Annotated in this window: 53 protein-coding genes (1 of these 53 cut by a window edge); 12 read left to right on the plus strand and 41 right to left on the minus strand. The window is 67.6% G+C overall.

The window, feature by feature from the left end; genetic code table 11:
• Nucleotides 1-240: 240 nt before the first annotated feature.
• The 7 genes from M3G03_RS08875 to rsmD form a co-directional block, all read right to left on the minus strand.
• The gene (locus tag M3G03_RS08875; RefSeq protein WP_259809344.1) at nucleotides 241-777 is read right to left on the minus strand and encodes a hypothetical protein; all 537 of its coding nucleotides are present in this window, start codon (nucleotides 775-777) and stop codon (nucleotides 241-243) included.
• Between the two features lie 15 nt (nucleotides 778-792).
• Nucleotides 793-1632 (minus strand): bifunctional DNA-formamidopyrimidine glycosylase/DNA-(apurinic or apyrimidinic site) lyase, encoded by an 840-nt coding sequence (gene mutM / locus M3G03_RS08880; protein WP_259809345.1) that lies wholly within the window; start codon nucleotides 1630-1632, stop codon nucleotides 793-795.
• Nucleotides 1625-2308 (minus strand): ribonuclease III, encoded by a 684-nt coding sequence (rnc, locus tag M3G03_RS08885; protein ID WP_259809346.1) that lies wholly within the window; start codon nucleotides 2306-2308, stop codon nucleotides 1625-1627. Before rnc ends, mutM begins: the two co-directional genes overlap by 8 nt.
• Before the next feature lie 20 nt (nucleotides 2309-2328).
• Complete coding sequence (rpmF, locus tag M3G03_RS08890) at nucleotides 2329-2520, minus strand: 50S ribosomal protein L32 (protein ID WP_259809347.1); 192 nt, start codon at nucleotides 2518-2520, stop codon at nucleotides 2329-2331.
• A 71-nt stretch (nucleotides 2521-2591) separates the two neighbouring features.
• The gene (locus M3G03_RS08895) at nucleotides 2592-3143 is read right to left on the minus strand and encodes a DUF177 domain-containing protein (protein WP_259809348.1); all 552 of its coding nucleotides are present in this window, start codon (nucleotides 3141-3143) and stop codon (nucleotides 2592-2594) included.
• Nucleotides 3144-3204: 61 nt separating this feature from the next.
• Nucleotides 3205-3711 carry a pantetheine-phosphate adenylyltransferase gene (gene coaD, locus M3G03_RS08900; protein ID WP_259809349.1) on the minus strand — a complete coding sequence of 169 codons (507 nt, stop codon included), beginning with the start codon at nucleotides 3709-3711 and terminating at the stop codon, nucleotides 3205-3207.
• Complete coding sequence (rsmD, locus tag M3G03_RS08905; protein ID WP_259809350.1) at nucleotides 3711-4334, minus strand: 16S rRNA (guanine(966)-N(2))-methyltransferase RsmD; 624 nt, start codon at nucleotides 4332-4334, stop codon at nucleotides 3711-3713. Before rsmD ends, coaD begins: the two co-directional genes overlap by 1 nt.
• A gap of 130 nt (nucleotides 4335-4464) precedes the next feature.
• Here rsmD and M3G03_RS08910 point away from each other — a divergent pair, with 130 nt between their 5' ends.
• A complete protein-coding gene (locus tag M3G03_RS08910) occupies nucleotides 4465-4869 on the plus strand; it encodes a pyridoxamine 5'-phosphate oxidase family protein (protein WP_259809432.1) in 405 nt (134 codons plus the stop codon).
• A 137-nt stretch (nucleotides 4870-5006) separates the two neighbouring features.
• Here M3G03_RS08910 and M3G03_RS08915 read toward each other — a convergent pair whose 3' ends face one another.
• The 3 genes from M3G03_RS08915 to M3G03_RS08925 form a co-directional block, all read right to left on the minus strand.
• Nucleotides 5007-7181: an ATP-dependent DNA helicase RecG gene (locus M3G03_RS08915; protein ID WP_259809433.1), complete on the minus strand. Its 2175-nt coding sequence runs from the start codon at nucleotides 7179-7181 to the stop codon at nucleotides 5007-5009.
• Between the two features lie 207 nt (nucleotides 7182-7388).
• Nucleotides 7389-7574, minus strand: coding sequence for a 50S ribosomal protein L28 (gene rpmB, locus M3G03_RS08920; protein ID WP_259809351.1), 186 nt, complete (start codon nucleotides 7572-7574; stop codon nucleotides 7389-7391).
• Nucleotides 7575-7739: 165 nt separating this feature from the next.
• Nucleotides 7740-9422 (minus strand): ribonuclease J, encoded by a 1683-nt coding sequence (locus M3G03_RS08925; protein ID WP_259809352.1) that lies wholly within the window; start codon nucleotides 9420-9422, stop codon nucleotides 7740-7742.
• 37 nt (nucleotides 9423-9459) lie between these two features.
• On the opposite strand from M3G03_RS08925, the gene M3G03_RS08930 reads away from it, so the two are divergent.
• Entirely contained in the window at nucleotides 9460-10080 is a 621-nt protein-coding gene (locus tag M3G03_RS08930) for a GNAT family N-acetyltransferase (protein ID WP_259809353.1), read from the plus strand.
• Nucleotides 10081-10174: 94 nt separating this feature from the next.
• Here the strand turns inward: M3G03_RS08930 and M3G03_RS08935 are convergent, their stop codons facing one another.
• The 6 genes from M3G03_RS08935 to M3G03_RS08960 all read right to left on the minus strand — a co-directional run bounded on the left by M3G03_RS08935 (nucleotide 10175) and on the right by M3G03_RS08960 (nucleotide 16692).
• Nucleotides 10175-11287, minus strand: coding sequence for a hypothetical protein (locus M3G03_RS08935; RefSeq protein WP_259809354.1), 1113 nt, complete (start codon nucleotides 11285-11287; stop codon nucleotides 10175-10177).
• A 35-nt stretch (nucleotides 11288-11322) separates the two neighbouring features.
• Nucleotides 11323-12063: a 4-hydroxy-tetrahydrodipicolinate reductase gene (gene dapB, locus M3G03_RS08940; RefSeq protein WP_259809355.1), complete on the minus strand. Its 741-nt coding sequence runs from the start codon at nucleotides 12061-12063 to the stop codon at nucleotides 11323-11325.
• A 130-nt stretch (nucleotides 12064-12193) separates the two neighbouring features.
• A complete protein-coding gene (locus M3G03_RS08945; protein ID WP_259809356.1) occupies nucleotides 12194-14440 on the minus strand; it encodes a polyribonucleotide nucleotidyltransferase in 2247 nt (748 codons plus the stop codon).
• A gap of 390 nt (nucleotides 14441-14830) precedes the next feature.
• The gene (gene rpsO / locus M3G03_RS08950) at nucleotides 14831-15094 is read right to left on the minus strand and encodes a 30S ribosomal protein S15 (protein ID WP_396121930.1); all 264 of its coding nucleotides are present in this window, start codon (nucleotides 15092-15094) and stop codon (nucleotides 14831-14833) included.
• A gap of 130 nt (nucleotides 15095-15224) precedes the next feature.
• Nucleotides 15225-15710: a GNAT family N-acetyltransferase gene (locus M3G03_RS08955; RefSeq protein WP_259809357.1), complete on the minus strand. Its 486-nt coding sequence runs from the start codon at nucleotides 15708-15710 to the stop codon at nucleotides 15225-15227.
• Between the two features lie 64 nt (nucleotides 15711-15774).
• Nucleotides 15775-16692, minus strand: coding sequence for a bifunctional riboflavin kinase/FAD synthetase (locus M3G03_RS08960; protein ID WP_259809358.1), 918 nt, complete (start codon nucleotides 16690-16692; stop codon nucleotides 15775-15777).
• 94 nt (nucleotides 16693-16786) lie between these two features.
• Between M3G03_RS08960 and M3G03_RS08965 the strand changes: the two genes are divergently transcribed.
• Together M3G03_RS08965 and M3G03_RS08970 are read left to right on the plus strand one after the other, a co-directional pair.
• Nucleotides 16787-17461 (plus strand): AzlC family ABC transporter permease, encoded by a 675-nt coding sequence (locus tag M3G03_RS08965; protein WP_259809359.1) that lies wholly within the window; start codon nucleotides 16787-16789, stop codon nucleotides 17459-17461.
• Nucleotides 17458-17772, plus strand: a complete 315-nt coding sequence (locus M3G03_RS08970) for an AzlD domain-containing protein (RefSeq protein ID WP_259809360.1) — start codon at nucleotides 17458-17460, stop codon at nucleotides 17770-17772. Before M3G03_RS08965 ends, M3G03_RS08970 begins: the two co-directional genes overlap by 4 nt.
• A 173-nt stretch (nucleotides 17773-17945) precedes the next feature.
• Here M3G03_RS08970 and truB read toward each other — a convergent pair whose 3' ends face one another.
• The 4 genes from truB to M3G03_RS08990 all read right to left on the minus strand — a co-directional run bounded on the left by truB (nucleotide 17946) and on the right by M3G03_RS08990 (nucleotide 22911).
• Nucleotides 17946-18878, minus strand: a complete 933-nt coding sequence (gene truB / locus M3G03_RS08975) for a tRNA pseudouridine(55) synthase TruB (protein WP_259809361.1) — start codon at nucleotides 18876-18878, stop codon at nucleotides 17946-17948.
• A complete protein-coding gene (gene rbfA, locus M3G03_RS08980; protein WP_259809362.1) occupies nucleotides 18875-19306 on the minus strand; it encodes a 30S ribosome-binding factor RbfA in 432 nt (143 codons plus the stop codon). The genes truB and rbfA overlap by 4 nt, the downstream gene beginning before the upstream one ends.
• A gap of 114 nt (nucleotides 19307-19420) precedes the next feature.
• On the minus strand, nucleotides 19421-22477 hold the full coding sequence (gene infB, locus M3G03_RS08985) for a translation initiation factor IF-2 (RefSeq protein WP_259809363.1): 3057 nt from the start codon (nucleotides 22475-22477) through the stop codon (nucleotides 19421-19423).
• Nucleotides 22478-22650: 173 nt separating this feature from the next.
• A complete protein-coding gene (locus M3G03_RS08990) occupies nucleotides 22651-22911 on the minus strand; it encodes a YlxR family protein (RefSeq protein WP_259809364.1) in 261 nt (86 codons plus the stop codon).
• A 148-nt stretch (nucleotides 22912-23059) separates the two neighbouring features.
• On the opposite strand from M3G03_RS08990, the gene M3G03_RS08995 reads away from it, so the two are divergent.
• Nucleotides 23060-23521 (plus strand): hypothetical protein, encoded by a 462-nt coding sequence (locus M3G03_RS08995; RefSeq protein WP_259809447.1) that lies wholly within the window; start codon nucleotides 23060-23062, stop codon nucleotides 23519-23521.
• Between the two features lie 3 nt (nucleotides 23522-23524).
• Here M3G03_RS08995 and nusA read toward each other — a convergent pair whose 3' ends face one another.
• Entirely contained in the window at nucleotides 23525-24517 is a 993-nt protein-coding gene (nusA, locus tag M3G03_RS09000; RefSeq protein WP_259809365.1) for a transcription termination factor NusA, read from the minus strand.
• Nucleotides 24517-25113, minus strand: a complete 597-nt coding sequence (gene rimP, locus M3G03_RS09005) for a ribosome maturation factor RimP (protein WP_259809366.1) — start codon at nucleotides 25111-25113, stop codon at nucleotides 24517-24519. The genes nusA and rimP overlap by 1 nt, the downstream gene beginning before the upstream one ends.
• Before the next feature lie 141 nt (nucleotides 25114-25254).
• Between rimP and M3G03_RS09010 the strand changes: the two genes are divergently transcribed.
• Complete coding sequence (locus M3G03_RS09010) at nucleotides 25255-26217, plus strand: hypothetical protein (RefSeq protein WP_259809367.1); 963 nt, start codon at nucleotides 25255-25257, stop codon at nucleotides 26215-26217.
• Nucleotides 26218-26220: 3 nt separating this feature from the next.
• Here the strand turns inward: M3G03_RS09010 and M3G03_RS09015 are convergent, their stop codons facing one another.
• From M3G03_RS09015 to dxr, 12 genes are all read right to left on the minus strand, one after another.
• Entirely contained in the window at nucleotides 26221-26997 is a 777-nt protein-coding gene (locus M3G03_RS09015) for a TSUP family transporter (protein ID WP_259809368.1), read from the minus strand.
• The gene (locus M3G03_RS09020) at nucleotides 26997-28784 is read right to left on the minus strand and encodes a proline--tRNA ligase (RefSeq protein ID WP_259809369.1); all 1788 of its coding nucleotides are present in this window, start codon (nucleotides 28782-28784) and stop codon (nucleotides 26997-26999) included. Before M3G03_RS09020 ends, M3G03_RS09015 begins: the two co-directional genes overlap by 1 nt.
• A gap of 200 nt (nucleotides 28785-28984) precedes the next feature.
• A complete protein-coding gene (locus M3G03_RS09025) occupies nucleotides 28985-29872 on the minus strand; it encodes a carbohydrate ABC transporter permease (RefSeq protein WP_259809370.1) in 888 nt (295 codons plus the stop codon).
• Nucleotides 29872-30783 (minus strand): carbohydrate ABC transporter permease, encoded by a 912-nt coding sequence (locus tag M3G03_RS09030; protein ID WP_259809371.1) that lies wholly within the window; start codon nucleotides 30781-30783, stop codon nucleotides 29872-29874. The genes M3G03_RS09025 and M3G03_RS09030 overlap by 1 nt, the downstream gene beginning before the upstream one ends.
• 1 nt (nucleotide 30784) lies before the next feature.
• The gene (locus M3G03_RS09035) at nucleotides 30785-32062 is read right to left on the minus strand and encodes an ABC transporter substrate-binding protein (RefSeq protein ID WP_259809372.1); all 1278 of its coding nucleotides are present in this window, start codon (nucleotides 32060-32062) and stop codon (nucleotides 30785-30787) included.
• A 55-nt stretch (nucleotides 32063-32117) separates the two neighbouring features.
• On the minus strand, nucleotides 32118-33167 hold the full coding sequence (locus M3G03_RS09040; protein ID WP_259809373.1) for a LacI family DNA-binding transcriptional regulator: 1050 nt from the start codon (nucleotides 33165-33167) through the stop codon (nucleotides 32118-32120).
• Nucleotides 33160-36108: a glycoside hydrolase family 2 TIM barrel-domain containing protein gene (locus M3G03_RS09045; protein WP_259809374.1), complete on the minus strand. Its 2949-nt coding sequence runs from the start codon at nucleotides 36106-36108 to the stop codon at nucleotides 33160-33162. Before M3G03_RS09045 ends, M3G03_RS09040 begins: the two co-directional genes overlap by 8 nt.
• 319 nt (nucleotides 36109-36427) lie before the next feature.
• Nucleotides 36428-37264, minus strand: a complete 837-nt coding sequence (locus M3G03_RS09050; RefSeq protein WP_259809375.1) for a GNAT family N-acetyltransferase — start codon at nucleotides 37262-37264, stop codon at nucleotides 36428-36430.
• Nucleotides 37264-38403, minus strand: coding sequence for a flavodoxin-dependent (E)-4-hydroxy-3-methylbut-2-enyl-diphosphate synthase (gene ispG, locus M3G03_RS09055; RefSeq protein ID WP_259809376.1), 1140 nt, complete (start codon nucleotides 38401-38403; stop codon nucleotides 37264-37266). Before ispG ends, M3G03_RS09050 begins: the two co-directional genes overlap by 1 nt.
• Before the next feature lie 148 nt (nucleotides 38404-38551).
• Nucleotides 38552-41392: an ExeM/NucH family extracellular endonuclease gene (locus tag M3G03_RS09060; protein ID WP_259809377.1), complete on the minus strand. Its 2841-nt coding sequence runs from the start codon at nucleotides 41390-41392 to the stop codon at nucleotides 38552-38554.
• 207 nt (nucleotides 41393-41599) lie between these two features.
• A complete protein-coding gene (locus M3G03_RS09065) occupies nucleotides 41600-42886 on the minus strand; it encodes an RIP metalloprotease (protein ID WP_259809378.1) in 1287 nt (428 codons plus the stop codon).
• Nucleotides 42883-44106: a 1-deoxy-D-xylulose-5-phosphate reductoisomerase gene (gene dxr, locus M3G03_RS09070; protein ID WP_259809379.1), complete on the minus strand. Its 1224-nt coding sequence runs from the start codon at nucleotides 44104-44106 to the stop codon at nucleotides 42883-42885. The genes M3G03_RS09065 and dxr overlap by 4 nt, the downstream gene beginning before the upstream one ends.
• A gap of 58 nt (nucleotides 44107-44164) precedes the next feature.
• Here dxr and M3G03_RS09075 point away from each other — a divergent pair, with 58 nt between their 5' ends.
• Nucleotides 44165-45301: an LOG family protein gene (locus M3G03_RS09075; RefSeq protein WP_259809380.1), complete on the plus strand. Its 1137-nt coding sequence runs from the start codon at nucleotides 44165-44167 to the stop codon at nucleotides 45299-45301.
• A 5-nt stretch (nucleotides 45302-45306) separates the two neighbouring features.
• Here M3G03_RS09075 and rlmN read toward each other — a convergent pair whose 3' ends face one another.
• The 4 genes from rlmN to pyrH all read right to left on the minus strand — a co-directional run bounded on the left by rlmN (nucleotide 45307) and on the right by pyrH (nucleotide 49072).
• Entirely contained in the window at nucleotides 45307-46464 is a 1158-nt protein-coding gene (rlmN, locus tag M3G03_RS09080; protein WP_259809435.1) for a 23S rRNA (adenine(2503)-C(2))-methyltransferase RlmN, read from the minus strand.
• A 280-nt stretch (nucleotides 46465-46744) separates the two neighbouring features.
• Nucleotides 46745-47608 carry a phosphatidate cytidylyltransferase gene (locus M3G03_RS09085; RefSeq protein WP_259809436.1) on the minus strand — a complete coding sequence of 288 codons (864 nt, stop codon included), beginning with the start codon at nucleotides 47606-47608 and terminating at the stop codon, nucleotides 46745-46747.
• Between the two features lie 58 nt (nucleotides 47609-47666).
• A complete protein-coding gene (frr, locus tag M3G03_RS09090; protein ID WP_259809438.1) occupies nucleotides 47667-48221 on the minus strand; it encodes a ribosome recycling factor in 555 nt (184 codons plus the stop codon).
• Nucleotides 48222-48358: 137 nt separating this feature from the next.
• Nucleotides 48359-49072: a UMP kinase gene (pyrH, locus tag M3G03_RS09095; RefSeq protein WP_259809381.1), complete on the minus strand. Its 714-nt coding sequence runs from the start codon at nucleotides 49070-49072 to the stop codon at nucleotides 48359-48361.
• Nucleotides 49073-49232: 160 nt separating this feature from the next.
• Here pyrH and M3G03_RS09100 point away from each other — a divergent pair, with 160 nt between their 5' ends.
• Entirely contained in the window at nucleotides 49233-49721 is a 489-nt protein-coding gene (locus M3G03_RS09100; RefSeq protein ID WP_259809382.1) for a helix-turn-helix transcriptional regulator, read from the plus strand.
• Between the two features lie 161 nt (nucleotides 49722-49882).
• On the opposite strand, the gene tsf is transcribed toward M3G03_RS09100, so the two are convergent.
• Together tsf and rpsB are read right to left on the minus strand one after the other, a co-directional pair.
• Nucleotides 49883-50692 (minus strand): translation elongation factor Ts, encoded by an 810-nt coding sequence (gene tsf / locus M3G03_RS09105; protein ID WP_259809383.1) that lies wholly within the window; start codon nucleotides 50690-50692, stop codon nucleotides 49883-49885.
• A 45-nt stretch (nucleotides 50693-50737) separates the two neighbouring features.
• Complete coding sequence (rpsB, locus tag M3G03_RS09110; RefSeq protein ID WP_259809384.1) at nucleotides 50738-51658, minus strand: 30S ribosomal protein S2; 921 nt, start codon at nucleotides 51656-51658, stop codon at nucleotides 50738-50740.
• Between the two features lie 320 nt (nucleotides 51659-51978).
• On the opposite strand from rpsB, the gene M3G03_RS09115 reads away from it, so the two are divergent.
• Nucleotides 51979-53070 (plus strand): peptidoglycan DD-metalloendopeptidase family protein, encoded by a 1092-nt coding sequence (locus M3G03_RS09115; RefSeq protein WP_259809385.1) that lies wholly within the window; start codon nucleotides 51979-51981, stop codon nucleotides 53068-53070.
• Between the two features lie 48 nt (nucleotides 53071-53118).
• Here the strand turns inward: M3G03_RS09115 and M3G03_RS09120 are convergent, their stop codons facing one another.
• Nucleotides 53119-54102: a tyrosine recombinase XerC gene (locus tag M3G03_RS09120; protein ID WP_396121933.1), complete on the minus strand. Its 984-nt coding sequence runs from the start codon at nucleotides 54100-54102 to the stop codon at nucleotides 53119-53121.
• A gap of 91 nt (nucleotides 54103-54193) precedes the next feature.
• Between M3G03_RS09120 and M3G03_RS09125 the strand changes: the two genes are divergently transcribed.
• The 3 genes in view from M3G03_RS09125 to def are tightly spaced (at most 16 nt apart) and all read left to right on the plus strand, a layout consistent with a single transcriptional unit that may run on beyond the window.
• A complete protein-coding gene (locus M3G03_RS09125) occupies nucleotides 54194-55213 on the plus strand; it encodes a lactonase family protein (protein WP_259809387.1) in 1020 nt (339 codons plus the stop codon).
• Between the two features lie 9 nt (nucleotides 55214-55222).
• Nucleotides 55223-56467, plus strand: coding sequence for an amidohydrolase (locus M3G03_RS09130; protein WP_259809388.1), 1245 nt, complete (start codon nucleotides 55223-55225; stop codon nucleotides 56465-56467).
• Between the two features lie 16 nt (nucleotides 56468-56483).
• Nucleotides 56484-56803 carry the 5' portion of a peptide deformylase gene (gene def / locus M3G03_RS09135; RefSeq protein WP_259809389.1) on the plus strand. It continues 295 nt past the right edge of the window, so 320 of the gene's 615 nt are visible here — the first part of the coding sequence; its start codon is at nucleotides 56484-56486; its stop codon lies beyond the right edge, outside the window.

A 56803-nucleotide genomic window follows, 5' to 3' on the forward strand; every position in this document is an offset into this window, starting at 1 on the left:
TATCGGCGGCCATCCTGTCGATGATGGTGGAGGCCCCGGAACTGGAGGCGGCCCCCCCCCCCCCGGGGGGGGGGGCGACGTCGTGTTCAGGGAGTGTGCGTCACCCGGGGCTTCGCGTCCCCTCCCAGGACATCGGTGTGCGGCCGATCAGCCCCAGCCGTGTGAGCTCTTCCTGGCCATACCGGAATCGTGACACCACTCGTCGGACCTGGTGGAGTCCGGCCTCGTCGGTCGCCCCCATCACCACGTTCTGACGTCCCTTGATGTGGCCTTCACCGTCGGGACGTCCCCACCATCCACCTCGATCGTCACGGGAGTCGAGTCATACGGGTAGGTGAACTGTCGCCGGCTCTTCTCGTGGACGCCCACGGCCCCGCGCTGGGCAAGACCGAGCCACAGCGGCCCGCGTGCCTGCGCCACCAGCCCGTCGATGAGCATCCAGAGCCCCACCGGGGCGCCGATGAGGGCGATGACGATGGCCTTCGCTCGAACCCCCTCGCCGTCGGACCAGACGGCGCCGATCAGCCAGGACAGGACGAGGGTCAGAACGAGGATGGTGCCCCCGGTCCAGATCTGGTGGCGCGTGTCATGGGTGCTCTTCGTGCCACCACGGAGTCGACCGGGCCGAAGTTCGCGGCAGCGGCCGCAGCGTGAAGTCGCGCAAGGGCGTTCTGGGCAGCGGCTGCCATGGAGGGAATCTAACGCAGCCAGCAGGCTGCCACGGGCGCGGTCGTCAGCACCGGAGGAGCTCTGGCGCCAATGGCACCGAAGACGCATCTGCTCGCGCCGCCGTCAGCGCGGAGCCTTCTGACACGCCGGGCAGAAGTAGGAGCTTCGATTCATGAACGGCTCTCGCACAATCGGACGCCCGCAGCGCAAGCAGGGCTGGCCTTCTCGCCCGTAGGCAGCCAGGCCGCGCTCGAAGTAGCCGGACTCACCGTTGACGTTCACGTACAGGGCGTCGAAGGAGGTTCCACCCGCCTCCAATGCTTCGGCGAGCACTTCGCGGCCATGGTCGAGCACCTCGCCGAGGCGCCGCACCGACAGCTCCATCCCAGGCTTCTCGTAGTGAACCCGGGCTCGCCACAGCGTCTCATCGACATAGATGTTGCCGTAGCCACTGACCACCGTCTGGCTCAACAGGAGCCGCTTGATCCCGGAACGGCTACGCCGGATCCGCGCGACCACGGCTTCCTGGTCATACTCGGTCGACAGTGGGTCCGGCGCGATGTGGGCGATCTCGGGCGGCAATTCCGCTCCCCCACTACTCAGGGACAGCCCACCGAACATGCGCTGGTCGACGAACCTCAGCTGCGTCCCATCAGAGAGGGTGAACAGGACTCGGGTGTTCCGCAGGTGTTCGTCCTCGGGGTGGTTCACCCGGAACTGCCCGCTCATGCCCAGGTGGGCGAGCATGGCGTCGCCGTCGTCGAACGGTAGCCACAAGTACTTCCCGCGACGACGCGGGATGGCGAAGGTGCGCCCGGCCAGATCGGCTTCGAAGCCAGCGATCCCACCGTCGTGCTTGCGCACGGGACGCGGGTGGAGCGCCTCGACGGCCTCGATGGTGCGTCCGGTGATGTTCTCTGCGAGGCCGAGTCTCACCGACTCGACCTCGGGCAGCTCAGGCATCGCGGGCGGCCAACGCCTTGAAGGCGGCGCCGGCGGCGATCATCTCGGCACCCCGTTTGGTGGTGCTGATGCCGTTGCCCAGGGGCGCATCATCGATGAGCACAACCGCTTGGAAACGACGGTCGTGCTCGGGTCCTGACTGGGTCACCTCATAGACCGGGACGCCATGACCGCCCGCCGCGCAGGCTTCCTGCAGGGATGTCTTCCAGTCCAGACTAGGCCCCATCAGCGCGGCCTCCTGGATCAGGGGAACGAACAGATGCTGGACCAGCTTGGTCGCAGCCGCCTGGTCGGTGATCCAGGCCGCCCCGATCAGTGCCTCCAGTGCGTCGGCCAGGATCGACGTCTTGTCGCTGCCGCGGGTGTTGATCTCGCCCTGCCCGAGTTTGACCATCGAGCCGATCGCCAGCGAGCGCGCCACCTCGGCCAGACTGTGCGAACTCACGATCGCTGCTCGCATCTTCGCCAAACGTCCTTCGGGGAAGTCGGGGTAGCTGCGGTACAGGTGGTCGGTGACCACGACCCCGAGCACGGCGTCCCCCAGGAACTCGAGACGCTCGTTGTGCGGCACGCCGCCGTTCTCATAGGCCCAGGAACGATGGGTCAGGGCAAGCTCAAGGAGCTGGGCGTCCATCGGGACACCCAGCTCCTGGAGTAGATCAGCGAAGCGGCTCACCGCTCAGGCCAACGCCTCACTCAGGCGTCGAGCACCTGGCGACGCTCACCCTTGGGGCCGTACTGGCCGCAGGCGGGGCAAGCGGTGTGCGGCAGGTGGGCCTCACGGCAAGCAGGGTTGACGCAGGTCACCACGTTCACCGCAGCAGCCTTCCACTGCGCGCGGCGGCTGCGGGTGTTGCTGCGGGACATCTTCCGCTTGGGAACAGCCACGGTTCTTCTCCTCGTTCATCCGACCCGGTTGGGCCACGAAATCTCAATGCTGACCGGCTGGGCCGGAGGGCTCAGTTCTCGTCCGTCTCCCCGACCAGGTCCATGAGCTTCCCCCAGCGGGGGTCGACCCTGTCACCATGGTCGTGCTCGGGATCATCGTTCAGGTTGGTGCCACAGGTTGGGCACAGACCCGCACAATCTTCCCTGCACAGGGGGGTGAACGGCAAATCGAGCACCACAGCGTCACGGATCACGGGCTCCAGGTCAATGCGCTCATCGACCACGAAGTACGCGTCCTCCTCAGCGTCCTTGTCGGAGTAGAAGTACAGCTCCTGCAGGTCGAGGGACATCTCGTCCTCGATACCCACCAGACAGCGTGCACACTCCCCCTCCAGCTCCACCTCAGCGGTTCCGGAGACGTAGACACCCTCCACGACGGACTCGAGCTTGAGGTCGAGTCCGATGGGAGAGCCCTGCGGCACCCTGACCATCTCGATCCCGATTCCCTCCGGAGCAGGGACGGTCCGGTCCACCTGGCGCATCGTTCCGGCACGCCGGCCAAGCTCGTGCACCTCGAGAACGAGAGGCGAGCGGGCGTCCAGGGAGCGCTGGGGGGAATTCATGACCTTGACCTTCTGCACCACCAGGGGCTGGGGGCGTTGATGACCGACGCACTACTCTACGTCACTCCGGGCCGCGGACCAAACCCTCCCGCAGGTCGCGGCTGCGCGCCACCAGAGCCTGGTTCGCGACCGCCGGCAGGAAGGCCGACACGTCGCCACCGAAGCGCGCCATCTGCCGCATCATGGACGAGGACACCGTGCCGTACTCGGGGCTGGCTGGCAGGAAGACGGTCTCGATGTCGCCCACGTGCTCGTTCATGTGCGCCATCTGCAGTTCAAAGTCGAAATCGGACGCGAACCGCAATCCCTTGACGATCGCGCCCGCTCCGTGGTGCCTGCAGAAGTCCACCAGCAGCCCGTCGATGATGTCGACAGTCACCACTCCGGGCACCTCGTGCAGCGCGGCCTCAATCAGGTCAACCCGTTCCTCGGCGGTGAACAGGGACTGCTTGGTGGAGTTGCGACCCACCGCGACGACCACCTCACCGAACAGGTGGGCGGCGCGATTGATGACGTCCAGGTGCCCGAGGGTGATCGGGTCGAAGGACCCGGGGCAGACGACCTTCATCATTCCTCCTGCGTCGTGGTGCTGTCAGTGCCCTCGCCAGTGGCCACTAGGGGGGCGAACCAGTACAGCGTGGTGTCACCGTAGCGGCGCGACCAGCTCTCGGTGCCCGGCACGGCGGGCGGGCTGCTGCGCCCGGCACGTTCGACGATCACCACCCCGTCAGGACGCACCCAGCCCTGCGCCAGGACTGATTCCAGCACGGCGTCCAGTGTCGCGGTGTCCACCCCATAGGGCGGGTCCAGCCACACCACGTCGAAGGCCGGGTCCGGATTCGGCACGCTGACGGTGGTCTCCACCGGGCCCTGCCGCAATTGCGCGGGCAGCCCACTGGCCTCGATGTTGCGACGAATCACCGCCGCCGCCCGGGGGTTCGACTCGACCAGGACGACCCGCTCGGCACCGCGGCTGGCCGCCTCCAGCCCCACCGCGCCCGATCCGGCATACAGATCCAGGAAGGCCAGGCCGTCCAGCTGCTGCTCCGCGCTGAGGTCGCCGCTGCCGTTCCAGCTCGCCAGCACGTTGAAGAAGGCTTCGCGGACCCGGTCGGAGGTGGGACGCGTCGAATCCCCGCTGGGGGTCTCCAGACGGCGACCACCGGCGAGCCCAGCCACGATCCGGCTCATGGGACCACATTCCTGCTCATCACAAACAGCCTATCCACTGGGCGGGATGAAACTTGTGAGTCCGATCACAAAGCGGGCCCCCGCGCTGTTCAGGTGCACTGTGACGGTGTTCAATGGGGACATGCAGCACATGGATAGCAACGAGCCCATTTCCGTCCTTGGTGAGGACACCGCCTGGGGTTACCTGGACAGTGCCGAAGTTGGCCGCTTGGCCACCGCTCTTGGCGAGCAGCCCGACATCTTCCCGGTCAACTATGTCGTTGACGGGCAGTCCGTTGTCTTCCGCACCGCCGAGGGAACCAAGCTTGCCGAGCTGGTCCTGAACCGTTGGGTCGCCTTCGAGGCCGACGGTTGGGATGACAAGGGCGGCTGGAGTGTCGTCCTGCGTGGCAAGGCGGAGCGCATCACCGACCCCGAGGAGCTCGAGCGCGCCGAGAAGCTCCCCCTACGCCCCTTCGTCAAGACTGTGAAGACGAACTTCGTGCGCATCCCGGCTGGCAAGATCACCGGTCGCTACTTCCGCTTCGGCGACTGATCACCAGCGGCGCCGCCGCCCATTCCTTCGGAGAAAGCCATTCGGCGCCCTGACAAGGAGGTCAGGGCGCCGAAGGCGTGGTGGAACGCCATCGCGTCGCCAGCGGCGCTTGTGGCAAGTCCCTCCTCGCACGCCCCTCAGGAGCGTTCCAACCAGTCCCCCGCTGCCAGGAGCTCGGTCTGGCGAACGATGTCGGCCAGATAGGGGTTCTCGCGTTTCGGATCCTCCTCCACCAGCTTCTCGGCGACCTCGCGCGCCACGCTGATCAGGTCGGCGTGCTCCAGGACGCGCAGGAGTTTCAGCGTGGACCGGGCTCCTGCCTGCGCTGCACCCAGGATGTTGCCCTCACGGCGCGCCTCGAGGTCTGCCTCAGCCAGCGCAAAGCCGTCGCGGGTCGCGGCGACCGCCTCGAGCCGCCTGACCGCCGGCATGCTCCCACCGGCGTGGGAGACCAACAGGCAGAGCCCCGGGTGGCGCCCTCGGCCGATGCGTCCGCGCAGCTGGTGCAGCTGGGAGATGCCGAACCTGTCGGCGTCCATCACGACCATGACCGACGCATTCGGCACGTTCACGCCGACCTCGATGACGGTGGTGGCGACCAGGACGTCCAGCCTGCCCTCGGCGAAGGCGGCCATCACGCCCTCCTTGTCCCCGGCCGACATGCGTCCGTGGAGGGTCGCCAGCCGCAACCCGGACAGGGGCCCGCCGGCCAGTTCCTCGGCAAGGTCCTCCACCGTCACCGCCGGTGGCAGTTTCTCGGCATCCTCGTCCGAGAAGCTGGTGGCCGGGTCCTGGTCGGTGGCGTTCGCGCTGATCCTGGAGCAGACCACGAAGGCCTGGCGCCCTTCGGAGACCTCCTCGCGGATCCGTTGCCAGGCGCGTTCCAGCCACTGGGGGTGGGTGCTGGGGTTCACGACGGTGGTCTGCACCTCGGAGCGACCGGCCGGGATCTCCCGCAGGGAGCTGGTGGTGAGGTCACCGAAGACGGTCATCGCCACCGAGCGGGGGATCGGTGTGGCCGTCATGACGAGCACATGGGGACGCAGCTCACCGCGTTCCAGGAGGGCCGCGCGCTGTTCGACACCGAAGCGGTGCTGCTCGTCAACCACCACCAGGCCCAGGTCGGCGAACATGACCCGGTCGGAGAGGACCGCATGGGTCCCGATGATGATGCCCGCTTCACCACTGGCGATCTTGAGCAGCGCCGCCTTCTTCTGCGCTGTCGTCATGCTGCCGGTCAGCAGCACCACCTCGGTGGCCTGCTCCGGAGCACCCAGCACCTGACCGGCAGCCAGACCACCCATCAGTTCCCGCAGGGAGTCGTAGTGCTGGGCAGCGAGCACTTCCGTGGGGGCCATCAGCACCGCCTGCTGCCCGGAATCGATGGCGCGGCACATCGCCCGCAGTGCCACCAGGGTCTTGCCGGAGCCGACTTCGCCCTGCAGCAGTCGCTGCATGGGGTGCGACCTGGCCATGTCGTCCATGACCTCGCGGCTGACGGCCTGCTGGCCCTCGGTGAGCTCGAATGGGAGCTGGGCATCGAGCGCATCCAGCAAGCCGTCCCGGCGTCCCAGGAGGCTGGGCGCCGCCGAATGGGCGGCATCGGCACGCCGGTAGGCCATGGTCAGCTGGAGGCCGAGCGCTTCGTCGAAACGAAGACGTTCCAGACCGCGATCGACCTTGTCGCGGGTGTCAGGAAGGTGGACGTCGTGAAAGGCCTGCTGCAGGGTCGGCAGGTCGAGTTCGTCCAGGACCCATTCCGGCAGGGGCTCGGCAAGGTTGGGCAGTTGGTCAAGCACCAGCGCCACCACCCCGGAGATGCTCCAGGTCGGCAGTGCCGAGGTCTGAGGGTAGAGCCCGATCAGCCCCGAGCGGCTGACCGCCTCGACGATCTCGTGGTCGTTCTCCTTCCCCACGATCTCGCCGCGCGGGCCCAACATCACGAAGGTGGGGTGGGTCATCTGGAGTTGGCGATTGAACTGGGTCACCTTGCCGACGAAGATGCCCCGCCGGGAGGCGCTCAGCTGCCGCACCCAGTAGTCCCGCACCCGCGGCTTCTTGCTGAAGAAGGTCAGTTCCATGGACGCGGTGCCATCGCTCACGGTGGCCACCACACGCCTGCGCGGTTCCTGCCCCACCTGGTCGACCCTGGTCACGTGCGCCACGATCGCAGCCGACTCGCCGATGGCCAGCTCGGCGAGGCTGGAGTTCTCTGTACCGCTGAAGTATCGACGAGGAATGTGTCGCAGAAGGTCACCGACGGTGTGGACGCGCAACTTCTCGTAGGGCTTGGCAGTCTTGTCCCCCACCATCGACTGCAACGGGGCGTTGAGTCGGGCGAAGGTGTCTGTCTGCCAGCGCGTGTCCACCCCTGCAGGCTAGCGAACCCCTCCGACAGGACCTGCGATTGCCTGCGGGTGGGAGGACGGCCCCCAGGGAGAACAGCGAGGAGCCCGCCGGTGGCGGGCTCCTCGTCACTGTTCGGGGGTCGTCGGCTCAGCCGGCGCGACCGGATGGGGTCAGCGGGTGACCTTGCCGGCCTTGATGCAGGACGTGCACACGTTCAGGCGCTTGGGGGCACCGTTGACGGTCGCACGAACGCGCTGGATGTTCGGGTTCCAGCGACGGTTGGTCTTCTTCTTCGACCAGGGCACGTTGTGGCCAAAGCTGGGTCCCTTGGCGCAGACATCGCACACAGCAGCCATGGGTGTCTCCTCGTCTCTGTGCCGCGACGACGCGCGGCAGAATCTGGTGGGTGGCAGCTGGGGCCGTGAGAGTGACCTCACCGGCTGCACAGCAACCTGACGATCATAGCGGCATGCGTCCGATTGCCCCAAATCGCGGGCCGGACACCGCCGTCGCGCCGTTCCTCAGATCGTCACGACCACCGGGATGATCATCGGCCGACGGCTGTACTTCTTCGACACCCAGCGCCCGACGACACGTCGGCAGGTCTGCTGCAGGCGATGGGAGTCGTCCACACCGTCGCGCAGGGCCTGCTGCAACGCCTGGCGCACATCATTCGTGATCTGCTCGAAGCCCGCCTCATCGCCGAATCCGCGACCGGTGATGTCCGGGCCGGAGACGATGCTCTGGTCGTGGAGGTTCACCGCCGCGACGATGGAGATGAAGCCCTCCTCGCCCAGGATCTTGCGGTCGGTCAGTTCGGACTCGGAGATGTCGCCCACGACCGAGCCATCCACGAAGATGTAGGAGGCATCGATCTTGCCGACCACGCGGGCCCTGCCGTCCTTGAGGTCGACCACGCCACCGTCCTCGACGATCACCACGTTCTCAGCCGGGACGCCGGTCTTGATCGCCAGCGCGCCATTCGCGACCAGGTGGCGCACCTCGCCGTGGACCGGCATCACATTGCGCGGCTTGAGGATGTTGTAGCAATAGAGCAACTCCCCTGCTGAGGCGTGGCCGGAAACGTGCACGAGCGCGTTGCCCTTGTGCACGACATTGGCGCCCAGACGGGTGAGGCCGTTGATGACACGGCCCACGGAGTTCTCATTGCCCGGGATCAGGGAGGAGGCCAGCAGGACGGTGTCACCGGGGGCCAACTTGATCACCGGGTGTTCCTGGTTGGCCATCCGGGCCAGAGCTGACAGCGGCTCACCCTGGGATCCGGTGGAGATGATCACGACCTCGTCGTCGCGGTAGTTCTCGACGTCCTTGAGCTCGATCAGCGTGTTCGCGGGCACGTTCAGGTAGCCGAGATCGCGAGCGATGCCCATGTTCTTCATCATGGAGCGGCCCACGTAGACGACCTTGCGGCCGTACTTCACGGCGGCGTCCATCACCTGCTGCACGCGGTGCACATGGGACGCGAAACAGGCCACCACGAGCTTCTGCGTGGAGGTTGCGAACACGCGCTCCATGGCTGGGGCGATGTCGCGTTCATGCGTGGTGAAGCCGGACACCTCGGCGTTGGTGGAGTCGACCATGAACAGGTCGATGCCCTCCTCGCCCAGTCGGGCGAAGGAACGCAGGTCGGTGATACGGCCATCCAGCGGTAGCTGGTCCATCTTGAAGTCACCGGTGTGGAGCACCATGCCGGCCCCGGTGCGAACGGCCACCGCCAGGGCGTCCGGGATGGAGTGGTTGACGGCCAGGAACTCGAGGTCGAACTCCCCCACCCTGACGCGGTCGCCCTCCTCGACCACACGCAGGTCGACCTTGCGGAGGCGATGCTCCCGCAGCTTGCCCTCGACCAGGGCGAGGGTCAGCCGGGAGCCGTAGAGGGGGATCTCGGGGCGGCGACGCAGCAGGTAGGGCACCGCGCCGATGTGGTCCTCGTGGCCGTGGGTCAGCACGAGGGCCTGCACGTCCTCCAGACGGTCCTCGAGGGCATCCAGGCCGGGGAGGATCAGGTCCACACCGGGGTGGTCATCCTCGGGGAACAGCACGCCACAGTCCACCAGGAGCAGCTGACCGTTGATCTCCAGGCTCGCCATGTTGCGACCGACGTCGCCCAGGCCACCGAGGGGGGTGACGCGCAGGGTGTCGGGTGCGAGCTTCGGCGGGGTCTTCAAGCTGGATGCGGCCATGGGCTCCAGCCTAGCGCTAGCCGATATGCTCGCGACCATGTCGCATGAGCGTCCCCTTGACCTGCCCCAGCCCGGGGCCCCCGGCCAGAACCCTGCGTTCGTCCGTCTGGCGATGCCGGCCGAGGCGTTGCAGATTGCTGAGATCCAGCGCCGCGACTGGGCGAAGGACCCGGCTCGAGCCCCCTTCCTGGCCGAGGTGGACCTGCAGCAGATGGCAGAGGTCTGGCACCGGGCGATCGTGCGTCCCCCGATGGCGCACTACCGGGTGCTGGTCGCCACCGAGCCCACCGGACGCCCGCAGCCGGGCGCGTCCCCGGACCAGACGATGATGGCCCAGCGAGTCGTGGGTTTCGCCGCGATCGGCCCCTCGGAGGACGAGGATGCCGGGGTGCAGGACTCCGAGGTGCAAGAATTCCTGGTGGACGACATCGGCCACGACCTGGGCCACGAGGCCCGTCTGCTGAACGCGCTGGTTGACACCATGCGGGCCGATGGCTATCAGCGAGCGACGTGGTGGCTGAGCAGCACCGATGACCGGATGCGCGCCTTTCTGGTCGAGGCCGGCTGGGCACCTGATGGAGCCCATCGAGAACTCGGTTCCGAGGACGGGTCGCTGCGCCTGAAGCAGGTCCGCCTGCACACCGACATCTCCGCATGACCAGGCCTCACCACACCATGACCCGGGTTGGGGGGCGCTGCCCGGCCCGTGAGCGCTCCAACGCCCTGACGGTGTGGGTGGGGGTGTGGCAGGCTCACTTCTGCTCGAGGTCCTTGAGCAGGACATCGCGGCCACTGACCTTGATCGTGGCGCCCTTCTCGGACGCCACTAGGGACTCATAGACCAAGCCGTCCAGCGCGGGCAGGACCAACTTGTCCTCGTGGGCCTTCAGCGCCTTCTTGATGATGCCCGCCGGCACCGGGACGCGGCTCGCCCTGGCCTTGGGGTCCTCGAGGGTGATCTTCCTGGTGGCCGGGTCGAGGACGGGGCGTGCGGTCACCGTGATCGTCAGCCTGGCCAGGAAGACGGTGACCTCCTTGTCGAACTTCACCCGATCCCCGGTGTCGTGGGTGATCGTCATTCCAGCCAGCGTGGACAACTCGGGATAGTCCATCTCGGCGTCCGCATCGAGCGCCCCGATCACGGTCTTCTCGGCGTCCCGAGGGTCGGTGATGTTGCGGGCGCGGCCCGTGATCCGGAGGAACTTCAGGGTCTTGCTCCCTGACTTCAGGGACGCATCAGGTGCTTGGAAGGTCAGTTCCCCAATCTCGTTCTTGCGGAAGATCGAGCGCAGGACCGAGGGGTCCTGGACCGCGGCCGTGGCCTGCGTGTCGAAGGTGCGGCTCAACGACGTGGAGACCCGATCGTTCGTCATCGACCGAACGTAGGACTCGGCGATCGCCACTCCCACGGTGGAGACCAGGACTGCGATGACGACGACCACGGCGAGCAGGGCGAAGAGCCATCGGTGCCAGCGTCGGCGCTTGCGAGGACGCGCCGGGCGTGCGGCGGTGATGATCCGGTCTTCGGCGTCCATCGTCACCGTGGCCGGGGTGCCGTCGGCGAATGGCTCGGCTGCCAACACCTCATCGCGGCTCAGGTCCACCAGGGTGGGTTCGTTCTCCTCAACGACGTCCTCCTCCGCGTCTGCGGCTGCCCCCTGGACCACGTCGTCGACCGCCAGCGCGGCGGTGGGCTCCTGGTCCTGCAGAACCACGTCGTCCTCGGAACGCTCCTGCACCGTCACCGGGGTGACCGCACTGGCCCCCGACGCGGTACTGCGCGGAGCCGGACGTGCGGCGGTGTCGGCGAGCTTTCGCGGGCGCCGAGGGGTCCGCGAGGACACCACGGGCCGACGTGTGCTCACGTCGGTCGTGCGGTCCTCACTGGATGCCACCTGGCTCAGCCGATCCCGAGGATGGACTCGATGCCCTGGGTCAGGCCCGGCCGGCTCGGCACACCGCGCACGGCCGCGATCACGCCCGGCATGAAGGACACCCGGTCGAAGGAATCGTGACGGATGGTGAGGGTCTCCCCCTCATCCCCGAAGACGACCTCCTGGTGGGCGACCAGGCCGCGCAGACGCACCGAATGTACCCGGACCCCGTCGATGTCAGCGCCACGGGCGCCACCCACCTCCTGGGAGGTGGCGTCGGGGATCGGCCCCCGTTCAGCGTCGCGGCGGGCTTCTGCGATCTGGTGGGCGGTGGTGGTGGCGGTGCCGGAGGGGGCATCGGCCTTGTGGGGGTGGTGCAGCTCGATGATTTCAACCGACTCGTAGAAGGGGGCGGCGCGCCGGGCGGCGTCCATCATGAGCACGGCGCCGACCGAGAAGTTCGCAGCGATCAGGACGCCCACAGCTGGGTTCTGGGCCAGCCATTCCTCGACCTGGGCGATGCGCTCGGGGGTGAAGCCGGTGGTGCCCACCACGCAGTGCTTGCCGCGGCTGATGGCCCACTCCAGGTTCTCCATCACCACATCGGGGTGGGTGAAGTCGATGACCACCTCGGCCTCGGCGGCCAGCTCGCGGTCGTCATCGGCGTCGACGCCGGCGACCAGCTCCAGGTCCTCGGCCCTCTCCACTGCCCTGCATGCCTCGGCACCCATGCGCCCCTTGGCCCCAAACACTGCCACGCCCGTCATCGGCGTCCTCCTCCTGCTCAGCGGCCCGTCGGTCGGATTCGCGGCGGGCCAGTCCCGAGGCTACCCGGTCAGGGGTGAAAGGAACCCCGGGCACACGAGGTGCCCGGGGTTCTTCGTGCTGGTGATCAGATCACTCGGCGTCGGTGGCCTCAGCAGCAGGAGCGCCCTCGACAGCAGCGGGTGCGTCCTCAGCCTTGTCCTCCTCCACCGGGGACAGCGACAGCTTGCCGCGATCGTCGATGTCGGTGATCTCGACCTGGATCTTCTGGCCGACCGAGAGCACGTCCTCGACGTTCTCCACGCGCTTGCCGCCGTTGAGCACCTTCAGCTTGCTGATGTGCAGCAGGCCGTCCTTGCCGGGCATGAGCGAGACGAAGGCACCGAAGGTGGTCAGCTTGACCACGGTACCGAGGTAGCGCTCACCCTTCTCGGGCATCGTCGGGTTGGCGATGCCGTTGATGATGGCGCGGGCGGCCTCGGCCGACTCGCCGTTGTCGGCACCGATGTAGATGGTGCCGTCGTCCTCGATGCTGATCTCGGCGCCGGTGTCGTCCTGAATCTGGTTGATCATCTTGCCCTTGGGGCCGATGACCTCACCGATCTTGTCGACGGGGATCTTCACCGTGATGATGCGAGGCGCGTAGGTGCTCATCTCATCAGGGGTGTCGATGGCCTCGCCCATGACCTCGAGGAGGGTGTGGCGGGCGTCGCGGGCCTGCAGCATGGCCTTGGACAGCTCGTCGGCGGGGATGCCATCGAGCTTGGTGTCCAGCTGCAGCGCGGTCACGAAATCGGGGGTACCGGCGACCTTGAAGTCCATGTCACCCAGTGCGTCCTCAGCACCCAGGATGTCGGTCAGCGCAACGTAGTGGGTCTTGCCGTCGATGGTCTCGCTCATCAGGCCCATGGCGATACCGGCCACGGGTGCCTTCAGCGGGACGCCAGCCTGCAGTAGCGACATGGTGGAGGCGCAGACCGAACCCATCGAGGTGGAGCCATTGGACCCCAGCGCCTCCGACACCTGACGAATGGCGTAGGGGAACTCCTCGCGGCTGGGCAGCACCGGCACCAGGGCACGCTCGGCGAGCGCACCGTGGCCGATCTCGCGGCGCTTCGGCGAACCGACGCGGCCGGTCTCACCGGTGGAGTAGGGCGGGAAGTTGTAGTGGTGCATGTAGCGCTTGTGATCCTCGGGGGCGAGGGTGTCCAGCTTCTGCTCCAGGCCCAGCATGTTCAGGGTGGTGATGCCCAGGATCTGGGTCTCACCGCGCATGAACAGCGCCGAACCGTGCACGCGTGGGATCACGCCGACCTCGGCGGAGAGGGTACGGATGTCAGCCACACCGCGGCCGTCGATGCGGACGCCCTCCGTGAGGGTGCGGTGGCGCACGATCTTCTTGGTCAGGGCCTTGAAGGCAGCGGAGATCTCGGACTCACGGCCCTCGAAGCGCTCGGCCAGCTCCTCGGTGACACGCTGGCGCAGGGCGTGGGTGGCATTGTCACGATCCTGCTTGCCCGCGATCTGCATGTCGCGGGCGAGGTCGGCGGAGGCGAGTTCCTCCACGGCCTGGTAGACGTCATCCTGGTAGTCCTTGAAGACCGGGAAGTCGTAGGTCTCCTTCGGCAGCTTGGCTGCCAGCTCGACCTGGGCATCACACAGTGCCTTGATGAAGGGCTTGGACGCCTCCAGGCCCTGCCCCACGACCTCTTCGGTCGGGGCCTGGGCACCGGCGCGGACCTTCTCGTAGGTCTTCTCGGTCGACTCGGCCTCAACCATCATGATGGCGACGTCACCGTCGGGCAGGACGCGGCCGGCCACGACCATGTCGAAGACGGCGTCCTCGAGCTGCTGGACGCTGGGGAAGGCCACCCACTGGCCCTCGATCAGGGCGACTCGGACGCCGCCGATCGGGCCGGAAAAGGGCAGGCCGGCGAGCTGGGTCGACATCGAGGCAGCGTTGATCGCGACCACGTCGTAGAGCACGTCGGGGTTGAGCGCCATGACGGTGACGACGATCTGGACCTCATTGCGCAGCCCCTTGACGAAGGAGGGGCGCAGCGGACGATCGATGAGGCGGCAGGTCAGGATGGCGCCCTCCGAGGGGCGTCCCTCGCGCCGGAAGAAGGAGCCGGGGATGCGGCCGGCGGCGTACATGCGCTCCTCGACGTCGACCGTCAGGGGGAAGAAGTCGATGGATTCGCGCGGGGTCTTGGCGGCCGTGGTGGCCGACAGCAGCATGGTGTCGTCGTCGAGGTAGACGGCAGCGGAGCCGTCGGCCTGGCGGGCGAGCAGGCCCGACTCGAAGCGAACGGTGTGCTTGCCGAACTTGCCATTGTCAAGAATGGCCTCGGTGAACTGGACGTCTGGTCCCTCCATGGGGACTCCTTTCGTGGAAGGTGACCGGCGGCAGGATCGCCGCGGGCAGACCACTCCGCGGTGGGCAGACCCCTCCCCTGGTGGGGGTGGGGGCATGCCGGTACGGGGTCACTCCCAGCCGGTCTTCGATCGAGGCACGCGGGGCCATCAGGCGCGATCAGGGACCGCGATGTACCCGGGCGCCACTACCGAGGACCAGACCGTTCCTCGTGACCATGAGCCCTCAACGGGCTCGCGTGGCAAAATCGTTGTGGAATTGTGTGTGTGGAACGAGTCTAGCCGGGTTGCATTTCGGATGCTGGAACGCCGCAGCCCCCGCGCGAAGCAGGTGCTCCGGGCGCGGGGGCTGCGGGAACGTTCGAGATCAGCGTGACCGTACCGGTCGGGCGATCAGCGACGCAGGCCGAGGCGGGCGATCAGCTCACGGTAGTGGTTGATGTCCTCCTGAGCCACGTAGTTGAGCAGACGACGACGCTGACCGACCATCAGCATCAGGCCGCGACGGCTGTGGTGGTCACCCTTGTGCTGCTTCAGGTGCTCGGTCAGGTGCGCGATGCGCTTGGTGAGCAGAGCGATCTGGACATCGGGGGAACCGGTGTCGCCGGGGTGGGTCGCGTACTCGTCGATGATCTGCTTCTTGGTCTCGGCATCCATGTCGATTCCCTTTCTGTCGTTGCGCGGCGCGACGACCGGTGGTCGTGCTCTCTGGATCCGCGGGCGTCCTGACGCCAAGGGACGACTCTACCGGCTTGCCCCGAACAGGAGAAATCGGGCCCGAGGAGGTTCAGGCCATCGTCAGGGACTTGCGGTAGATCGCGAACAACCCCTCGGCCGGGTCACCGCTCTCTGCTGCCTCGTGGACCTCGTCCGGGTTCTCCAGGTCGATGTGGTCGCCGGTGGCGGAGTAGCTGAGGTCCACCGCCATGGAGATCATTCGCTCGTTCTCGGGGTCGATGACCATGAAGGTGGCTTCATGGCCCTTCTCACGGGCCTTGTCCTCCAGCCAGGTGGTGATGGCCGAGCCGACGCCCTGGCGGCGGTGGTCACTGACGATCCAGATGCGCTTCACCTCGGGCTGGAGCTCGCTGACCAGATCGAGGACCGCGGCGCCGACAACCCTGCCGTCGACCTCGCCCACGGCATACCAGACCTCGCCACGGTCTGCCGCGGCCAGGGTCTCCTCGACCTTGTCGGCGTCCGGGAAGCTCTGGAGTACCTCGACATCAGCCAGGGTCGCGCGGCGGACGATGGTGCGTTCGGTGGCAGCCATGGGGACCTCCCGTGGGTTGCTGGGCGAGTGGTTCCACTCGCGCCACTCACCTTAGCGGCGGGGCTCAGGCGGGGGCGAGGATCTCGCGGGTTCGCTGGACGTCAGCGTTGATCTGGGTCACCAGCGAGTCGAGGCCGTCGAACTTGAGGTTCCCGCGCAATCGCTCGATGAAATCGACGTGAACCCGCTTGCCGTAGAGCTTCAGGTCGTCACGGTCGAGCACATAGGCCTCCACGACTGCCTCCGGGACGTCCTCGAAGGTCGGGTTGCGGCCCACGGAGATCGCGGCCGGCATGCGCTCGTCCTCGCCCTCGACAGTCAGCCAACCGGCGTAGACGCCGTCCCCCGGGGCAGCATGCCCCTTCTGGACCGGGAGGTTGGCAGTTGGGAAGCCCAGTTCGCGTCCGCGTTGGTGGCCCATCATGACGATGCCCGAGTAGCGGAAGGGGCGGCCCAGGTGGTGCGCGGCGGCGGCCACGTCGCCCTCGGCCAGGGCATTGCGAACCAGCGTGGAGCAGGTGGTGGAGTCGTCGACCTGGATGAGGTCGACCACGTGGACACGGAAGCGGTGCGCCCCCAGCTCGTCTCGCGCCCCCAGCTCGGCCAGGGTCTCCACGGTGCCTTCGGCCCTGGCGCCGAAGGTGAAGTTGCTGCCCACACAGACCACCCGGGGACGCAGTGGCAGCAGGACGCGATCGACGAATTCCTGCGGGCTCAGCGCCATCAGCTCACGGGTGAAGGGCACCACACGCACCTCGGCGACACCGGCCTCAGCGAGCAGTTCGATGCGTCCGGTCAGGTCGGTGAGAAGTTCGGGCTCGGTCCCGGGGCGCACCACGCTCTGGGGGTGGGGCCAGAAGGTCACCGCGACCAGCGGCAACCCGGGGGCCTGTGCCTGGGCCTGGCTGAGCAGGGAGCGGTGGCCGGTGTGGACACCGTCGAAGTTCCCGATGGCCACGACGCAGGCTTGAGGATTGTGCACGAGTGGAGAGTTTAGGCGCTCAGCGTCCGAACTGGTGAACAGCCGGTGGACGCCAAGTGGTCATCGTCTCGTGGGCATCCTAGGATCGAGGACCGTGTCTGCCTCCCCCGCCGTTCTCATGGGCCTGTCGATCTCCCTGGCGACGGGGTTGTACGGCATCAGCTTCGGGGCACTCAGCAGTGCTGCGGGGCTCTCGCTGGGCCAGACGATGGCCCTGAGCCTGCTGATGTTCACGGGCGGCTCGCAGTTCGCCTTCATCGGGTCGATCGCGGGCGGTGGACCCGCCGCGTTGGCGTCGGCGACGCTGCTCGGCCTGCGCAACCTGATCTACGGCGCCCAGATGAACGCCATGTTCGCCCCGCACGGGCTGCGCAAGCTGGCCTCGGCCCATGTCACCATCGACGAGTCGGTGGCCACGGCCATGGGCCAACCTGATCAGGCTGAACGACGCCGGGGCTTCTGGGTGGCCGGGGTGGGCGTGTTCCTGTGCTGGAACCTGTTCACCCTGCTGGGGGCCCTGCTGGGCAATGCCCTGGGTGACCCGAAGACCTGGGGCCTGGACGGAGCTGCGGTCGCGGCCTTCCTGGGGCTGCTGTGGCCACGGCTGCGCAGTCGCGACACGGTGACGATCGGGGTGGCAGCGGCGTTCGTCACGCTGCTGACCGTCCCCGTGCTGCCTGCGGGCGTCCCCTTGCTGCTCGCTGCAGCGGCGGCCGCCTTCGTCGCCTGGCTCCTGGGACGCCGCACCCCGGCTGGGGGTGTGTCATGAACCTGTGGCTCTGGGTGCTGCTGGCGTGCGTCCTCGCCTACCTGACCAAGCTGGCCGGCTACCTGCTGCCGGAGAAGTGGACCCAGGACCCGCGCGTGATGGCCTACACCGGGGCGATGACGATCGGCCTGCTGAGTTCGCTGGTGCTGCTCAATGCCGTCGGCGACGGGCAGCGGCTGGTCCTGGATGCCCGGATGGTGGCGCTGTTGGTCGCGGGACTCGCCCTCTGGCGAAAGCTGCCCTACCTCGTGGTGGTCTTGCTCGGCGCCCTCTCAGCAGCGGCGTGGCGGTGGGCGATGCGTGGGGCATAGCCAGTGCGATTGTGGTGCCCCAACAACCTGTGGAGCAACGGCCTCGTCTCTGAGCAGGAACTGGCCTTGCTGGCGCTGGTGGCCGTAGGCGCCACGTACGTGTCCCTCTGGCGTGGATCGTCGGCGGCATAGAGACAACCACCCCACCTCGATGGCAGCGGGGCCGGAGGGAATCAGTGATTCCCTTCCGGCCTCGCGCTGCTGGCAAGCACCGCCAGCGGCTTGGCCCATCCCGCCTCGGGATCAGGCTCGAGCAGGGCGATGAGTTCGCCGTCCTTGCTGAGTGCTGCCGTCGTGGCAGCAATCTGCGAGCGGACGCGCTGGCCGTAGCCGAGGGCTCGGGCCTGCTCGTCAGTGACGGTCACATACGGGAAGCTTCGTCGAGCCACCTCGCCCATGGGTGTCACCGGCGGAGCATGCTCGGCCTCGAGGTCGGGCGCGGGCTCGGGCAGCTCGAAGCCGCCGATGCGGGTGCGGCGGAGCATGGTGAGGTGGCCCCCCACCCCCAGGGCGCGGCCGAGGTCACGGGCCAGGGCACGAATGTAAGTGCCCGAGGAGCAGTCCACGACAACGTCCAGGTCGAGGAACTGACCTTCCCGGCGACGACCGGTGACCTCGAAGCGGGTGACCTCGACCTGACGAGACTTCAGTTCGACTTCTGCGCCCTCGCGCGCCAGGGCATAGGCGCGCTTGCCGTCGACCTTGATGGCTGACACCGAACTGGGCACCTGCTCGATCAGCCCACGCAGGGGGGCCATCGAGTCCTCAACCTCTTCGGCAGTGAGGCCGGAGGCGTCCACTGCTTCGGAGAGTTCGCCCTCAGCATCATCGGTGGTCGAGGACTGGCCGAGCCTGATGGTGGCCAGGTAGGTCTTGTCGTGCCCGGCCAGGTGGCCCAGCAGCCGAGTGGCGCGGTTGACGCCCACGATCAGCAGGCCGGTGGCCATCGGGTCGAGAGTGCCGGCGTGGCCGACTTTCCGCGTCCCGAGGAGGCGCCGCAGGCGGCCGACCACCTGGTGGGAGGTCCAGCCCTGCGGCTTGACGACCAGCACGATGCCCGAACCGGTCTCCTTCGGCGGGGCCTCGGTGGCCGAAGGGGTGCTCACTCCTGGTCGTCCTCGTCGTCGCGACGATAGGGATCGGCCTCGCCGGCGTAGGTCTTGCCCGCTGCCTCGGCGTGCAGCTCCTCATCGCGCAGCTTGGCCTGGGCCAGCAGGTCCTCAATGTTCTTGGCGGCCTCAGGGGTGGCGTCCATGACGAAGGCGATGGTGGGCGCGAACTTCAGCCCCAGTCGCTTGGCGACCTCGGAACGGATCAGTCCGGTGGCCGACTTCAGCGCCGCCGCCGAATCGGCGCGTGCCTTGTCATCGCCCATCACGGTGTAGAAGATCGTCGCCTCGCGGGTGTCACCGGTGAGGCGGACGTCGGTGATGGTGACGAACCCGAGCCGCGGGTCCTTGACCCGTCGTTCCAGCATCTCGGCCACAATGACATGGATCTGGTCGGCCAGCTTGGCGACGCGGGGGTTGGTCATGATTCCTCCTGGTGTACTGCGCTCCCTCGACGGTAGCGCGTGGGGGACGGATCGGGGGCAGGGAACGCGTCCCTGCCCCCGACGTGCCGGCCCGGGGGCCAGCAGTTCACCCGCTCAGCTACGGGGCTTCTCGACCATTTCGTAGGTCTCGACCTCGTCGCCGATCTGGATGTCGTTGTAGTTGGCCAGCGTCAGACCGCACTCATAGCCCTCGCGGACCTCGGTGACGTCGTCCTTCTCACGACGCAGCGAAGCGATCGAGGTCTCCTGGACCACGACGCCGTCCCGGATGAGACGGGCCTTCGCATTGCGGCGCATGATGCCGGACTGGACCATACAACCAGCGATGTTGCCGAACTTGGAGGAGCGGAAGACCTCGCGGATCTCGGCCATGCCGAGCTGCTTCTCCTCGTAGATCGGCTTGAGCATGCCCTTGAGCGCAGCCTCGATCTCGTCGATCGCGGAGTAGATGACGTTGTAGTAACGCACATCGACGTTCTCACGGTCGGCGAGCTGGGCAGCATGCGCGGTGGGACGCACGTTGAAGCCGATGATGACGGCCTTGGACGCGGCAGCCAGCGACACGTTGGTCTCGGTGATCGCACCGACACCGCGGTCGATGACACGCAGCGACACCTCGTCGCCGACGTCGATCTTCGACAGGGCATCCTCCAGGGCCTCGACCGAACCAGCGCCGTCGCCCTTGAGGATGAGCAGCAGCTCCTGGGTCTCGCCCTTCTCCAGCTGCTCGAAGAGCTGGTCGAGGGTCTTGCGACGCGATCCGGCAGCCTGCAGGGCGGCACGCATGCGAGCCTCACGCTTGTCAGCGATCTGGCGTGCCATGCGGTCGTCCTCGACGACCAGCAGGTTGTCACCGGCACCCGGGACGCTGGTCAGACCCAGCACCTGGACCGGCATCGAGGGCGGTGCCTCGTCGACGGTCTCGCCGCGGTCGTTGATCAGCGCACGGACGCGGCCGTGTGCCGAACCGGCCACGATCGAGTCGCCGATGCGCAGGGTTCCGCGCTGGACCAGGGCGGTGGCCACCGGCCCCCGACCCTTGTCCAGGTGGGCCTCGATGGCCACACCCTGGGCGTCCATGTTCGGGTTGGCGCGCAGGTCGAGGGCGGCGTCGGCGGTCAGGACGACAGCCTCCAGCAGCTCGTCCATGCCCTGACCGGTGACCGCGGACACGTTGACGAACATGGTGTCGCCGCCGTAGTCCTCGGGAACCAGGCCGAACTCGGTCAGCTGGCCGCGCACCTTGTCGGGATCAGCGGTCGGCTTGTCCATCTTGTTGACCGCGACCACGACCGGCACGTCGGCCGCCTTGGCGTGGTTGAGCGCCTCGATGGTCTGGGGCATCACACCGTCATCGGCAGCCACCACGAGCACCGCGATGTCGGTCGACTTCGCACCGCGGGCACGCATCTGGGTGAAGGCCTCGTGACCCGGGGTGTCGATGAAGGTGATCTTGCGATCGACGTCGTCGACGGTGGTCTCGACCTGGTAGGCACCGATGGCCTGGGTGATGCCGCCGGCCTCGCGGGCGGCCACGTTGGCCGAGCGCAGGTAGTCCAGCAGGCGGGTCTTGCCGTGGTCGACGTGACCCATGACGGTGACGACCGGCGGACGTGCCTCCAGGTCCTCCTCATCGCCCTCGTCGGTACCGAAGTCGAGGGAGAAGCTCTCCAGCAGCTCGCGGTCCTCGTCCTCCGGGGAGACGACCTCGATGTTGTAGTTGAGCTCGGCTCCCAGCACCTCGAGGGTGGCGTCGGCCACGGACTGGGTGGCCGTGACCATCTCGCCCAGGTTGAACAGCACCTGGACCAGCTGGGCTGCGTCCACATTGATCTTCTCGGCGAGGTCGGTCAGCGAGGCGCCTCGACGGAGACGAACGGTCTGGCCTTCGCCCTGACGGATGCGCACGCCGCCAATCGACGGCGCCTCCATCTCGTTGAATTCTTGCCTGCGCTGCTTCTTCGACTTGCGTCCGCGCTTGCCACCGGCACCGCCACGACCGAAGGCACCCTGGGTGCCACCACGACCGCCGCGGCCACCGCCGCCGCCCCGCGGGGGTCCGCCAGCGGGCCCGCCGCCGAAGCCGCCAGGTCCACCGGGACCGCCGGGTCCACGACCGGGACCGCCGCCGGGGCCACCGCGACGCGGTCCGGCTCCGCGGCCGGCACCACGCTGCTGGGTTCCACCGCCGAGCGCGGAGGACTGCTGCTTGGGCATCATCGCCGGGTTGGGGCGAGGCATGCCCGAGGTGCCACCGGGGCGGGGCATGCGCTGTTCGCCAGCACCCTGGCCGGCGCCACCGGGACGCGGTGCGCCACCCTCACGACCCTGCGGGCCCGGACGGGCACCCTCGGGGCGAGGACGACGGACACCCATGCCCTGTGAGGGGGCGAAGGGGTTGTTGCCCGGACGCGGGGCACCGCCCTGGGGGCGGGGACGCGGGCCGGGCAGGCCGCCGGTGCTGCCGGGGCGCGGTGCTCCACCACCGGGACGCGGAGCGCCACCGGGGCGGGGTGCGCCACCCGCGCGGGGGGCTGCACCCGGACGCGGGGCCCCGGGACGAGGAGCCTCGGAACGGGGCGACTCCGCACGCGGGGCATCCGGGCGGGCACCATCCGGACGGGGCGTCTCGGCACCAGAATCGCCGCGGCCGGTCTCGGTGCGCGGGGCACCGGGACGCGGCGCGCCGGGACGGGGCGCACCCGGGCGAGGAGCGTTCGACGCGGGACGGGGGGCGTCCCCACTGTTGTCGGCCGGTGCAGCCGGCTTGCTCACCTGGGCGTCGGCTGCCTCGGGACGCGCCGCAGCGGGGCGTGCAGCACCCGGGCGGGGCGCAGCAGCCTGCGAGGGCGCCTTGGGGGCGCCGGGACGAGGGGCACCCGGACGCGGTGCGCCGGGGCGGGGTGCAGCAGGACGATCGCCGTCTGCCTTGGGGGCGCCAGCAGCTGACGGGGACTTCGCCCCGGCCGACTTCGGCGCATTGTCCTTGGACTGCCCTTCGACGGCGTCGCGCAGACGACGAACGACGGGGGCCTCCACGGTGGAAGAGGCAGAACGGACGAATTCGCCCATCGCTTCCAGCTTCTTCAGTACATCCTTGCTTTCGAGTCCGAGCTCCTTCGCGAGCTCGTAGACACGGACCTTGGCCACTACTCTCCTTCAGGCCCGGACTCGAGAAAGACCGAACCAGTTAGACGTTGTTGATGCTCATTTGCAGGTACTCATCGAGTGGTCATGAGCGTTAGCCCACTTTCTGGTTCACACCACAAGGCGTGGTGCTGGGGTGAGTGCGCGGTCACTGTGCGGCACGCGCATCGACCAGTTTAGCGCCCCGCGCCGCCCTCGGGCCAACCGGTGGCCTCCAGGGCGTCCGGATTGGCGGCCCCGCGGAAGCTTCGTGCGAACCCGCCCCGCTTGCGGGCGAGTTCCAGGCAGGCCGGATCGGGATGCAGCCAGGCACCCCTGCCGGGCTCGGAACGATCAGGATCGGCGACGACCCTGCCCTGGCGAAGCACGAATCGGCGAAGCTCGGCCTGCTCAGCCTCCTGCCGACAGCCGACACAGGTGCGACGAGGGGTGACCATGGCGACAAGTCTAGGTTCACAGCCCCTTCACAGGGTGGTCGCAGGGTCCTGCCAGATCCGGATGGGGAAATGGGGCATGGCCAGCCGGATGGGCTGGACCACTACCCACCCACACCATCACCACCCCGTGAGTAGCGAAAGGAACACCATGAAGACCAGCGCAGTGTTCGTGAGCGCAGCGACCCTGGCGGCTCTCGGCATCGGCGGCACGCTGACCAGCCAAGCCTTCGCCGACAGCCCCTCCCCCAGCTCGACGGCCACCTCCACCCCGGCGGCCACCAGTACCCCGGCGGCCACCAGTACCGGCACCTCCACGACCACCACCCAGCAAAACGGCAACGGCGACGGCCGCGGCACGGGCCGTCATCGCCTGAACGGCGGTGGCAAGGGGGGCGCCGGGAAGGGCCCCGAGGCTGAAGCCCTGGCCAGCAGGCTGGGCCTTGATGCCACCACGGTGCAGAAGGCGATCCAGGAGGTTCACGAGGCCCAGCGGACCACTGAGGCGAAGTCGCGCCTCGACCAGGCCGTCAAGGACGGCACCCTCACTCAGGCCGAGGCGGACGCCGTCCTCAAGGCGATCAAGGCCGGCGTCCTCGGAGGTGGTCGCTGACGATCAGGCCCCTGTGTCCCCCCGGTTCGGCGCCTCGGTGTCGGGGCGGATGTCGATTCGCCAGCCGGTGAGGCGGGCGGCCAGGCGGGCGTTCTGGCCCTCGCGCCCGATTGCCAGCGAGAGCTGGTAATCGGGCACGATGACGCGGGCAGCGCGTGCTGCGGCGTCCACGACGGTGACCGAGGAGACCTTGGCCGGGGACAGTGCCTGGGCGACGAACTCGGCCGGGTCCTCCGACCAGTCGATGATGTCGATCTTCTCCTCGTTCAGCTCGTGCATCACCGCACGCACGCGCTGACCCATCGGGCCGATGCAGGCACCCTTGGCCGAGACCTCGGGCCGGTGGCTGATGACCGCGATCTTGGAGCGGTGGCCGGCCTCGCGGGCGACCTCCTTGATCTCGACAACCCCCTGCTCGATCTCTGGCACCTCCATCGCGAACAGCTTGCGGACCAGGTTCGGGTGGGTGCGCGAAACGATCACCTGCGGGCCCTTGAGCTCCTTGCGCACCGCCACGACATAGACGCGCAGCTTCTTGCCGTGGGTGTACTGCTCGCCGGGGGCCTGCTCAGCCGGAGGCATGATCGCCTCGATCTCGCCCAGGTCCACCCGCACCACGCGGGAGTCGCGATCCTGCTGGACGGTGCCGAAGAGGATGTCGCCCTCAGATGCCTGGAACTTGCCGTACTTCTGCTCGTCCTCGGCCTCACGCAGTCGCTGGAAGATCACCTGGCGGGCGGTAGAGGCGGCGACGCGTCCGAAGTCGGCGGGGGTGTCGTCGTACTCACCGACCCGGTTGCCGTCCTCATCCAGCTCGGGCACGAGCACCTGGACCCGGCCGGACTTGCGGTTCACCTCCACACGGGCACCGGGCACGGGGGCCTCGGTCTTGTCGTAGGCGTTGAGCATGGCGTCCTCGAGGGCCTTGATCAGGTAGTCCAGAGAAACGCCCTTGTCGCGCTCGATCGCGCGCAGCGCGGTCAGGTCGATGTCCATCAGTTCTCCTCCTCGTCGTCAAGGTCGTCCTCGTCGAGGTCCTCGACGGAATCATCGTCGCCAGCCGCAGCGTCGTCGCCCTCGGCGTCCAGCTCGGGGTCGAAGGGACGGTTCAGCTCGACCTGGATCACAGCCTTGCGCATCTCGCCCAGGGCGACCTCGACAGTCTCGGGCTGGGGCTTCTTGTTGGTCTTGGTCGGCTCGGGGGTGAACTCGACGGTGACGTTGTCCTCGACCGAGTCCTTGATCCGCCCGGTGATGGTGCGTCCATCGGTCAGCGTCAGCTTCACCAGGCGGCCGCGATTGCGTCGGAAGTGCTTGGGCTCGGTCAGCGGGGTGCTCGTGCCACGGCTGGACACCTCGAGGGTGTAGGGGTTGTCCCCGACCGCGCTGGACTCGTCCAGGGCGTCGGAGATGGCACGGGTGGCATCGGCGATCTGGTCCAGCAGGGGACCACGTCCCCTGGGGCCCTCGCCGTCGACGGTGATGCGCAGGACGCTGCGGCGTCCGGCGGGCACGACGGTCAGGCTGTCCAGTTCAAGCCCCATCCCCTCCAGGAGGGGGCCCAGCAGTTCCTTGAGGGCTGCCTCGTTCATGTCGGTCCCTTCATTCGCTTGTTGTGAAGTTGTCAGATGTGACGTTGTCAGATGCGACGTCGTCGGGCACGAGACCGTCCGTTCCTGGGACATGTCACGTACGGAGCGACCATCCTAGCCGGGACCACTAGTCTGTGCCCCATGCCTGCTGCCCCCCGCGACCCACATCTGGGACGCCGCGAGCTCGTGGTTGGCGGGTTCGCCGCCGCCCTCACGGGCGCCCTGGGGCTGGGCGGGTGCAGCCGCCTCACCGACCCGGTGGTGCACGGCACCCGGTCGGCCCCACCGGGTGCCCAGGCGGCCCCACGCCCGAGCTTTTTGAGCGGCGCAGCGGGTGCCGCGGACCTGCGCTCTCGTCTGCAGGGCTGGCCCACCGCCGGGCAGACGGCGTGGGCCGACCAGGTCCGGTCGATGCTCGATGCCCACGTGCAGCTGCTCTCGGCCAAGGAGCCGCTGGCCGGCCTGCCCTCCCCCGAGGTCTGGGCCACTCTCGACCCCTCAGCCAGCCCTACTGCGGGCGGGAGCATCACCGAGGCAGGGTTCACCACAGCCGCCACCGCGCTCGCGGACACACACCAGGACACTGCCCTGTCCGCGAAGGACCCCTCCGAGGCGATGCTGTGGGCGTCCCTGTCGGTCGCGACGCGACTGAACGCGAAACCCGGACCGGCGCCCGCGCCGACCGACCTGCCACGGACGGTGGAGTTCGGCACCGAGGTCGAGGCACGCAATGTCGTGCTCGGCTACCTGCACTCGCTGGCCCAGTGGCTCGAGCTTGACCTCGGCGACGCGAACAAGGTCGAGGAGGCGCTGCTGAACGCCCGCCTGCGCGAAGTCCGCGCCGCCATCAGGGCCGAGCAGAAGGTGATCCGCAGCCTCGGGGGGACGCCGGTGGCTCCCCTGCCCGGTTACTCCTGGCCCGGTCCGGGCGAGGAGGAGCGGACCAGGTTCCTGATCGAGCGCCAGGTGATGGAGGCCTGGGGGCCCGTGGTCGCGACCAGCCCCCAGCCCCGCAGACGGCAGGCGCTGGTCCAGATGCTCAGCTGGGGTCGTGGGGCGTTGGCGGGCGGCGTCGGAACAAGTTACTTCCCGGGCTGGGTCTGAATTTCAGAGGACCATCCTCACGGTGTCCCAGGCCAGGCGCAGGCCGAGCACGACCACCACGACGAGGAACACCCGCCGTACGAAGGCATTGCCCCACCGCACCGCCATCGCCGCCCCGACGAAACCCCCGGTGAGGTTGGCTGTCGCCATGGCCAGGCCAATCTTCCAGTTGATGACATCGTGCAGCACCACGATCGCTGCGACGTTGGTGGTCAGGTTGGCCAGCTTGGCCATCGCGGAAGCCTGCAGGAAGCCATAGCCCAGAATCGCGACGAGTGCGATGACGAAGAAGCTGCCGGTCCCTGGCCCGAGGAAGCCGTCGTAGATGCCGATGACCAGACCGATTGCGGTCATCATCAGCGCCAGCGGCCAGCCCGAGCGGCGCACCTCGTGGTTCAGCCCCATCTGCGGCCGTCTGACCGTGTACCAGCCGACGCCGATCAGGGCGACCAGGACGATGGGGGTGAACCATTCCCGTGGCATCAGGGTGACCAGCCGCGCCCCGATGGAGGAGCCGACGTAGGCCGCCAGCATCAGCGGCAGGGCGTAGAGCCACTGCACCTTGACCTTGCGCAGGTAGGTGCCGGTGGCAACCAGGGTTCCCGCCGCGGAGGAGATCTTGTTGGTGCCGCTGACCGTGGCCACCGGGGTGTCGGCTGGCAGCCCGATCAGCAGCGAGGGCAGCTGGATCAGCCCCCCGCCGCCGACCACGGCGTCCACCCAGCCGGCCACGAGAGCCGCCGTCACGAGGAAGGCGACCAGGTGCCAGCCCAGGTCCATCAGCGTCCGATCTCGGCGAGCACCTCGGCCACGGCCTCAGCCAGCGCCACCGGACGTGCCTGCCCGGAGCGACGGTCCTTGACCTCCACGGTGCCCTCGGCCAGGCCGCGGCCGACGACCACGCTGGTGGGGACGCCGAGGAGTTCGGCGTCGGCGAACTTCACCCCCGGCGAGGCCTTGCGGTCATCGAGGAGCACCTTGACGCCCCGGGCGTCGAGGTCGTCGGCCAGCTTTTCAGCTGCCTCGAGGACCTGCTCGCCCTTGCCGGTGGCGAGAACCATGACGTCGAAGGGGGCGAGTTCACGCGGCCAGCACAGGCCCTTCTCGTCGCTGGTGCCCTCGGCGACCGCCGCGACCGCCCGGGAGACGCCGACGCCGTAGGAGCCCATGGTGACGGTGACGAGCTTGCCGTTCTGGTCGAGCACCTTCAGCCCCAGGGCCTCGGCGTACTTGCGGCCGAGCTGGAAGATGTGGCCCATCTCGATGCCACGGGCCAGGGTCATCGGCCCGGAACCATCGGGGGCGGGGTCGCCCTCGCGGATCTCGGCGACGTCGATGGTGCCATCGGCGGTGAAGTCGCGGCCCATGACCAGGTCGTAGACGTGGCGGCCGTGGATGTTGGAACCGGTGATCCAGCGGGTGCCCTCGGCGACGCGGGGGTCGACGAGGTAGCGCACCGTGCTGGTGGCCTCGGCACCGAGCACCTGGACGGCGCCCTCGGGGGCGTCCATGGTGACCGGGCCGATGTAGCCCTTGACCAGCGCGGGGTTCGCGGCGAAGTCCTCGTCGGTGAAGGGGCGCGGCTCTGCCGGGGAGACGGCAGCCTCCAGGCGCTTGGGGTCGACCTCGCGGTCGCCGGGCAGGCCGATGGCCAGCGCCTCGGTGCTGCCGTCGGGGTTCTCGAGCATGAACACGACGTTCTTGAGGGTGTCGGCGCCGGTCCAGGCGCGATCCTCGCGTCTGTACTTCTCGTTGCTCAGCGCCACCAGCGACTCGATGGTCGGGGTGTCGGGGGTGTCCTCGACGTGGGCGGCCGGCTGGCCCTCGATCGGCTGCGCCTCGGCGGGCGTGATCGAGACGGCCTCGACATTGGCGGCGTAGCCTCCCGGCGAGCGCACGAAGGTGTCCTCACCGGAGTCAGCGATCGCCAGGAACTCCTCGGAGGCCGACCCGCCCATGGCCCCGGCATCGGCCTTGACGATGACGTAGTCGAAGCCCAGGCGGTCGAAGATCTTGACGTAGGCCTCGCGGTGCTTCTGGTAGCTGGCCTCCAGCCCGGCATCGTCGACGTCGAAGGAGTAGGAGTCCTTCATGATGAACTCACGACCGCGCAGCAGGCCGGCACGGGGACGTGCCTCGTCACGGTACTTCGTCTGGATCTGGTACAGGCTGACCGGCAGGTCCTTGTAGGAGTTGTAGAGGTCCTTGACCAGGAGGGTGAACATCTCCTCATGGGTCGGCCCCAGCAGCATGTCAGCGCCGCGGCGATCCTTGAGGCGGAAGACGAGCTCGCCGTACTCGGTCCAGCGGTTGGTGGCCTCGTAGGGCTCACGTGGCAGCAGCGCGGGGAAGCTGACCTCCTGCGCGCCGATGGCGTCCATCTCTTCACGGACGATCTGCTCGACCTTGTGCAGCACAGCCAGGCCCAGCGGCAGCCAGGTGTAGATGCCCGGGGCAGCACGGCGGATGTAGCCGGCACGCACGAGCCAGCGGTGGCTCGCCACCTCGGCATCGGCAGGGTCCTCGCGCAGGGTTCTCACGAACAGGGACGACATCCGCGTGATCACGTGGTCTGGCCTTTCATCGAGCCTCAGTTGACCGGGTCAGCCTAGCGCGAGTTCCCGCAGGCAGCATGCGACTTCTCAGTGCACTTGATACCGCTTCTCACCCAGGAATGGGCGTGGACGTCCTGCGCGCAGGCTGATGTCACGAGCCCCGCCCCCGTCCCTCGGGCGGGGGCGGGGGCGGGGGTCTGGGGGATGCGGCGTCAGCCCTTCGTGGCTCCCAGGGTCAAACCCGAGACGAATTGCCGCTGGAGGACGAAGAACACCACCAACACCGGTAGTGCAGCCAACACCGAACCGGCAGAGAGCAGGTTGTAGTCGGTGAAGAACTGGCCCTTCAGATTGTTCAGCGAACTGGTCACGGGGAACTTGTCCCCCGATTGCAGGAGCACGGTGGCCCAGAAGAACTCGTTGTAGATCCAGGCCGTCTGCAGGGTGGCCAGGGCCGCCAGGGGCGGGCGACACAGGGGCAGGGTCATACCCCAGAACTGTCGCCAGATGGACGCCCCGTCCACCTCCGCCGACTCATAGATCTCGCGGGGCAGCGTTTTCATGTAGTTGCTGAGCACGAAGGTGCAGAAGCCGGTCTGGAAGGCGGTGTTGACGATGATGACGGCCAGGTGGCTGTTCAACAACGTTCCAGAGGCGCTGATCCACTCCGGAACCTCCACCATGCGGAACATGCGGTAGATCGGGATCAGCAGCGACTGCGGGGGCAGCAGGTTGGCGGCCACGAAGATCGCCAGCAACGAGAGGTTGAACCTGAAGCTGTACCTCGACAGGACGAAGGCCATGCAGCAGGACAGTGCCAGGGTCAACACCACCGCGCTGATCGTGATGATGGCAGAGTTCACGAAGCTCTGTTCGAACCCTCCCCTCTCCCAGGCCGCCTTGTAGTTGTCGAGGGTGAAGCCACCGAACGACATGTAGCCGTGCTCCAGGGTGTACCCGTAATTGCGGAAGGAGTTGAACACCGCCCACAGCAGCGGGAACAGAAACATCAGGCTGGTGGCGAGCAGGAAGGCATGGAGCATGAGGCGTCCAGGCCCGAGGCGTGGCTTCCGTGTCGCAGGAATGGTATTGCTGCTCATCAGTCCTCCTTCATGGTGACTCGCAGTTGCAGGACGATGAACACCGAGCTGATCAGGAGCATGATCGTGGCCAGTGCGGAGCCGAAGCCGATGCGGCTGGCCTCGCCCACGACGTTCGCCGTGACCAGGGTCGAGATGAGCTCGAGGCCATTGCGACCACGGTTGATCACCCACACCAGGTCGAAGGCGCGCAGGCCCTCGATGAAGGTGATTGTCAGCACGATGATGTTCACCGGGCGGAGGACCGGGAAGATGACGTTCCAATAGGTACGCACCTGACCCGCGCCGTCCAGCGATGCTGCCTCACGCAGCCCCGGGTCGATCCCCTTGAGGCCCGACAAGTACAGCAACATGATGTAGCCCGTGTGACGCCAGCCATTGGCCACCATCGCAGCCCACAGGTTGATCTGGGAGTCGCCGTACCAGTCAATGCTGGTGCCGAGCATCCAGTTCAGGAAGCCCTGGTCGCGGCTGTACATCAGCTGCCAGATGAAGCCGACCAGCGCTGCCGACAACACGACGGGCAGGTAGTAGGCCGTCTGGTAGAAGTAGGTGCCGCGGATTTCCTTGTCGAGCAGGATCGCCAGGAACATGCCCAGCGGGGTGAAGACCAGGAACAGTCCTGCCAGCCAGAGGACGTTGTGGGTCAACGCCGGCCAGAAAGGCGGGTAGATGGTTGCCAGGTCCACATAGTTCTGCGCACCGATGAACTTGATGTCGCTCAGGTCACCAATGCCATCCCACCGTGTGAAGGACAGCACCACCGTGGCCAGAGCAGGGAACCACACCAGGCCCAGAACGAGCAGAGTGGGCAACAGTCCCATCAGCAGCAGGATCAGCTTGTCTTGGGGGCGGATTCGCAGGCCCGATCGGGCCTCGCCCCGCCGCACGTTCTTCGTTGTGGTACTCATGTCAGGCGAAGATCGACTTCTTCTGCTGCTCGATCTTGGAGCAGATGCTGTCAATGGAGGAGGGGTTCTTCACAAACTCCTGCAGGGAGGGGCCAACGACGGTGGATGCGAAATCGGGCCGAGTGTCACGGTCGAGGAACTGGCTAATGTTCTCCGCCTCCGAGATCATCGTCACGGCCTTCTTCTGCAGTGCGGTGTAGCCACCCTGTTCCGCGCCCTCGTTCGCAGCGATGACCGACGGGTCGGCCTTCACGGTGATGTTGACGGCGGCGGGAGTCGCCAGGTATCGCAGCAGGTCCTTGGCACCAATCTCGTTCTTCGGCTTGGCCCTCATCATGAAGCCGTCCACCGGGGCTTCGACGACCTTGGCGCCGATCGCAGAGTCGAACTCCGGGAAGGAGAAGAAGTCCAGGTCGCCCTTGGCGTCCGTCTGCTGGAACTGCTGGTCGATGAACATGCCCATGACGTACATGCCGGACTGCTTCTTCAGCAGGCTCTGGGCTGCCTCCTGCCAGGTGCGTCCAAGGGGATCCTTCTGGTGGAAGGGCAGCAGCTGCTTCCACGTCGTGAAGACCTTCTTGACCTTCTCGCCGTCCCAGGCTTCCTTTCCGGCCATCAGGTTGACGTGGAAGTCGTAACCGTTGACGCGCAGGTTCAGCATGTCGAAGGTGCCCATGGCCTCCCAGCCGTCCTTGTCGGCGAAGGCGATGGGGGTGATGCCGTCCTTCTGCATCTTCTCGTTGAGGGTCATCCAGGCGTCGAGAGTGGTGGGAACCTCGTAGCCCTTCTCCTTCCAGACGCTGGGACGGTAGAAGATGCCCCAGGGGTAGTAGGTGGACGGCACGAAGACCTGCTTGCCATTGGCGTCGGAGGAGACGTTCTTCATCGACTCCGGCATGCCCTTGATGTCGTTCCAGACATCGGAGATGTCACCGACCAGGCCCTTCTCGGCGAAGTTCCGGGCGCGGTAGCCGGCGAACCAGGTGAAGACGTCGTCCGGGTTGCCCTGAATGTAGTTGTTGATGCCTTCCTTGAAGGTTTCGTGCTGGATGGTGTTGATTTCGACCTTCCCCTTGGTGAAGCCCTTCATCATCTCGGCGAAGGCCTTCTTGGGAATGTCGTCGGACTGGTACGAACCGACCGTCACGGTCCCGCCGGATTCCCCGGTGGGCTTGTCGTCACCGCAGGCGACCAGACTGCTGACGGCCACGCCGCCCAGAGCGCCCTGCAAGAGCGTGCGACGTCCGAAATGCGGCATCGGGATGGTACGTGTGGACATGTGGTGCTCCTCGTTGAGATGCGGTCTGGGACCGCTGCCATTGATGTGTTGTGCGCTAGCTGCGCGGAGTTGCCTCGCCACCGTGAGCAGCAGCTGGCTGACTGCTGTCGCGAATGACCAGATGCGTGTTGAACACGCGATTGCCCGGATCCTCATCGGAAAGGGCGGTGAGCAGCATGTCGACTGCTGCGCGGCCGATCTGTCGTATGGGCTGGTGAACCGTTGACAGGGGCGGGGTGCTGGTCCGGGAGACGTGGTGGTCGTCGAAACCCACCACCATCACGTCATCGGGGACATGAAGACCTCGGACGCGCAGGGTCTCCAGCGCGCCCAGGGCCATGCGGTCGGATGCACAGAAGACGGCATCCAGGTTCGGGTGCTCGTCGAGCAGCTCAGCCATCGCACGGGCACCGGACTCTCGGCCGTAGTCTCCGTGGACGACCAGGCCTGGCTCGAAGCGCTCCCCCATGGCCTGTTCGAAGCCCTCGATGCGCTCGACGCTGCCCGGCGCCTTCTCCGGGCCGGCGATCATGACCGGTCGGGCCGCCCCCTGCGACAGCAGGTGGGCGGTCGCTTCCCGCGCACCGTCGATGTCGGTGGCCGTGACTGACCACAACTTCCGGGTCCGCTTGCTCAGGGATGGGCGTCCACACACGACGACCGGGACGTCGGCCCCAGCGATGACGTCGACCATGGGGTCCTCGATCAAGGGGCTGAGATGGATGACGCCATCGACATGGTGCGGGTCGATGAACCGGGCAGCCCGGCGCCGTTCGTCCGCGTTGCCCGCGATGAGGAGCACCAGGCTCATCTCCGTGCCGGCGAGCCCATCGGAGATGCCCTGCAACATGAGGTTGAAGGTCGGGTCCTCGAAGAGCTGCCAATTGGGACGCGTGAGCAGCACGGCGATGGCATTGGCCTTGCCCGAGGCCAGCGATCGGGCGTGCGGATTGGCCCGGTAGTGGGTCTGCTTGATGGCTCGCTCGACAGCCTCGCGGGCGGTGGGACTCACCTTCGGGCTGCTGTTGAGGACGCGGGAGACCGTGCCTCGCGACACCCCGGCTGCCCGGGCGACGTCTTCAATGGTGGTCCGTCCACTAGTCATGGCTGAGCCTGACGGTGAAGCTCGTCGAGCCCGGCCACAGCTGGTACTTCGGCAACACGTCGGGGCCGCAGGCCCTGCTGCCGATGCCGTGCTGGGCGGCGTCCAGGTACACGTGGGTGGCTGTGGGGGTGGGGAGCTCGTGCGGATGCGCTGCCGCGGTCACTGTGTGGGCATCGTGCCTGGCCACGGTGATCCCGGGCAGGTGTGAACCCACCGTCTCGATGCGCAAGGTGGGCAGGTTCGGCCCACTGATCTCCGCCCAGCGAAGGCCAGGGCGGTGGCCTGTCTCCTGCGGCACCGCGTACCGGGTGGTCATCGCGTCAATCGGCAAGCGGAAGCGGCCGATCCAGTTGCCATCTCCAGTATCGGCGTAGGCCTCATTCGGGCCGGAACCGAACCACTCCACGGACTCATAGCCCAGCGGGAGCGCCAGGTGCCAGCCGATGCGCGGCCAGCTGCTCTGGGCCAGGGCGCCGATCGGGGTGATCTCCAGTGTGGCCAGCACCGCTTCGCCCTCGGACTGCCAGCGGAAGGCTGCTTCCGCACCCGCTGTGCCCTGCGCGGGCAGCAGGCGCTGGATGACCTCGAAGCGTCCGTCGTGGTCACTGACCGAGATGGTGCGTGAGCTGAGCCGGTCCAGCCCGGCTCCGCGCCAGCGGGATGCCGTGGGAGGGGCGTCGACACCGTAACCGCCGGTCAGCTCGGGGTCTGCCGACTCGTAGGAGAAGGTTCCACCGATGCGGTCGTTCTCGGTGGGCGCCCGCCACAATTCCACATGGGAGGCTGTCACGGCGATGCTGCCCAGGCGCTCCAGCCTGCCGTCCACTGCGCGGAGGGCAGCGGGGCCCACCTGCACGAGGCCAGCACCGTGGGCAGGCCCCTGCGAGGGACGCGGCAGCGGGGAGGCGGCTGCGGGAGTGTCGAGGCGGATCTGGGTGCGGGCGACCACATGGCCGGCCTCAGCCCAGGGTGTGTCGGCCCGCAGCGCAGCAGTGACCGTGAGGTGCACCTCGGACCCCGACGCGTCCAACGCCTCGGCGGGCAGTTCGAGAACCCCCCGCTCATTGGCAGGGACGGCCACGTCCAGGATGCCCTCGGCAGCACACTGACCGCCGATCTCGCGCGTCCACCTGAACTGCAGGTGATCCAGCCCCAGCGCGTGGTGACGGTTGTGGACGTGAAGCCTGTTTGCCTCCACTGTCATGACGACGGGGCTGAAGACTGCCGCGAGGTCGGCCAGCGCTGGGCTCGGTGTCCCGTCAGCCAGAACGAGCCCATCGCAGATGAAGCTGCCGTCGTGGACCACCTCCCCGAAGTCACCGCCATAGCCGAAGAACTCGGTACCCTCGGCGGTACGGGTGCGCAGGCCATGGTCGCGCCATTCCCAGATGAAACCGCCGTGCCACTGGTCCAGGGTCTCGAACAGCTCCTCGTACTCGGCCAGGGCACCCGGGCCGTTGCCCATGGCGTGCTCGTACTCACACAGGATCATCGGCCGTTCCATGAGGCGTTGGGCTTGGGCGGGCCGGTCGGTCATCGCATGGCCACGACCCTCGCTGAGGTCGATCATGGCGCGCAGCGGGGTGTACATCTGGCTAACCATGTCGGTGTAAGAACCCTCGTGGTCGCCCTCATAGTGCACCGGACGCTCAGGGTCGCGCCCCTTGATCCAGGCGGCCATCGCCGCAAGGTTGGAGCCCGTCGCGGACTCATTGCCCAAGGACCAACTGATGATGCAGGGGTGGTTCTTGTCCCGCTCCACCATGCGGCGAGCACGATCCAGGTAGTTCTCCCGCCATGCGGGGTCATCGGACGGGTTGGTCAGGCCGGGGACCCCGACGAAGCCGTGGGTCTCAATGTCACACTCATCGATCACCCACAACCCCAGCTCATCGCACAGGTCCAGCAGCGCCGGGTGCGGCGGATAGTGGCTGGTCCGGACCGCATTGATGTTGTGCTGCTTCATGAGCAGCAGTCCAGCGCGGGCATCCTCGGGGTCGAAGACGCGACCCTTGTCCGGGTGGAACTCGTGGCGATTCACCCCACGCAGACGAAGCTTCTGTCCATTCACCAACCAGTGGCGGCCCCGGACCTCGACGCGGCGGAAGCCCAGTCTCAGCGGGATCTCGTCGATGGCGTTGGTCAGCGTGGCGCCGTACAGCCGGGGTCGATCCGCAGACCAGGGTGTCACCTCACCCACGCTGATCGGTGCCACGTCGGCGGGTGCCTGCCAGGTGTGGACGACACCCAGTTCCGGCACGCGCAGGGAGATGGGGAAGGCTGACTCGCTGGCGTCCAACTCGGGGATGATCGCCCCCTCGCCCGTGGCGGGGTCGTAATCGGCGCGCAGCCAGTAGTCAGTGATGCCGGCTTCAGGGCGCACGACCAGACTGACTTCCCGGAAGATGCCGGGCAGCCACCACTGGTCCTGGTCCTCGACGTAGGTCTGCGCGGACCATTGGTGGACGCGTAGGTGCAGCAGGTTCGTGCCCTCGACGAGGAGATCGGTGATGTCGAACTCCATCGGCAGGCGAGACCCTACGAACGTGCCCGCGTGCTTCCCGTTCACCGAGATCGACGCAAAGGACTCGATGCCATCGCAGCGCAGCAGGACGCGGTCGCCCTCGCCATACTCAGGCACCTCGAACCAGCGGCGGTAGTCGCCAGTGGGGTTGTCGTCGGGGACGTGCGGAGGATCGAGCGGGATGGGGTACTGGACGTTGGTGTAGATCGGACGTCCGAACTTCTCACCGACGAGGACCCAGTGCGACGGCACCGGGATCCGATCCCACTGGCTGTCGTCGAAGGCCGGGTCCGACGCCCCACCAGGGGCCATCGTCGGCTGCGCGCTGATGTGGAAGGCCCACTCCCCCGACAGGTCAGTGCGAAGGGGGTCCTGCGCCCGCCAGCTGCGAGGTGGTTCATGGTCGTCAAATGACACACGCTCGAGCATCCCTATGTGATCGCGCACAAGCTCCATGGCCGCCAACACTCCTTGTCCCCCAGGCTGCACTGCCTGATCTCGTGGCACCCCACCTCATTCTGTGGGAGCGATCCCACGGTAACACGAGCCTCCGCCACAAGGGAAGGGGGTTTGCATAATCGTGATCTGCCCCGTCGCCTCGCGTTGGCTCGGCCGAGGTGTTCCCCGGCGGAAATAGCGAGGGGCAGGTGTGGGAAGTGTGCGCACCTGAGAGGGCCGGGTGGGCGGCGCACCTCGAGGGGCTTGGGGTGGGGACCGAGCCAGAAGTGGAGGAGGCTCAGTACAGGACGGTGGCGAACTCCCCGACGGTGCGGAAGCCAACGGTCTGGTACAGCCGTCGCGCCCGGGTGTTGAAGTCGTTGACGTACAGCGACTGCACCGGGTGGTGCTCGGCGACTGCCCTCACCACCGCTGACATCGCGGGGATCGAGACCCCCTTGCCACGAAGTTCCGGGGCCAGCCAGACGCCCTGGATCTGACAGTAGGGCCCGAACGCCGAACCGACGTCGGACTTGAACAACACCTTGCCGTTCTCGATGATCCCCCAGGCCCTACCCTGCTTGATCAGGCTACGGACATAGCCACGGTAGGAACCGCCGGCGCCCAGCGGGGAGATGCCCACCTCCTCGGTGTACATCGCCACCGCCGCGTCGAAGTAGGCGTCGAAATCAGCCATCGTGACCTGTTCGACACGAGGGTCGGACTCGGTCAGGGGTTCATGGTCGATGACCATCAAGGGCTGGCGCGGACGCAGGTCCCGAACCTTCGACCACTCGGTCCCGAATTGTCGCGAGAGCGTCTCCCACAGGGGGCGCACCTGGTCGGCGCGTCCCATGATCGAACTCGACACCCGCCTACCACCGAGCTTCTTGGCGAATTGCTCAATGGCCACACGGTCAGCGTCGATGGGGACGACATTGCTTCCGGCATGGCAGAGCGCGTACAGCTCCCCGTCACGCTCGGCGCCGTAGACGTCACAGCCCAAGCGAAGTCGATCGATCCCCTGGGAGGCCACACGGGAGAGCACGAACAGGTTGTCAACCGGATGGGCCGTCAGCAGGTCCATCGCCTGCCCCAGGTCGGTGCGTCCCAGCACCCGGACCCGGACGGCCACTAGCTGACCGAGACTTCCGGGCTGCCGACTTCACCCATCTCGGCAGCGATCCGGTTGGCCTCGGCGATCAGGGTCTCGACGATTTCGCTTTCGGGAACCGTCTTGATGACCTCGCCCTTGACGAAGATCTGGCCCTTGCCATTGCCGGACGCCACACCGAGGTCTGCCTCGCGGGCCTCTCCCGGCCCGTTGACGACGCAGCCCATCACGGCGACGCGGAGGGGAACGGTCATGCCCTCCAACCCCTTGGTGACCTGCTCGGCGAGGGTGTACACGTCGACCTGGGCACGTCCGCAGGAAGGGCAGGAGACGATCTCCAGGTGGCGGGGGCGCAGGTTGAGCGACTCCAGGATCTTGATGCCGACCTTGACCTCCTCCACCGGCGGGGCGGACAGGGACACGCGGATGGTGTCGCCGATGCCCTCGGCCAGCAGCGCACCGAAGGCGGCGGCGGACTTGATGGTGCCCTGGAAGGCGGGTCCAGCCTCGGTCACGCCCAGATGGAGCGGGTAGTCGCACTTCTCGGAGAGTTCGCGGTAGGCCTGCACCATGACGACCGGGTCGTGGTGCTTCACCGAGATCTTGAAGTCGTGAAAGCCGACCTCCTCGAAGAGGGAGGCCTCCCAGAGCGCGGATTCGACCAGGGCAGCCGGGGTCGGAGCGCCATACTTGCTGAGCAGGCGCTTGTCGAGGGAGCCGGCGTTGACGCCGATGCGGATCGACACCCCAGCATCGGTAGCGGCCTTGGCGATGTCGGCGACCTTGTCGTCGAACTGCTTGATGTTGCCCGGGTTCACGCGGACCGCCGCGCACCCGGCCTCAATGGCCGCGAAGACATAGCGCGGCTGGAAGTGGATGTCGGCGATGACCGGGATCTGGGACTTCTTGGCGATGATGGGCAACGCATCGGCATCATCCTGGCTGGGCACGGCGACACGCACGATGTCGCAACCCGACGCGGTGAGCTCGGCGATCTGCTGCAGCGTCGCGTTGATGTCGGTGGTCTTGGTGGTTGTCATCGACTGGACCGAGATGGGGGCGTCGCCGCCGACCATCACCTTGCCCACCTTGATCTGACGGGTCTTGCGTCGGGGAGCCAGGACGGGTGTGGGACGCGCGGGCATGCCGAGATCGATCATGCGTCCAAGACTAGCGCCGTGGATGAACAGAATTCGCACGCTGCGGAGGGCGACCCACGCGCTGGTGTGCCGACCAGCCCCACTGCGTCAGCCCACCCTGTCACGACAGGGTGGGCTGACCAATGACGGGTGGATGACGAGGGGGTGCTCAGCGGAAGGGCAGGACCTTCGGCTTGGGTCCCTTGCCCTTGCCGTTGTTCCCGCTGTTGCCCTTCTGGCAACCCGGGTGGACCGGCTTGTGCGGGTGCACCTTGGTGCATTCCTGGGTCGGAGTAGGAGTCGGCTCCACGGTGGGAGTCGGGGTCGTCTCCACGGTGGGAGTCGGGGTCGGCTCCACGGTCGGAGTGGGGGTCGGCTCCACGGTCGGAGTGGGGGTCGGCTCCACGGTCGGAGTCGGGGTCGGCTCCACGGTGGGAGTCGGGGTCGGCTCCACGGTGGGAGTCGGGGTCGGCTCCACGGTCGGAGTGGGGGTCGGCTCCGGAGTCGAGGCCGCCGGCTTGATGCCCACGATCGCGGGATCGTGGTCGGAGGAGGCGTACGGGTCGGGTGCGTGGAAGTCGACCACGTTGTAGTTGCGGCGCGAGTACTGGAAGGCAACCGACTCGTCGCCGTTGATGTCCCACACCGCGTGGTCGGTGACCAGCGCCTGCGCAGCTGCATTGGCAAAGATGTGGTCCAGCGAGCCCAGGCGTCCCTGGAACTGGTAGGTGCTCGAGTCGTTGGCGTCGGCCAGGTTGGCGAAGCCTGCGTTCTCGATGATCAGCACCGGCTCCTCCTCGGAGTAGGCGTTGAAGTCACCCAGCAGGAAGACCGCCTGGCCGGCGAACACGGTGTTCGCCCAGGTGGTCAGCGCAGCCGCCTGCTCCTTGCGAGCGGGGTTGGACGCACCCTGACCGGTACCGTCGTCCGGACCCGAACCCTTCGACTTGAAGTGGTTCGCAATGGCCACGAACTCGGTGTTGGTGCCGTTGACCTGGAATTTCTGGGCCAGGGGCTGACGGGCGTTCGCGAAGGCCGGGTCCTGCAGGATGAGCGATCCCTCAACAGGACTGACCTGCTCGGTGCGGTAGATGAAAGCCAGACGGATGTTGTCCTCATTGGACGGGACCTGGGCGGCATTGGTGGGCACGTGGGCCCACTTCTTGGTCGGGTCCGCGGCGTTGAGGGCGTCCACCAGCGCGGACAGCGAGTGGTCGCGATCGTGGCGGAAGTTGGCCGAGTTCTCGACCTCCATCAGCGCGACCACTTCGGCATCCAGTCCGTTGATGGCCGAGACGATCTTGGCCTGCTGGTCGGCGAAGGCCTGCGGGGTGTAGGCGCCACGGACCTTGCAGCCGTTGGAACCGACGGGGGTCCCGTTGCGATCGGTGTAGGCCCTGCAACCGGCCTCGTCCTTCCCCAGGTCGGTGAAGTAGTTCAGGACGTTGAAGGTGGCCATCTGGATGTCGCCGCCAACCTGCGGAGCGGTGGCGGGACGGTCGTTCTCGCTGTTGAGGAAGTCGACCTCAGCGCCGATGACGTGGCTGGTGGGCTGGAAGTTCCACTGGAATCGGTAGTCCAGGATCACCGGCTTGGTGAACTGCACCTGCGAGTTGGTGCGCATCGGGGTCTGTGCCGACAGGTAGGGCAGCGGCGAGTTCTTCGCCGTGGCGTTGTTCAGGTAGTTCCAGGAGGAACCGTCGTCCAGGGTGATGTACTTCAGCCGGTTCTGCGCCTCGTACTCAGCGGCCTGCTGGTAGGGCACCTTGTCGGTGGCCTGGTAGGGCACCTTGTCGGTGGCCTGGTAGAGCGGCTCGTTGCCGAAGGCCAGACCAAGCTGCCCGTACTGGTTCAGCGTGTAGTTGTTGGTGATGGTGTAGTCGCCCAGCGGCTGCACCAGCATGCCCTCGTAGCGCTCCTTCTCCGCGTCGGTCTGCGGCAGGGACGCCAGCGGCACCGCGGTGGGTGCGGTGCAGTCACCGGTCGCGACCGAGATGGTGACATCGCTCAGCTGGGTGAGGGTGTGGTGCTCGGCGGCGGTGCCCTTGACCCTTACGCACTGACCGATGCTGACGTTGGTGGCGCCGTAGACGAAGATGCCATCGGACGCCTGGCCCTCGCTCTTCAGCGCTCCGCCCGACCCTGCGGTCTGCAGGTAGAAGCCGTTGAAGCCACCAGTGGGGTACACGGCGGTGACAACACCCTCGGTGGTGACGCTCCGGCCCAGCAGCGGGCTGGTGTCGCCGGTGCCCTGGATGGCAGCGATCGGGGTGACGCCCTCGGGGGTGGGGCTGGGGGTGGGGGTCTCGGTGGGGGTCGGGGTCGCGGAGGGGGTGTCGGTCGGGGTGCCCGAGGGGTCGCCCAGCTCCTGGCCTGTGTTGGCCGCACCCGGGGTGGGGGTGCCGGAGAAGACGAAGTCGACCGAGTTGTTGTCGGTGTCGTCGGCGGAGGTGCGACCCAGCGAGCCGGGCACGGAGTTGGTTCCGGTGTAGACGGCCGGCGCGCTCTCGGGGCTGTTCGAGCCGCCGAAGCCCAGCTTGTCGATCACCGAGGCGGACTGGGTGTCCGGGTTGATGGCGGTCGTGCCGTTGACGAGGAACACGGTGCCGGTGGTGCCGGAGGGGTGGAAGCTACCTGCGGTCTGGTCAACCAGCTCAGCCGGGAGCGCCGCACCGTTGGAACCGTTGGAGGCGCCCTGCAGCACGAAGAAGTCACCGGGAGCAAGGGTGCCCTTCAGCGGAGCGGTGAAGCTTGCGGCGGCGGTGCCGGTGGCCGCGCGGTACTGGATGCTCAATCCGCTCAGGTCGATGGTCGCGCCGGTGGGGTTGTAGATCTCCACGTACTTGGTGACCCAGGGCTGGTTGGGAGAGCCGCCACGGGCGTAGAGCTCGTTGATGATGAGGTGGCTGGCAGCTGCCTTGGCGGGGCTGGTGGCCAGCCCGACCGAGGCGAGCGCGCCGACGGCGATGGCGGCAACCGCCACCCGCAAACGGCTGAGGGAGAGGGGCATGATGATCCTTCGTCGAGGTGTTCCTGCGTGGTGCCCCGGCCCAACGCGGACGCCGGGGACACAGACCAAGGTCACGCTAACCCGCTCCGACGACGCTGAACAGCCCTGCGGGCAGGGTTCACCCAAGCTTCACCCGAAGTCCGCACGAAGGTCAGCAGGCGCCCGCCTGGGGGCGTCCCATTGCCTCGAGCGGACCGACGGGATGACTCAGAAGATGCGGACCGGTGTGATCAGGTCAGCCAGGATCAGCACCACACCGGCCAGCATCAGGAAGCCGCCCACGACGTAGGCGATCGGCAGCAGTTTGGCGGTGTCCACGGGGCCCGGGTCGGGGCGTCCGGCGACGCGGCTCGTCCACCGACGGCTGGCCTCCCACAGCGCCCCGGCCATGTGGCCACCGTCCAGCGGGGGCAGCGGCACCAAGTTGAGCAGGGCGACGAACAGGTTCACCGCGCCGAGCATCATGAACCAGTTCGCCATTCGCTCCCCCATGGGCAGCGTTTCGGCGGCGGCGATCTCACCGGCAGCGCGGCTGGCACCCACGATCGAGATGGGCCCGTTCACGTCACGGGGCTTGCCGGTGACCATGTCGGCGGCGACATTCCAGACCTTCACCGGGAAGTTCGCCAGCCCGACCACGGACTGCTTGGTCATCATCCAGATGTCTCGGGCGGTGCCCGCCGGCCCGGTGGTGAGGCGTTCATAGCTGGGGCTCACACCAAGGAAACCCGCCTGGATGCGGCGGGAGGGGTTGAGCTTGTCCGGGACACCGGTGATCATGGTCGGCACCGTCGCCAGGGTGACGTGCTTGCCGCCACGCTCGACCACGACTGTTGCCGGGCGGTCCTGGTTCTTGCGGATCAGTGTGCTGAACTCATCCCAGGACTGGACGGTGGTGCCGTTGAAGAAGACCACGCGGTCCCCCTCCTTGAACCCCATCCGGGCTGCAGGTGCGATCGGGTCACCGGGCTGGCAGGCTGTTCCGGCGCGCGAGGCCGGGACGACGCACTCGCTGATCGCAGCGACCTCGAGCTGGGGCCGATACTGGCCGTGCAGTCCGTTGACCGAGCCGATGATGAGGAAAGCGAGCAGCACGTTCATCAGGGGGCCCCCGGCCATGATGATGAGTTTCTGCCAGGTCTTCTTCTGGTAGAAGAGGTGGCCGTCGTCGGCGGGGGTGATCTCGTCGTACTCCACGGCGCGGGCTGCATCGGCCAGGCGGGTCACCGGCCCCACCTTCGCCGGACGCGCAGCAGCTGGCGGGTACATGCCGACCAGGCGCACGTAACCGCCCAGCGGAAGCAGCTTGAACCCATACTCTGTCTCACCGCGGCGCCGACTCCACAGGGTGCGCCCGAAGCCGACGAAGTACTGGGTGACCTTGACCTTGAACAGCTTGGCCGGCAGCAGGTGCCCCACCTCATGGAGGGCGATGGAGGCCATGATCAGCGCGAAGAAGAGGATCGCCGCGCCGACGATCACGGCAGCGTTCATGAGCTGCGCCCGCCGATGCGCTCGGTGGCGCGTTCGCGAGCCCAGGCGTCGGCGGCGAGCACTCCGTCGACGGTGAGCTCGTCATCGCGCAGGTGCCCATCCCCCGTGCCCGAGAGGTGATCGTTAACGACCTCGGCGACGGTGTCGACGATCCCGGTGAAGCTGAGCCGCCCCGCGCAGAAGGCATCGACGCAGACCTCGTTGGCGGCGTTGAAGACGGCAGGGGCGGTGCCTGCGACGGTGCCGGCGTGGCGGGCGAGCTCGGTGGCCGGAAAGGCGTCGGTGTCGAGAGGTTCGAAGGTCCAGCTGGCGCAACGGGTCCAGTCGATGGCGGCAGCGGCGTCGGGGAGACGGTCGGGCCAGGTCAGCCCCAGCGCGATCGGCAGCCGCATGTCGGGCGGCGAGCACTGGGCGATCGTCGACCCGTCATGGAACTCCACCATGGAGTGGACGATGGACTGGGGGTGCACCACGACCTGCACGGCGCCCAGGGGTACGTCGTAGAGCAGGGCGGCCTCCATCAGCTCCAACCCCTTGTTCACCAGGGTCGCCGAGTTGACCGTGATCACGCGCCCCATCGCCCAGGTCGGGTGCGCCATCGCCTGCTCCGCCGTGACATCGGCGAGCTCGGCTCGGGAGCGACCTCGGAAGGGACCCCCGGAGGCCGTGAGGACCAGTCGACGCACCTCCTCCTTGCGCCCCGCCCGCAGGGCCTGGGCAAAGGCGGAGTGTTCGGAATCGACGGCGACGATCTGGCCGGGGGCGGCGGCATCGGTCACCAACCGGCCACCGATGACCAGGGACTCCTTGTTCGCCAAGGCCAGGGTGTTGCCCGCGTTCAGTGTCGCCAACGTGGGCAGCAGGCCGGCCGAGCCCGTGATCCCGTTGAGCACGACGTCGGCGTCCATGGCGGCAAGTTCGGTGGCAGCCTCGGGGCCGGCGATGATCCGCGGGAGCTTCACATCCCCCCGGTTCCAGCCACGCTGCTGGGCGCTGGCGTAGAGCGCGAGCTGCAGGTCCTGCACCACGGTGGGTCGTGCGAGCGCGACCACCGCGGGCTGCAGATCGAGGATCTGCTGGGCGAGGGTGGGGATGTCCGACCCATTGGCCGCCAGCCCGAGCACGCGGAACTGGTCCCGCCGGGTGGAGATGACGTCGACGGCCTGGGTGCCGATGCTGCCGGTGCTGCCGAGAATGATCACGCTGCGTTGTGCTGCCACTCCCCCATCCTGCCACTGCGCCGGACAACACCGGCCGGGCGCCACCTAGACTGCCAGCGTGCATGTCGAGATTGATTCTCCCGAGGAGTTCGACGCCTGGGTCTCCCGCGGTCGGTCTCCTGAGCGGTCACTGGTCCGAGGACGCCAGCCGGGCGTGGCGGTGCAGGGTATTGACCTGACCGATCGACTCGACGACCTCCAGCGCGTGGACGTTCGCGGGGCAATCTTCCTGGGCTGCACCCTTCCCGAAGGGGCCGAGGATGCTCTGCAGGCGCGCGGGGCCCTGGTCTTCCCGCAGCTACCCGACATTCCCTTCAACCCCTATCGCAATGAACTGCACACGGCCTCCGAGTTGTACCGGGACCTGGGTCGCGGTTACGAGCACACCCCGGACGCCCTCATCTACGCCTGGACCCGGACCGCCGCTGCGTCCTCGTTGCGCGGCAGCCTGGCCCACACCCTGCACGACCATGCCGTCACCGACGCCCTGGACGAGTTGGTCGAGGAGGTCAACACCGACCTGTGCGTCGGCATCATGGGCGGTCACGCGGCGGAGCGTGGAAGCGAGACCTACCGCCAGGCGGCGAACCTGGGAGCTCGACTGGCTGGATCAGGGCGTGTGGTGATGACTGGCGGCGGGCCGGGAGCCATGGAGGCCGCCAACCTGGGCGCGCGGCTGCACCGCGATCCGGCCGAGCTGGGCCGGGCGCTGGGGATGCTCGCCGAGGTTCCTCGTTTCACTCCCCCCGAGCAGGGAGGTCAGGGCATCACCGCCTGGGCTCGCCGTGCGATGGACGTGCTGGAGCGCATCCCTGGGCAGGACCCCTCGATCGGGATCCCGACCTGGTTCTACGGGCACGAGCCGCCCAATGTCTTCGCCACCCATATCGCCAAGTACTTCTCCAATGCGATCCGGGAGGACATCCTGCTGCGACTCTGCCGGGGAGGGATCATCTACTTGACCGGCGCGGCGGGCACGGTGCAGGAGGTCTTCCAAGCCGCCACCGGCAACTACTACATCGCCGAGGGCGTGCGCCCGACCCCGATGGTGTTGGTCGGGGTCGAGCACTGGACGCAACGGATCCCGGCCTGGCCCCTGCTCCAGGCCCTGGGTCGGGACCGGGCGATGGGCGGGCACATCCACCTGGTCGACTCCGTCGAGGAGGCCTGGCAGGTGATCGACGGCCAGGCCTGAAACCTTCAGTCGGCGCTGGCCGCCAGCTGCCCGCAGGCCCCGTCGATGTCGCTGCCCCGCGTGTCACGCACCGTCACCGGAACGCCACGAGCCACCAGCCGCCGTACGAACTCCGCCTCGACCGCCCGGTCGGAGGCGGTCCAGATGGAACCGGGGGTCGGGTTCAGCGGGATGAGGTTGACATGGAACCATCCCCAGTCTCCGCGCTTCTTCAACACACGGGCGAGCAGGTCTGCGCGCTCGGGCTGGTCGTTGATGTCGCGAATCATGATGTATTCGATCGACACCCGGCGACGGGTCTTCTGGGCATAGTGCCAGGCGGCATCTACAACCTCGTCCACCTTCCAGCGGGTGTTGATCGGGACCAGTTCATCGCGCAGTTCGTCGTCGGGGGCATGCAGTGAGAGCGCCAGCGAGATCGGGATGCCCTCCTCGGCCAGCTGTTCGATCCGGGGCACCAGGCCGACGGTGGACACCGTGATCCCTCGAGCACTCATGCCGAACCCGTCGGGAGCGGGGCTGGTCAGCGTCCTCACCGCGCTGGTGACGGCCTTGTAGTTGGCCAACGGCTCTCCCATGCCCATGAAGACGATGTTGTTCACTCGACCAGTACCACCCGGGACGTCCCCGCTCTGGAGTCGGCGGCCAGCGTCCAGGACCTGCATCACGATCTCCCCAGCGGACATGTTGCGCTGCAGGCCGCCCTGACCGGTCGCACAGAAGGGGCAGGCCATCCCGCAGCCCGCCTGGGAGGACACGCACAGGGTCGTGCGCGCCGACGAATGCGCGGTCGCGGCATAGCGCATCAGGACCGACTCGACCAGGGAGCCATCGTGCAGGCGCCACAGGGTCTTGATCGTGGCGCCCTTGTCGGCCCGCTGCTCGTTCACCCGGGTCAGCAGCGTGGGGAACAGTGCACGAGCCAGTTCCTCGCGGGCATCGGCAGGCAGGTCGGTCCACTCCTGCGGGTCGTGAGCCAGTCGCTCGAACCAGTGATGGCCGAGCTGGCGGGCGCGGAACTTCTTGTGTCCGAGCTTCTCGACTGCCGCGATGCGCTCCTCGGGGGTGAGGTCGATCCAGTGCGGCGCAGGCTTCTGGCGACGGGGGGCCTTGAAGACCAGGGGCAACTCCTTGCCCGGCTCGGCCAGGGGCTGGGCCGGCATCGGGAGGGGCGCGGCATGGTTGCGTCCCCGTACGGCACGGTTGCGCTCGAGTGGGAGCTTGGCGGCAGCTTGGGCCTCGGTGATGCGCGCGTCGGGGATGCGCGGAGCAGACGCCTGGACGGCGCCGGCGTGGGCGTCCGTGTCGGCCTGGGAGTCGGGACCAGCGTCAGGGTCTGTGCCAGCCGGCGCCGGGGTCCCGGGTTGCCAGGGGGCGTGGAGCTCCTCGGGAACCTCTCCGAGCTGGGCTTCAGGAAGTGACGTCATGCGGGAACTCCTTGGGTCAGCCGCCGGGGACGGTCAAGTAGAGGATCAGCCAGGCGACGGGTGCTGCCACCAGCAGGGAGTCGAGGCGATCCATCACTCCCCCGTGCCCGGGCAGGAAGCTGGACATGTCCTTGATGCCAACGTCGCGCTTGATCATGGATTCCACCAGGTCGCCTGCGGTCCCGAAAACGACCATGAAGACGCCCAGCAGCAAACCGACCCACCAGGGCGCGTGCAACAACCACAACACGCCCACGATGCCGGCCACGATCCCGAAGACGATCGAGCCGGCGAACCCCTCCCAGGTCTTCTTGGGCGAGATCATCGGCGCCATCTTGTGCTTGCCGAACAGCACCCCGGCCACATAACCACCGGTGTCGGAGGCCACCACGCAGGCGATGAAGACGACCACGCGCTCGCGCCCCATGTCCCCACCGAGCATCAGCGGCACGGCGGTCCCCAGCATCGGCAGGTAGGCGATGGTGAACAGACTCGCGGCACTGTCGCGGACGAAGCCCTCCGGCCCCTTGGGGAGTCGCCACATCAATGCCGCCAGCACGGTCAGGCTCAGCATCGCCACCAGTACGGTGATCGCGTTGATTCCGCGCTCCGGGTGCTGGCTGGCGTAGTAGGACCCGATCTGGATCGCCACCGTTCCCACCACGATGGGGATCGGCGCCGACTCCATGCCAATGCGCTCCAGCGCGTGGTGGATCTCCACGGCGCCCAGCGACAACGCCACGGCCACCAGCAGGGTGAAACCCCAGTGCCACCAGCCGAGCGTTCCGACCACGACGGCGATGAGGCCCACGCCCACACCGATTGCGGCGGGAAGGTTGCGACCCGCCCGGCGCACCGGCCGTGGCGGGTCCTGCACCAGGTGCGGGTCGAGGTGTTCCTGGCTCACGTCTACGCGGGCTCCGGTCGAGGCCCGAGGCTCAGACCTCGAGCAGCTCGGCTTCCTTGCCCTTGAGCAGGTCGTCCACCTGGTCGGTGTACTTCTTGGTGAGGGCGTCCATGCTCTTCTCGGAGCGAGCCAGCTCGTCCTCGTTGATCTCCTTGTCCTTCTCCAGCTTCTTCATCTGGTCGATGGCAGTGCGACGCACGTTGCGCATGGCGACGCGGGACTCCTCAGCCTTGCCGCGGGCCATCTTGATGTATTCCTTGCGGCGCTCCTCGGTGAGGGCGGGCAGGGTCACGCGGATGACGTTGCCGTCGTTGGAGGGATTGCCACCCAGATCAGAGTCGCGAATAGCCTTCTCGATGGCGTTCATGGCCGATCGGTCGAAGGGAGTGATCATGATGGTGCGCGCCTCGGGCACCTGGAAGGTGGCCAGCTGTTGCAGCGGCGTGGGGGCCCCGTAGTAGTCAGCGGTGATCTTGTTGAGCATGGCCGGGTGGGCACGCCCGGTGCGGATCGCGGCGAACTCCTCCATGGTGTGCTCGAGGGTCGCCTTCATCTTGTTCTCGGCGTCGGCGGTGATGTCGGAGATCACGACGGGTCCTTTCGTGGGTGTGTGGTGACGCGGCCGAAGCCAGGTCCATGGGTGAGCCTAGTCGCTCGGGACGGAGGACGTCCCGCAGGCTGGGGCAAGCCGTCCCAGGGGCCGGCGGCCCCAGGACGATCTGATCAGCGATGGACGGTGGTGCCGATCTTCTCGCCGCTGACGATGCGGGAGATGATGCCCTCGGTGTTCAGGTTGAAGAAAATCATCGACAGGTCGTTGTCGCGGGCCAGGGAGATGGCGGTCGCGTCGGCCACCTTGAGGTCGCGGTTGAGGTACTCGTCGAAGGTGAGGTCGTCGAACATCTTCGCGTCCGGGTTGGTCTTCGGGTCGGAATCGAAGACACCGTCGACGCCCTGCTTGCCCATGAGCAGCACGTCGGCACCCACCTCCAGGGCTCGCTGGGCGGCGACAGTGTCGGTCGAGAAATACGGCATGCCGGAGCCGGCGCCGAAGATCACCAGGCGACCCTTCTCCATGTGGCGCTCGGCCTTGCGGGGGATGTAGGGTTCGGCGACCTGACCCATGGTGATCGCGGTCTGGACGCGGGTGGCCAGACCGGCTCGCTCACAGAAGTCCTGCAGAGCCAGGCAGTTCATGACGGTGCCCAGCATGCCCATGTAGTCGGCACGGTCGCGCTGCATCCCCTGCTGCTGGAGCTCGGCGCCTCGGAAGAAGTTGCCGCCGCCGACCACAATCGCGACCTGGGTGCCGCTGTTGACCACATCGGCGATCTGGTGGGCGATGCTGTCGACCACCTTCGGGTCCACGCCCAGCTGTCCCCCGCCGAAGACCTCACCGGAGAGCTTCAACAGGATGCGGCTGTACGGCTTGTTCATGGGTTCTCCCTGGGCTTTCGTCCGGCGATGTCTGCTGACAGAGCCTACCGCCAATGCAGCCGGGCGCGTATGGAGCGCGTCGGTCTGGGTGGGGGCAGCCCCCTCTGGCAGGTTCCATGCACCTATTGCAATGTGTGCATATGTGACTGATGATGGAGGCATGCCACTCGCCCACCAGTTGGTCTCGGCCGCAGAGCTCTTCCGAGCCCTCGGCTCGCCCGCCCGGTTGGCGATCCTCCAGGAGTTGGGGCGGGGACCACTGTCGGTCTCAGCCCTGAGCGAGAAGACCGGGATGAGCCAGCCCCTGGTCTCGCAGCATCTCCGCGTCCTGCGCAGTGCGGGGGCGGTGAGCGTTGAACATTCCGGCCGGGAACGGATCAACCAGCTCGCCGATGAGCATGTGCACCACATCGTGCAGGACACCCTGGCCCATGTGGGCCACGCCCCATCCCCCACCGACTCCATCGATCACCCAGAGGAGCACGACATGACCGACCAGACCACCCACGAAGCCGCCGAGCACACCTTTGAGGAACACACCCACGGTGAGCATTGCGGCCACGACGCCATAGAGCATGGTGACCACGTCGACTTCCTGCACGATGGCCACCGCCACGCCGCCCATGATGACCACTACGACGAGCACTGACCGGTGCCATCCCGACACGTCCCACCGGGACTCATCCGGCGAGAATCCTGAGGACTGACCACCGCAATCGCCTTCATCGCGGTGGAAACCTGCCGGCACCATGCAACGCTGAACGGCCCGGCCCCTCAGGGGGACCGGGCCGTTCGAAGCTTCAGCGACGATCAGGCAGCCGCGAAACGCACGAAGCGGATGACCTTGACGCCACCCTCCTCGAGCAGCTTGCCCACGGTCTTCTTGTCGTCGGAGACGGCCGGCTGGTCAACCAGGCAGACGTCCTTGAAGAAGCCGTTGACGCGACCCTCGATGATCTTGGGCAGGGCGCCCTCGCGCTTGCCCTCCTCACGGGCGGTGGCCTCAGCGATGCGGCGCTCGTTCTCCACGGTCTCGGCAGGAACGTCCTCGCGGCTGACGAACTGAGGGTTCATCGCGGCGATCTGCAGGGCCACTGCGTGCACCAGCTGCTCATTGTCGCCCTCGTACTCGACGAGCACACCAACCTGCGGGGGCAGGTCAGCGGCGCGACGGTGCAGGTAGACATGCGCGTCGCCCTTGGCCACGGTGGCCTGGGCCAGCTCGAGCTTCTCACCGATCTTGACGGCCAGATCGTGGACGGCGTCCTTGACCGACGCGCCGGAGGCCAGGGTGACCTCGTTGGCAGCCTCGACACCCTCGGCGCCGGCGGCGTCCACCGCAGCGGCGATCTGCTGGGCCAGGGTGACGAACTCCTCGTTCTTGGCGACGAAGTCGGTCTCCGCCCCCAGCTGGATGAGGGCCTTGCCCGAGGAGGCGACCAGGCCATTGCTGGCCTCACGGTCGGAGCGCTTGGCGGCCTTGGCCGCACCGGACACACGCAGGATCTCAACGGCCTTGTCGAAGTCGCCGTTAGCCTCGGTGAGCGCCTTCTTGGCGTCCATCATGCCGGCGCCAGTGGCGTCACGGAGCTTCTTGACATCGGCAGCAGTGATTGCCATGGGGTTCCAATCTGTGTGGAGGGTGTCTGGTTGGACGGGTGTGGCTCAGTGGGACTCGGGCTGGGCAGCCTCGGCCGCGGCGGCCTCGGGCTGGGCGGCCGGGGCGGCCTCCTCGACCTCAGCGTTCAGCTGGCCGGCCTGGGGATCCTGGGCCTCGGCCTGCGCGGGAGTCTCGACGACACCCTCGCGGTTGGTCTCGGCAGCAGCCTGCCCTGCCAGGAGGTCGCGCTCCCAGTCGGGCATGGGCTCGGCCTCGACACCGTCGCTGGACTGGCCGGAGCGGGCCAACAGGCCCTCGGCGGCGGCGTCGGCGATGATACGGGTCAGCAGCGCGACCGAGCGGATGGCGTCGTCGTTGCCCGGGATCGGGAAGTCGACCTCGTCGGGATCACAGTTGGTGTCCAGGATACCGATGACGGGGATGCGCAGCTTGCGGGCCTCGTCGACAGCCAGGTGCTCCTTCTTGGTGTCGACGATCCAGACAGCCTGCGGGACGCGGGCCATGTCACGGATGCCGCCCAGGGTGCGGTCGAGCTTCTCGGCCTCGCGCTTGAGACCCAGCAGCTCCTTCTTGGTCAAGCCGCCGGCGACGGGGTTCTCGAGATCCATGCCCTCGAGCTCCTTGAGGCGCTGGACGCGCTTGATGACGGTCTGGAAGTTGGTCAGCATTCCGCCGAGCCAGCGCTGGTTGACGTAGGGCATGCCCACGCGGGTGGCCTGCTCGGCGATGGCCTCCTGGGCCTGCTTCTTGGTGCCGACGAACAGCACCTGACCGCCGCGGGCGACGGTCTCCTTGACGAAGGCGTAGGCCTTGTCGATGTAGGTGAGCGACTGCTGCAGGTCGATGATGTAGATGCCATTGCGCTCGGTGAAAATGAAGCGCTTCATCTTGGGGTTCCAGCGACGGGTCTGGTGTCCGAAGTGGACGCCGCTCTCAAGCAGCTGGCGAGTGGTGACGACGGCCATGGCCGTTCCTCCTTGGGACGCACCCCTTGGTGCGTCGAATCGGTTCTTCGGCACCGACCATCGGTGCCGCCTGATGCAGCACGGCCGCGGAGCCGGGGTTGCCGGACCGTCCGCGTCGTTCCGGCCGGCACTGGGGCCATCCGAATGACTGCATGCGAAGTCAACCCATGGGTGTCGGGTTGCTGTCCACAGCTTAGACGCCAGACCCCCGAATCGCCACTTGAACGGGCGTCGCACTGCAAGCGCGCCTCTCCTCTCCCAGGGACGCACGGAGCTGAGTTGTCCACAGAGTGTTGTCCGTAGCGACCGAGGTGTTGTCCATGGAACGCATCACACTGTTTCGCCTCCATGATCCCGGCGTGAAGACTCGACACGTCCATCCCTCGCCGGGAACGTATCGGCGCCGGCGCTCCGCCCGCCACGCGGCGCCCCTGCTCTCGCTGCTGGCAGCAGTGGTCGCCATGATGCTGGCGGGGCTGTGGCAAACCCCCGCCGCGGTCGCGTCGTTGAGGCCGGCCTCGACCACGATCGACGAACTCCAGCTCCTGTTGCCGGTGGGGGGTGGCGTGACCCGCCCCTTCGAGCAGCCAGAGCACCGCTACGCCTCGGGGCATCGCGGGGTGGACCTGGCTGCCCCCGAGGGCAGCACAGTGCGCGCCGCAGCCGCCGGCACCGTGGGATTCCTGGGTCGCGTCGCCGGACGTCCGGTGCTGGTGGTCGAGCACGGCAACGGGATCCAGACCACCTATGAGCCGGTGATCGCCTCGGTGACCAGCGGGGACAAGGTGCAGGCCGGCCAAGCCCTCGGGGTCCTCGCCTCCGGCGGAGGCCACAGCGGCTCCCTGCACTGGGGACTGAAGGAGAAAGGGGACTACCTCGACCCCATGCTGCACCTGGCGCCCAGCCAGGCCGGTGGGGCAACGGCGCCGGGCCCCGTACGACTGCTCCCGCTCAAGGCCGAGCCCAGGCCGCTCGTGGCAGCTCTGCCACCGGACCTCGGCCTCCCGGGGCAGGGCGGCCTGCCCTCCCCCTCGGCCATCGGTGGCGGCATCCCGGTGAGTGGGCCCATCACCAGCCCTTATGGGATGCGCCTGCACCCGGTGCTCAAGGTCTGGAAGCTCCACGACGGCGTCGACTACGGGGCGCCCTGCGGCGCACCCATCCGCTCTGTCTCGGCAGGCAGGGTGGTGCTGGTGGAGAACCATGTGGCCTATGGCAAGCGCGTCATCGTCGACGCAGGAGGAGGAACTCGCTATGGCTACACCCACCTGTCGACCTTCGGAGTGTCCACCGGTCAGCAGGTGGCGGCCGGGAGCTACCTGGGCTCGGTCGGGTCGACCGGGTACTCCACCGGATGTCACCTGCACTTCATGGCCTGGCGCAATGGCCAGGTGGTGCCGCCCCCGCGATGAGGAGATCCCGCACTGAGAAGACTGTGATGCAGGACGGCGATGATGGGTTCAGGCCCGGGGATGGGCCTGGCGGAACGCCTGCCGCAGCCTCTCGCTGCTGACATGGGTGTAGATCTGCGTGGTGGCGAGCGAGGCGTGGCCCAGCATTTCCTGGACCGATCTCAGGTCTGCCCCGCCCTCGAGCAGATGGGTGGCCATCGCATGCCGCAGACCGTGCGGGCCGACATTCGGGGCTTCCGGGACGGCCTCGAGCGCGCGGTGCACGAGGCGGCGCACCACACGCTGGTCGATGCGTCCACCGCGGCTGCCCAGGAAGACCGCCGGTCCCGAGGAGTCCGTGGCCACCTCGCCGCGTCGGCCGAGCCACCTGTCCAGGGCATCCATCGCGGGGTCGCCCAGCGGAACGGACCGCTCCTTGTTGCCCTTCCCAAGGACCCGGATCGTGCCGCGCGTCCGGTCCACATCATCCACGTCGAGCCCGCAGAGTTCGGCGACCCGGACCCCCGAGCCGTAGAGGACCTCCAGGATCGCCACGTCACGCAGTCCCAGCACGCCGGCCTCGGGCTCGCCGGCGCGATCGATGGCTGCGCGGAACATCTGCGCGATGTCCTCCTGACCGACGTCGGGCGGGAGCCGCCGCGGGACCTTGGGCGAGCTCAGGGAACTGGCGATGTCACTGCCGACCAGCTGCTCGCGCACGAGCCAGCGGTAGAAGCCGCGGGCGGCCGACGTGCGCCGCTGGAGGCTCGCGGGGGCGGCGCCGGCACGATGCTGGGCTCCCAGCCAGGCGCGAAGATCTGTCAGCACCACCTCGGACCACTGGTGGCGTCCCCGGCCCACGACGAACCGGGCCAGGTCCTCGAGATCGCCGCCATAACCGCGGATGGTGTGGGAGGACCTGTCCTGTTCGAGGGAGCGCAAGAACTCCTGCAGTGGTGCTGCCAGGGCCGGGGGGATGGTCTCGGCAGGCGGTCCCGCGGGTGGCGTCGGCCCCCGTTCGGTGCCCGGGGAGTCGTTCGGATCCTGCGCCATGCCCTCCAGCATGACCCAGCTGGCGGGTCTCCCACCAGCGTCCCCGCCGCGCTCTGCTCGATCCGGGTGCACCTTCACTAGGGTTGACGCCATGAACGAGATCCTGTGGGTCGGTTGTCGCAGTGACGAATCCGGGGAGGGTGGCCTGGTGCGATTGACCGTCGACGGCACCACCATCGAGACCACCGGATCCTGGCCCCTACCAACGGTCGGTTGGTTGGAGCGGCGCGGAGACATCCTCATCGCGGCCCTCCACCTGGGTGCGTCTGCCGTGGTCGCGCTGCGACTGGACCAGGACGGTCCGCACGAGGTGAGCCGGGTGGAGATCGATGGCGCGGATGCCTGCCACATGGCCCTGGACCCCACCGGCACGCAGCTGGCGGTGGCCAACTACACCTCGGGCTCGGTGAGCCTGGTGGGCGTGGACCAGGACGGCACCCTGTCCCTGGTCGACGCGCTCGAGTTCAATGGCCATTCCGGGGCCGACCCGGAACGGCAGGACGCCCCGCATGCACACCACGTGGCCTGGCTCGACGAAATCTCACTTCTGGTCTGCGACCTGGGCGCTGACCAGGTGCGGCGACTTCGGGTTCAGGGTGGGTCTCTGGTCGAGCTCTCCCCCGTCGAATTGCCCGATGGGTTCGGCCCCCGCCATTTGGTGGTGCGCCCTGCCAGCTCCGGGGTCCAGCTGGCGATCTGCGGCGAGTTGAGCAGCCAGCTCGCCACGGTGGCGCTGGATGAGGACGGCTGGCGTGCGATCGGCATCTTCGAGGGCACCAGGGAACTCGGTGGCCTCCCGAGCGGTATCCGGCTTGACCGGGACAACCGTCTCTTCGTCGGTCAGCGCGGGGTGAACACCATCGCCTGGGCCGAGTGGCACGAGGATGGCACCATCGGCCCGGTGCAGGAATCCCCCACGCATGGCGGCGAGGTGCGCGATCTCGTCCTCCACCCCGATGCCCGCCCGGTCACCGTCTGGTCCGCGCTGGTGGGTCGCGACGCGGTGGTCGCCATGACTGAGTCGGAGGAGGGGCTGGAGATCGTCGCCGAGCACACCGTGCGCGAACCGATGGCCCTGCTGTTCGACGGAGCTGTCCGGGCCCTCCGCTAGGTTGGCCTCATGCGCCTGTTCATCACCAATGCCCACGTGGTCCCGGTGGGTTCGGAGTCGTTCGATGGCCACCTGCTGGTCGACGAGGGAGGCCACCTTGAGGCCCTCGGCACGGATCTGGCCGCCCCTGACGATGCCGAGGTCATCGATGCGGAGGGTGCCTGGCTGACCCCCGGCCTCGTCGAGGCTCACGGCCACGTCGGCATCTGGGAGGAATTCCACGGGTGGGCTGGCGATGACATCAACGAAACCAGCGAGACCATCGGCGCCCGCTTCCGCGCCCTCGACGGCATCCACCCCACCGACGAGGGTTTCCGTGATGCGCTGTCGGGTGGTGTGACGACGATCGTGGCCAAGCCCGGGTCCGCCAACCCGATCGGCGGCCAGACGGTCGCGCTCAAGTCCTGGGGGCGCATCGTGGACGAGATGGTGGTCAAGCAGCCTGCTTCGCTGAAGATGGCGCTCGGCGAGAACCCCAAGAAGTTCCACGGCGCAGACCAGAACCGTCTGCCGAAGACCCGCATGGGCGTGGCGGCGGTGATCCGCGATGCCTTCAACGGCGCCCGCAACTACAAGGAGTTCCGTGACTCCATGCGCGCCGAAGGGCGTCCGTTCACCACCGATCTGACCAACGAGACCCTCGTGCAGGTACTCGACGGACAAGTCCCGGTCAGCCAGCACTGCCACCGCGTGGATGACATCGCCACCGCGATCCGGCTGGCCGAGGAGTTCGGCTACCGACTGGTCATCAACCACGGCACCGAGGCGCACCTGATCGCCGATGTCCTGGCCGAGAAGGACCTTCCCGTGGTGATCGGTCCGCTGCTCACCAGCCGTTCCAAGCTGGAGCTGGAGAACCGTTCGATCGCCAACCCCGGTCTGCTTGCCCGGGCCGGTGTCCGGGTGGCGCTCACCACCGATGCCCCGGTGGTCCCGATCAACCTCTTGGTGGTCCAGGCCATCCTCGCCGTGAAGGAGGGCCTCGACCGGGACACCGCGCTGCGTGCCATCACACTGACTCCGGCCGAGATCATGGGCCTTGACGAGCGCGTGGGCTCGCTGGCCGTCGGCAAGGACGCCGACATGGTGCTGTGGTCCGGTGATCCGCTCGAGGTCACCAGCCGGCCGATGTCGGTCTTCATTCAGGGACGCCGCGTGTACCGCTACGACTCGGACACCCACCGGGGTGTCACCCTCGATCCCTACAGCGCGCTGGGACAGACTGTCTCGCGCCCCCACCTCGACTGTGAATGAGACCGAAGGACCACCGATGAGCGAAACCGGAAATGTGCTGCCGATCACCCGTTGGGGCGAGGACGTCATGCACGCTCCCACCAGGAGGGTGACCGACTTCGGCCCCGAACTGCAGCAGCTGGTCGCAGACATGTTCGCCACCATGGAGGCCGCCGAGGGCGTGGGCCTGGCGGGCACCCAAGTCGGCAGGGACCTGGCCATCTTCGTGTACGACTGCCCCGACGACAAGGGCGTGATGCACCGCGGCGTGGTCTGCAACCCCGAGGTCACGCTGCCGACCGGGCGAGATCGCAACCTGGACGCCTCCGAGGAGGGCTGCCTGTCCTATCCCGGCGC

This window comes from Aestuariimicrobium sp. p3-SID1156, from assembly GCF_025144225.1.
Lineage (GTDB): Bacteria > Actinomycetota > Actinomycetes > Propionibacteriales > Propionibacteriaceae > Aestuariimicrobium.

Bases quoted from the DNA above. Each gene is read 5' to 3' on its own strand.
- M3G03_RS08875 (WP_259809344.1), bottom strand. From the start codon at position 777: ATGCGTCTTCGGTGCCATTGGCGCCAGAGCTCCTCCGGTGCTGACGAC.
- mutM (WP_259809345.1), bottom strand. From the start codon at position 1,632: ATGCCTGAGCTGCCCGAGGTCGAGTCGGTGAGACTCGGCCTCGCAGAG.
- M3G03_RS08895 (WP_259809348.1), bottom strand. From the start codon at position 3,143: ATGAATTCCCCCCAGCGCTCCCTGGACGCCCGCTCGCCTCTCGTTCTC.
- coaD (WP_259809349.1), bottom strand. From the start codon at position 3,711: ATGAAGGTCGTCTGCCCCGGGTCCTTCGACCCGATCACCCTCGGGCAC.
- rsmD (WP_259809350.1), bottom strand. From the start codon at position 4,334: ATGAGCCGGATCGTGGCTGGGCTCGCCGGTGGTCGCCGTCTGGAGACC.
- M3G03_RS08910 (WP_259809432.1), top strand. From the start codon at position 4,465: ATGGATAGCAACGAGCCCATTTCCGTCCTTGGTGAGGACACCGCCTGG.
- M3G03_RS08915 (WP_259809433.1), bottom strand. From the start codon at position 7,181: ATGGTGGGGGACAAGACTGCCAAGCCCTACGAGAAGTTGCGCGTCCAC.
- rpmB (WP_259809351.1), bottom strand. From the start codon at position 7,574: ATGGCTGCTGTGTGCGATGTCTGCGCCAAGGGACCCAGCTTTGGCCAC.
- M3G03_RS08925 (WP_259809352.1), bottom strand. From the start codon at position 9,422: ATGGCCGCATCCAGCTTGAAGACCCCGCCGAAGCTCGCACCCGACACC.
- M3G03_RS08930 (WP_259809353.1), top strand. From the start codon at position 9,460: ATGTCGCATGAGCGTCCCCTTGACCTGCCCCAGCCCGGGGCCCCCGGC.
- dapB (WP_259809355.1), bottom strand. From the start codon at position 12,063: ATGACGGGCGTGGCAGTGTTTGGGGCCAAGGGGCGCATGGGTGCCGAG.
- M3G03_RS08945 (WP_259809356.1), bottom strand. From the start codon at position 14,440: ATGGAGGGACCAGACGTCCAGTTCACCGAGGCCATTCTTGACAATGGC.
- rpsO (WP_396121930.1), bottom strand. From the start codon at position 15,094: ATGGATGCCGAGACCAAGAAGCAGATCATCGACGAGTACGCGACCCAC.
- M3G03_RS08955 (WP_259809357.1), bottom strand. From the start codon at position 15,710: ATGGCTGCCACCGAACGCACCATCGTCCGCCGCGCGACCCTGGCTGAT.
- M3G03_RS08970 (WP_259809360.1), top strand. From the start codon at position 17,458: ATGAACCTGTGGCTCTGGGTGCTGCTGGCGTGCGTCCTCGCCTACCTG.
- rbfA (WP_259809362.1), bottom strand. From the start codon at position 19,306: ATGACCAACCCCCGCGTCGCCAAGCTGGCCGACCAGATCCATGTCATT.
- M3G03_RS08990 (WP_259809364.1), bottom strand. From the start codon at position 22,911: ATGGTCACCCCTCGTCGCACCTGTGTCGGCTGTCGGCAGGAGGCTGAG.
- M3G03_RS08995 (WP_259809447.1), top strand. From the start codon at position 23,060: ATGAAGACCAGCGCAGTGTTCGTGAGCGCAGCGACCCTGGCGGCTCTC.
- nusA (WP_259809365.1), bottom strand. From the start codon at position 24,517: ATGGACATCGACCTGACCGCGCTGCGCGCGATCGAGCGCGACAAGGGC.
- rimP (WP_259809366.1), bottom strand. From the start codon at position 25,113: ATGAACGAGGCAGCCCTCAAGGAACTGCTGGGCCCCCTCCTGGAGGGG.
- M3G03_RS09010 (WP_259809367.1), top strand. From the start codon at position 25,255: ATGCCTGCTGCCCCCCGCGACCCACATCTGGGACGCCGCGAGCTCGTG.
- M3G03_RS09015 (WP_259809368.1), bottom strand. From the start codon at position 26,997: ATGGACCTGGGCTGGCACCTGGTCGCCTTCCTCGTGACGGCGGCTCTC.
- M3G03_RS09025 (WP_259809370.1), bottom strand. From the start codon at position 29,872: ATGAGCAGCAATACCATTCCTGCGACACGGAAGCCACGCCTCGGGCCT.
- M3G03_RS09030 (WP_259809371.1), bottom strand. From the start codon at position 30,783: ATGAGTACCACAACGAAGAACGTGCGGCGGGGCGAGGCCCGATCGGGC.
- M3G03_RS09035 (WP_259809372.1), bottom strand. From the start codon at position 32,062: ATGTCCACACGTACCATCCCGATGCCGCATTTCGGACGTCGCACGCTC.
- M3G03_RS09040 (WP_259809373.1), bottom strand. From the start codon at position 33,167: ATGACTAGTGGACGGACCACCATTGAAGACGTCGCCCGGGCAGCCGGG.
- ispG (WP_259809376.1), bottom strand. From the start codon at position 38,403: ATGATCGATCTCGGCATGCCCGCGCGTCCCACACCCGTCCTGGCTCCC.
- M3G03_RS09060 (WP_259809377.1), bottom strand. From the start codon at position 41,392: ATGCCCCTCTCCCTCAGCCGTTTGCGGGTGGCGGTTGCCGCCATCGCC.
- M3G03_RS09065 (WP_259809378.1), bottom strand. From the start codon at position 42,886: ATGAACGCTGCCGTGATCGTCGGCGCGGCGATCCTCTTCTTCGCGCTG.
- rlmN (WP_259809435.1), bottom strand. From the start codon at position 46,464: ATGCCGGCCCAGCCCCTGGCCGAGCCGGGCAAGGAGTTGCCCCTGGTC.
- pyrH (WP_259809381.1), bottom strand. From the start codon at position 49,072: ATGAACAAGCCGTACAGCCGCATCCTGTTGAAGCTCTCCGGTGAGGTC.
- M3G03_RS09100 (WP_259809382.1), top strand. From the start codon at position 49,233: ATGCCACTCGCCCACCAGTTGGTCTCGGCCGCAGAGCTCTTCCGAGCC.
- tsf (WP_259809383.1), bottom strand. From the start codon at position 50,692: ATGGCAATCACTGCTGCCGATGTCAAGAAGCTCCGTGACGCCACTGGC.
- rpsB (WP_259809384.1), bottom strand. From the start codon at position 51,658: ATGGCCGTCGTCACCACTCGCCAGCTGCTTGAGAGCGGCGTCCACTTC.
- M3G03_RS09115 (WP_259809385.1), top strand. From the start codon at position 51,979: ATGGAACGCATCACACTGTTTCGCCTCCATGATCCCGGCGTGAAGACT.
- M3G03_RS09120 (WP_396121933.1), bottom strand. From the start codon at position 54,102: ATGGCGCAGGATCCGAACGACTCCCCGGGCACCGAACGGGGGCCGACG.
- M3G03_RS09125 (WP_259809387.1), top strand. From the start codon at position 54,194: ATGAACGAGATCCTGTGGGTCGGTTGTCGCAGTGACGAATCCGGGGAG.
- M3G03_RS09130 (WP_259809388.1), top strand. From the start codon at position 55,223: ATGCGCCTGTTCATCACCAATGCCCACGTGGTCCCGGTGGGTTCGGAG.